We start from the raw sequence: 56,163 nt of genomic DNA on the forward strand, positions 1-56,163 counted from the left end.
TTCTTTTCTTCCCATTTCAACCTCACTGCGAAAAAGTTTTTTGTAACATCTCTATTTTCGCAATGAAGCTGTGTATTTTCAATGGATTTAGTGCGAATTATTTTTACCTGTCAAAACTGCGCTTCCAGGGACACGGTTTCACACAATTTTTACACAGCCGGCTCTGGGCTTACGCCAGCATCATCCGGTCATTTGCGAACTCGCCGCCGCTGGCCTGCTCGAATTTTTCCAGCAGATCCGAAACCTTCAGCTTCTTCTTTTCCTCGCCGGACACATCATAGATAATATGGCCGTCATACATCATAATCAGGCGGTTGCCGTGAACAATGGCATCCTTCATGTTGTGCGTAATCATCATGGTCGTCAGATGATTTTCTTTTACAACCCGCTCTGTGGCCTCCAGCACCTTGGCCGCCGTCTTCGGGTCCAGCGCCGCCGTATGCTCGTCGAGAAGAAGAATGCTGGGCTTTTTGAGCGTCGCCATCAGAAGGGTCAGCGCCTGACGCTGACCGCCCGAGAGGAGCCTTACTTTCGTGGTCATACGGTTTTCAAGCCCCAGTCCCAGCGTGGCCAGACGTTCCTGATAATATTTGCGCTCCTTATGGGTGATGCCCGGCTTCAGAAAACGAAACTCCCCGCGTCTTGCCGCCAGCGCCAGATTCTCCTCGATCTGCATTCCCGCCGCGGTTCCCGTCATGGGGTCCTGGAACACACGTCCCAGATACTTTGCCCTCTTATGTTCCGGCAGCTTCGTTACATCCACATTATCAATAAAAATCTTTCCTTCATCCACCGGCCATACACCCGCCACCGCGTTCAGCATCGTGGATTTTCCGGCTCCGTTTCCGCCGATCACCGTAACAAAGTCGCCTTCCTTCAGCTCCAGATTCAGGCCGCTTAAAGCTGTCTTTTCATTGACTGTTCCCGGATTAAAAGTCTTCCAGATTTCTTCCATTCTAAGCATTGGAGGCACCTCCTCGTTTCACAGGTTTAGAAAAATATTTTCCCTTCAGATAAGGCACTGCCAGGAACACTGCCACTACAAGAGCCGAGATCAGCTTCATGTCGTTGGCATTCAATCCCGCCGTAATGACAATCTGATATACCACCCAGTAAATAATCGCGCCAAGTACTACAGAAACCAGTTTGAACGCAAAATTCCGGCTGATTTTTCCAAACAGCACATTTCCGATAATGACGGCTGCCAGACCGATAACGATAGCGCCGCGGCCAGCGTTCACATCCGCAAAGCCCTGGTACTGAGCATAAAGGGCGCTGGAAAGGGCTACGATTCCATTGGAAAGCATCAGGCCTACCAGCTTGCTGGTATTGGTGTTGATTCCCTGAGCCCTGGACATGTTTTCATTGTTTCCGGTGGCCCGGATGGCGCAGCCCAGATCCGTTCCGAAGAACCAGTACAGAACCGCAATCAGCACAATCACAAAAAGGACTGATACAAAGATCGTATTCTGATAAAAGGGCACGTCTCTGACCCAGCGCAGAGAAACAATCTGATCATATTTTCCAAAGGCCAGAGCCACATTTGCCTTCTCTCCCATAATCCGCAGATTGACGGAATACAGCCCCAGCTGCGTCAGAATTCCTGCCAGAATCGCCGGGATTCCCATAGCTGTATGGAACAGTCCCGTCACCAGACCGGCAGCCATACCTGCCAGAAACGCCACAAACAGAGACACACCTACCGAATGCCCGCTCTGCATCATAACGATGCAGACTGCTCCGCCTGTCGCCATCGTACCGTCCACGGTCAGATCCGCCAGATCCAGCACCTTATAGGTGATGTAGACGCCAATCGCCATAATTCCCCAGATCAGGCCCTGCGCCACAGGGCCCGGAAGGGCATTGATAAACTTCATAATTTCCACCTTATAATTCCTCCTGCCTGTATAATACCGCTTCTCTATCTAAAAAAGCGTACAATCTTCAATAGTATATCAAAAAGCAGCAAAAAAGGAAAGTCCTTTTTTGCTGCTTTTTACTTTTCCATTTACCGGTGGTTACTATTCGCTGCCGATGTGATTACGGCAAGCTATGCTTGTGCTTAAGCTTCCGCCTATTCCGCAGCCTCGATTGCCACATAGTCATCCGGGATAGTCACGCCCATAGCCTCTGCCAGCTCCGGATTGTACTTCTTTGTGAACTCGGGAGCATACTCAATGGGCATCTCGGAAATATCGGCCTCTCCGGTCAGAACCTGTACCGCCATATTTCCTGTAGCCACGCCCAGGTCATAGTAGCTGATGGAAAGAGTCGCTACGCCGCAGCCTGAGCAGATGCCTTCCTCACCCGCGATAATCGGCACCTGAGCCGGCTCGCAGATATTGCGGATAATCTCCGTATTGGAAGCTACTGTATTGTCTGTCGGAACGTAGATAACGTCGCTTTCCTGCGCCGCTGTCGTAGCTACTGCCGCCAGATCGTTGGAGTCAGAGAAAGAATACTGGGTGCAGGTATAGCCCATTTCCTCCAGATATCCCTGAACCGTGTCTACCTGGTACTGAGAGTTTGCCTCTGCGGAACAATAGAGAAGTCCTACCGTCTCCGCGTCCGGGAACAGCTCCTGAAGCATGGCCGCCTGCTGATCCAGCGGAGCCAGGTCAGAAGTACCGGATACGTTGGTTCCTACCAGGCCGTCAAAATTATCGATATCAAGCGCTACGCCATACTCTGTTACAGAGGTGCCCAGAACCGGAATCGTATCGGTTCCCTGAGCCGCCGCCTGAAGGGGCGCCGTAGCGTTTGCGAGAATCAGGTCCACATTGTTGGATACAAACTGGTTGATGATCGTCGCGCAGGTAGCGGAATCGTTGGAAGCGTTCTGCTCGTCAAAAGTAACGTTCTCCGCCCCGAGAGCTTCTGTCACAGCATCCTTGAATCCCTGCGTCGCAGCATCAAGGGCTTCGTGCTGTACCAGCTGGCAGATACCGATTACATAGGAACCGTCTCCGGAAGCTTCTGCCGCATCCGCAGTCTCCTCTGTCTCCGCCGCGTCTGTGCTTTCTTCTGTCGTCTCTGATTCAGAAGCTGTGGTGTCCGCGCTGTCTGTGCTTCCGCCGCAGGCTGCCAGAGAAACGGTCATGCCAAGGGCCAGCATCAGTGCCAATAACTTTTTCATAGTAAATCCTCCTGTATCTCCTTTTCGCCATCCGGCACTTTTTCGCCACAACGCTGTGTCGCATTAAAGCGCCGCATCACTTTACACATTGTACCCCGGAAACAGCTGTTTGTCAATCGATTTTTTTGCTGAACGGTATCGAAAATGATAATGCCTGCTTTCTGATACCGCCATGGCTCCTATAAAAGACAGCCAAAAGCCGGACACTCCTGCCCGGCTTCTCTCTTTCTATATCTCTTTTTCTTCCTCTTCCGGCCTCCGTCTCCTGCCTCAGCCGGATAACCTGGCTCAGGACAGAATGACCCTCAGTTCTATCTCACTGCTGTCATAATTTGGCGCGTAGAAAGCTGAAAATTCCGACACTCCGTCTTTGACCTGCACTACCTGGGAAGCCTGTCCGGTCCGCCCGGCCGGGACAACCGGCTCATAGTACCCGGGGAAGAGACTCTCTTCCTCTTCTGTGTCTTCCGGCGTCTCCCAGTAATCATAGACGTCGTCATAATTTTCTCCTTCATAATACAGATAAGGCATTTCCCCGTATGCCGCTCTGTCTCCTTCGTTTCTCACAGAAAACTGAAGCTCATAAAAGGAGTAGCCTTCGTCCGCCTGGACGCCCTCATAGCTGCTGCCAAGCTCTGAGGCTCCCAGATATTCCACCACGCAATAGTCTTCTTTCTCTGCGCTGCCCACGCCGGGAAATCCTGTGCCGCCCGCGGCGCCTGTCCAGAAGAACAGCCCCAGAACCACAAAGACAATTCCGATGATCAGAAACACAGCAGATACGATCGTTCTTCCTCTATTCCGCATCTGTCAGCCCTCCTTCCGCTTCTGCTTCCGAAGCTTCAGTCTCCGGAACTGTAATCTGCAGATCCACATAGTGGGCCGCCAGGAGGTTTCCCCCATCCCATTCACTCCAGTCATACTCGTCAAACCAGATCCGGATCTCCTGCGCGTCCGCCTCTGTTACAAATCCGTACCAGCCGTCGCAGGAGCTCTCTCCCGAGAGATCCCAGCCGTCCAGCGCCGGCCGTGCGCCGAGCATCTGCCCGTAGGGCTCAAATTCATGAGCCGAAATACTGTTCCGGAAGGCTCTGTCCGCCTCAAGATACGGCTCTTTGATCCGGTTGTAATCCTCGTATTCTCCGTCGCTCTCTCCTGCCACATGCACGGCGATTAACTGCATTCCCTCTTCCAGGCCGGGAAGCGTCTCCTGATCCGCCAGCTTTACCGCCTCCAGCACCTGAAGGCTTCCCTGCTGAAAATCGAAGGTTTCGCCCGCCTCATGCGCAATCAGACGCAGCGTGTCATCCGACTGTGCCGCGGAATCCGCGGCCATAAAGATACTGGCTCCGATACCTGAGCCCAGGACCGCGAACCCCGCCACGAAAACGATGATGCTGAAGATCAGAAATCCTTTTCCTCTGCTCCCCGCCGTTTTCTTTGCTTCGGGACGCGCGGCGGCCTTCCGGACATTTTCCGAAGCTCCGGATAGTCCCTGAACGGGAGTATCCTGACGCCCCTCTTCGCTGTGAGCATAGCTGTCCCCAAACCGGTCATGCAGATCCTCATGGCGTTCTTCTCTCGTCTCCTTCTGATTGAAGCACCCGCATTTTGGACAGATTCCATAGTATTTCTCGTAATCAAAATTCTTATGGCAGTTATAGCAACGCACCCTTCCGGCCCCCTCTCAAGCGGACGTGTCTCCGCAGCTGTATTCCCCGTCTAATATCCTGTCTGCCTGTGTTCAGTTCCAGGGCAGCAGAGGATTCTCAATTTTCTTATCCCGCAGCATCAGATCCATAACCGCTTCTTTTGCCGGCTTATTCTCAAACAGAACCATATTCACCTGTTCAATAATCGGTATCTCCACATCATACTTGCGCGCAAGGGCCATGGCTGCCTTGGCAGAATATACGCCCTCCACAACCATCTTGACCTCGTCCATCGCCTCCTGCATGGACTTTCCCTGGCCCATCAGGTAGCCCGCTTTCCGGTTCCGGCTGTGAACGGAAGCGCAGGTTACAATCAGATCGCCGATGCCTGAGAGTCCGTTAAAGGTCTCCTGGCGTCCTCCCATAGCCACGCCGATGCGGCTCATCTCCGTAATGCCTCTGGTAATCAGCGCCGCTTTTGTATTATCTCCATAGCCAAGCCCGTCCGCGATACCTGCTGCCAGGGCAATCACGTTTTTCAGGGCTCCTCCCAACTCGATGCCGAGCATATCCGGGCTGGTATAGACCCGGAAGACCTGATTCATAAAAATATTCTGAATGAACTCCGCCGTCTTTCTGTCATGAGCCCCCGCCACGACTGTCGTCGGCAGGCCGCGGCCTACCTCCTCCGCATGACTGGGCCCGGACAGCACGGCCGCACGGCAGGCAGGAATCTCCTGCTCAATGATATCTGTCAGAATCATCAGCGTGCTTTCCTCAATTCCCTTCGCCACATTTACAATCAGCTGGCCCTCAGCCACATAGGGAGCCATAGACCGGGCTGTGCTTCTCGTATAAGGGGACGGAACAGCCAGCACCAGAAGGTCCTTCTCCTTTACTGCTTTCTCCAGATCTGTCGTGATGCAGATATCTTCCGGAATCTTTACGCCGGGAAGCTTATCCTTATGCTCATGCTGCTCGTTCAGCATGTCTACCTCATCCTTTGAAATGGACCAGACTGTTACCTCGTGTCCGTTGCCGTGCAGGAGCACCGTCAAAGCCGTTCCCCAGCTTCCCGCTCCGATAACGCCTACCTTTGCCATGATATTTTTCTCCTTTTGCTTTTATATTTCCGCGGACAGTGAGTCAAATCCCCTGCATGCCCGCATCGGGGTGCCTGACCTATTCTGCTTTCTCTCCCAGTTTTCTCTCCGTGCCGGTCAGAAGCCCGTGAATATTCTTTCTGTGGCGGAAAAGCGCCATTGCGCACAGAAAGACCGCGATTGCGTACATTTCATAGAGATGCCCCTGGGCAAGCCCCCATCTTCCTGTCACGCCGTACAGCACCACACCCACCGGAAGCCAGATGCTCACAAGAATGGAGCCAAGAGATACATACCTGGTGAGCCCCACGGAACCGGCGAACAGAATCAGCGCTCCCAGCGTCAGGAGCGGGTCCAGAGACAGGAACAGTCCTGCCGTGGCCGAGATTCCCTTGCCTCCGTGGAATTTCAGATAGCAGGGGAAATTGTGTCCCAGTATAACCCCAAGCGCCGCGTACATGCCCAGTAAGACGCCGATATTTTCACCCGGATAAAGTCTGTCAAAAAGAAAACGCACCAAAAGCACGGCGAATACGCATTTAAAGCAGTCGCCCAGGAAGGTAATGGCTCCTGCCTTCCAGCCCAGGGTCCGGAGGGCGTTCGTGGCTCCCGCGTTCCCGCTTCCATGCTCCCGGATATCCATGCCTTTCATCCGCCCGTAGAGATAGCTTGTCTGAAACAATCCAAATATATATCCAACAGCCACACATACCAGCCTAATCATCTTATTGCTCTCCCTTCCTTTCCCGAATCAGAAACCTCAGCCCTGTCCCGCGGAAGCCGAAAGCCTCACGAATCTTGTTCTCCAGATAGCGCGTATAGGAAAAGTGCATCAGTTCCCTGTCGTTTACAAAAATCACGAAGGTAGGAGGCTTTACCGCCACCTGGGTGATATAGAAGAGCTTCAGCCTCTTGCCCTTATCGGAAGGCGGCTGCTGCAGCGCCACAGCCTCCGTCATGATCTCGTTCAGAACTCCTGTGGCAATCCGGAGATTCTGGTTCTGAATTACCATATCTATCAGCTCAAAAAGCTTCGGCAGCCTCTGTCCGGTCACTGCAGAAATAAAGGTGATCTCCGCATACGGCATAAAGGACAGAATCGTCCGGATTTTATTGGTATATTCATAGACGGTCTTGTCGTTTTTCTCAATGGCGTCCCATTTATTTACGGCGATAATGATTCCTTTGCCGCGTTCATGAGCGATGCCCGCGATCTTCGCGTCCTGCTCGGTGACGCCTTCCGTGGCGTCAATCACCAGAATCACCACATCTGCCCGCTCCACGGCCGTCACCGTACGGATAATGCTGTAGCGCTCCAGTTCTTCTTTGATTTTGTTCTTCCGGCGCAGTCCCGCCGTATCGATAAAGATATAATCCTTGCCGTTCCGGCGCACTTCCGTGTCGATGGCGTCCCGGGTCGTTCCCGCGATATTGGAGACAATCACCCGGTTTTCTCCGATCAGTTTATTGATAATCGAAGATTTTCCCACATTGGGTTTTCCTACGATGGCCACCCGCGGTCTTTCATCCTCTTCCTCTTCCCCGCTTCCTTCCGGGAAATGCTTTACCACCTCATCCAGCATATCTCCGATTCCCAGGCGTGACGCGGCTGAGACGGGCACCGGATCTCCGATTCCCAGGTTATAGAACTCATACACGTCGCCCATGAATTTCTGAAAGCTGTCCACCTTATTGACAACCAGGACCACCGGCTTTCTGGACCGGCGCAGCATATCCGCCACCTTGGAATCCGAGTCCACCAGCCCCTGGCGCACGTCTGTCAGAAAGATAATCACATCCGCCGTATCAATGGCGATCTGTGCCTGCTCCCGCATCTGGGAGAGGATAATGTCGCTGCTGTCCGGCTCAATGCCGCCCGTATCAATCAGCGTAAAAGAATGGTCCAGCCAGGTGACATCCGCATATATTCTGTCTCTGGTAACGCCCGGCGTATCTTTTACGATAGAGATATTTTCTCCTGCCAGCGCGTTAAACAGCGTGGATTTTCCCACATTGGGACGCCCCACAATGGCTACTATCGGTTTACTCATATTATTTTTTCGTTCTCCTGTTCTGTATCATTTCTATCCTCAGGGACGGTGCTCATAGGGCTGCTTTCCCCTGCGCCCTGTCCCTGTCCGTTCCGGCTGCTCATCCTTCCCGCGGCCAAGCACAGCCTCCAGAAAGGCTTTTCCGTCTGATTTTACAATAGTTATGGGAACTTGTAAAGCCCCGGAAAGTTCTGCCGCCGTCATGTCATCGAGAAAAACATCTTCCCCATCCCGGAACATATTTTCTGTCAGAAGGAGCTCTTCTCCCAGATTCCGCCCGGAAAGCTGCTCTTTCAGATCCTGTCCGGTCAGGAGGCCTGCCACCGTGATCCGTTCACCGAAAAATCTGTTTTCGATTCCGATGACCTGAACCCGTATCTCCGGAACCTGTTCTTCTATCTGCTCCGCCGCCTCCCGCAGGATCGGAGCCGCCAGCTTTCCGGTGGCAATCGTCACAAGACGGGGCTCCTTCGAAGCCTGCGGCATGTTCCGATATTCCGGTGTCCCCGCTTTCTCCGGTTCGTTTTGTTTCTTCGGATTTTCCGGAGTTCTCAGCTTTTCCAGCTCTTCCCGGATCTCTTCCCGGAAAAGCCGTACCATTCCCACTCCGTTTTCCAGCTGCAGATAACCGTCATAGGACTCCGCTTCCGGAATCTCCTGCTCTGCCAGCAGATACCACTCATCGCCTGCATGGATAAAATGCGTCCCATGCTCCCGGTAAAGCTTCTCCTGCCAGCGGTGGATCAGCTCCAGCACTCCTCGGGCGTCCTCCTTCGTGAAAGGTTCCAGAGGATACAGCCCTTCTCTGTGGCTGGTAAGGCCCACCGGAACTACCGATACGCTCTGAAGATAAGGCAGATATCCAGACAGCTTCTCGATGCTGGCCTCCAGCTCCCTGCCGTCGTTGATTCCTTTGCAGAGCACAATCTGCCCGTTCATAGCCACTCCCGCCTCAAAAAAGCGGTCTGCCTTTTTCAGGGCCTCCCCCGCAAACCGGTTGTGCAGCATCCTGCAGCGAAGCTCCGGATTCATCGTATGGAAGGAAATATTGATGGGCTCCAGATGATAGGTAATGATCCGCTCCACATCTTCGTCGCTCATATTGGTCAGGGTCACATAATTTCCCTGCAGAAAGGACAGGCGGGAATCATCATCCTTAAAATACAGGGTGTCCCGCATCCCCTCCGGCAGCTGGTCGATAAAGCAGAAAATACATTTGTTGCTGCAGGAACGGTAATCGTCCATCAGCCCGTTTTCAAATTCTATGCCCAGATCGTCCTCGTATTCCTTTTCAATCTCCAGCTCCCACTCTTCTCCATCCGGCTTGCGCACGAGAAGCTCCAGGTATTCCTCGTTAATCAGATAGTGATAATCCAGCACATCCCTTACCGGCTGTCCGTTCACCGATACCAGCACATCTCCGGGAGCAAGCTCCAGCTCCTCCGCGATGCTTCCCGGCTCCACAGTCTTTATCACATGTTCTCTTTCCTTTTTCATAATTACCTCAAAATTATTTCCAGACTTTTTTCCATTTTTTATATGATACCCTACTTGAGGAGAAAAAGCAATCTGCAGCTTCTTGTCATACTGACACAATTCTGCTATTATCAGTATGTATACTATTTTCTCAAGGAGGGGAAATCATTATGGAAACCACAAAAAATACTCTGATACGCGCCGCATCCATCATGATGGCCATCTGCGCCTGTGTGGCAATCATCATCTCTGCTTTCAACATCTTCATTACCACAGGCCTCGTGGGAAATCTGAGCGCTGACCAGAGCGCTATGATAGAGTTAGAATCTCAGCTTGAGGGGCTTCTCTCTGCAGACCAGGCAGTGGGAATCTTCTCAGCAGTCATGTATGCCGCGCTGATTCTCATTGTGATTTTCAATGTGATGAAAATCATCGTCGGCATCGTAGGCTTCCGCAAGGCCGAGACAGGCACTACCTATTTTATCGCATGGGGAATCGTCCTTCTGGTATTCGGCGTCTTAAGCCTGGGCGGACTTTTCAGCCTGCTGGGTATCTGCAATCTGCTGGGCGGCATTGTGGCTCCGATTCTCTTCATCATCGGAGGAAGTCAGAATAAGAAGCGCGCGGTGCTCTGATCTGGCTCCGCTTTCTGTCTGAGGGTATCACGGGGACTGTTCTTACAGGCTTCCTGATATCCTCAACTTTTTCTTCCTGTCCACTTCGTTCACGGCAGCACTTTTTCTCTGTTTTTATTTCCAAAACTCGGAGTATCACTTGACGATATCCCCCTTAAAATGGTATAAAGTTAGTAGAGCGCATATATTACTGCGCCTGCTTTTATTATGTCATACATTCGGAGGGACTCATGTCAGACAACAATCAGTTTGAAAATATTTTACCGGTAGCGCCGCTGAAAATCGCAGCTCTGGAAAGCTGCCGGGAATTTGCGGAAAAAGTAGACCGCTACCTTGTGGATTTTCGTAAAACGGCCAATACCCAGCACAGAGACAATGTGTATTTTCAGAATTACGCAGAGGATTCTTATCTTATCGACTGCTCCTGCCCCCGTTTCGGCACCGGAGAAGCCAAAGGCCGTCTGGGCGAATCTGTCCGCGGAAGCGATCTCTTTATTATGGTAGATATCTGCAATTACAGCCTGACTTATACGGTCTGCGGCCATGAAAACCATATGTCGCCGGACGATCATTATCAGGACCTGAAGCGTATGATTTCCGCCGCCACCGGAAAGGCCCACCGCATCAACGTGGTCATGCCCTTCCTTTACGAAGGCCGGCAGCACCGCCGCACCCGCCGGGAATCCCTGGACTGCGCTCTCGCCCTTCAGGAGCTTCAGAATATGGGTGTCAAGAACATTATCACCTTTGACGCGCACGATCCCCGGGTACAGAACGCTACTCCGCTGAACGGCTTCGACAATTTCCAGCCGCCCTATCAGTTTATGAAGGCGCTGCTGCGCACAGAGCCGGATCTGAAGGTGGACAACGATCATCTGATGATCATTGCCCCGGACGAGGGAGCTATGGAACGTGCCGTCTACTTCTCCAACGTGCTCGGTATCGACCTGGGTATGTTCTATAAGAGACGCGACTACTCTACTATTATAAATGGCAAAAATCCCATCGTCGCTCACGAATTTCTCGGAGACAGCCTGGTAGGAAAAGACGTCATCATCATTGACGATATGATTTCCTCCGGCGGAAGCATGCTGGATGTGGCTAAGCAGATGAAGGAGCGGGGCGCAAGACACGTTTATGTGTGCTGTACCTTCGGTCTTTTCACAGACGGTTTCGAGAAATTTGACGAATACTATGAAAAGGGCTATATCAAGCGTATCGTGACTACCAATCTGAACTACCGCGACCCGGAGCTTCTGAAAAAGCCCTACTATACGGAAGCGGACATGACCAAATTCCTGGCCACGATCATCGATACCCTGAATCATGACACGCCGGTAGGCAAAATCAACACGCCTACAGAAAAGATCCGCAGGCTGCTGGAAAAGCAGCAGGCAAAGCCGGTTTAAAAAGCGGTTTACCGAAACACAAAACAGTGAAATGTATAAAAATAGGCTGCTGTGACTTCTTCTCCACAGCAGCTTATTCATTTTATCCTATTATCCTATTACCCTATTTACAAATTTACAGAAGTCCCCGAAGCTCCTCATGGAGCTTTCCATTCGTAGCCAGAATTCCTCCCGGTTCCACCGGATTCACAGCCGATCCGTCGAAGCGGGTAATCCTTCCTCCTGCTTCTTCCACCAGAAGCATTCCGGCTGCAAAATCCCAGGGCTGAAGCCGCGCCTCAAAGAAGCCGCCGATGCGTCCACAGGCCACATACGCCAGATCCATGGCAGCGGAACCTGTCCGGCGGATATCCTGGCACTTCATGAAAATGCGCTCAAATCTCTGGAAATTCTCATGGGCCAGCTCCTTCTGATAGGGAGCCGTTCCAATGGCTACGATGGTCTCTCCCAGAGTCCCTGCCTGAGCCGCATGGATGGGCTCTCCGTTCCGGAAGCTTCCCTTGCCCTTCTCTGCGTAAAAGACTTCTTCCCGGAAAGGATCGTAAATGACTCCCATCACGATCTCTCCCTTTTCATAAAGGCCCAGAGATACTGTGCTGTGCTGGTAATCATGAATCAGATTGGTTGTCCCGTCCACCGGGTCCAGAATCCAGAAAGTATCTGAGGACATGGCATGAAGCCCCTCTTCCTCTCCGAGAAACTGAATCTGGGGCGCCAGCTCGTAAAGCTTTTCTGAAAGGAACTTCTGAACGTTTGTGTCCACCTGGGTCACATAATCCGCAGGTCCCTTCACCTTGATATGATCAGCCATGTCCCGGTTCTGAATAAAGGGTTTTGCCTGTTTTACCAGTTCAATTACGTCTCTTATGTCCATCTTTTCTCCTCCTGCCGTTTCTCGGCATATTCCCGCAGTATCTCATGGAACTGGCTGCCGCAGCGTTCCAGCTCTCCAAGCACCACATCTATCTTTTCTCCGTCCAGAAACCAGTTATCCCGGCTGATATCCCGGGTCACAGTCGGACAGACAAAAAATTCGGTTTCCGGATACAGTACCTTGTAATAAAGAAGCGCCCGTCTCGCATGGCAGGCCTGAGGACAGAGAACCGCCCGCCGGACTGTCACACCAAGTCCATCCGTCACTTTTCGGGAATAAATCGCGTTCTCATAGGTAAACGTGGCCTGCTTCTCCTCCAGAATCCGCTCCTCCGGAACCCCCTCCCGTACAAGAATGTCCTTCAGAAAGTCCCATTCCGTCTCATACCCCGGAATCAGGCAGCGGCCCACCGGTTTGCTGTATCTGCCGGAAGGCAGCACAAAAGGCGCATAGCCTTTCCGGAAGAGCTCCGCCGCCGTCACAGCCAGTTCCCCCCGGTCTCCGCCGGGGATAAAGATGATATCCGCCTTTTCCGGTTTATGCTCCACAAAAATAAATTCTGTAATGTCCTGTACAAAATCCACGGCTCCGCCTCCCATAGGGCTTCCTGAAATCCTCTTAATCCAGAATTCCGCTTTCTCTGATTTTCTCCACTGCTTCCTCAATAACCGGAACCGGATGCACCAGCGCCATACGCACATAGCCCTCTCCCAGGTCTCCAAAGGCGCTGCCCGGCGTCACGATCATGCCGGTTTTCTCCATCAGCTCCAGCACAAACTGTTCACTGTTTTTATACTTCTCCGGCAGGGGAGCCCATACGAACATGGTTCCCTGGCTGTCAGGCACCTCCCAGCCAATGGAGCGCAGGCCCCCGCAGAGAGCGTGGTTTCTTCTCTCATACTCCCGGCACTGCTCCTTCACAGCTTCCTGTGGTCCGGTCAACGCCGCCACTGCCGCCTTCTGTACCAGAAGCGAGGTCCCGTAATCGATTTGGGAACGCACCTTCTGAAACTCATGAATGATGGCCCGGTTGCCTACCGCAAAAGAGATGCGAAGGCCGGTCATATTATAACTCTTGGAAAGAGAATAGAACTCAATCCCCACTTTCTTTGCCCCCGGATAGGACAGGAAAGACTTTCCCTCACGTCCGCCATAGATAATATCCGAATAGGCGTTGTCATGAAGAACCATAATACCATACTTTTCCGCGAAGGCAATCAGCTTCTCATAAAAAGCGTCATCTGCCACAGAGCATACGGGATTGGCCGGATATGATACAATCATAAACCGGGCTTTTTTCGCGGTTTCCTCCGGAATATCCGAAAAATCCGGAAGGAAATTATTCTCCGCGTACAGCGGATAGGTCTCGATTTTTGCTCCTACAAGCTCCGGTCCCAGGGAGAAGACCGGATAACCCGGATTCGGGACCAGCACCACGTCTCCCGGGTCACAGAGCGCAATGGCGATATGGGCCATTCCCTCCTGAGAGCCATAGAGCGACATGATCTCATCCTTTTCAAGCTCTACGCCGAAACGCTTCTGATAAAATGCCTGCATGGCTGAAAGAAGTTCGTCCCGGTCTGACAGGGCATATTTATAATTTTCCGGGTCCATGGCCGCCTCCGCTGCTGCCTGCATAATATGGGGTTGAGGCTTGAAATCCGGCGTTCCCACCGAAAAATTATATACCTTTCGTCCCTTAGCAAGAAGCTCTGCCTTTTTATGATCAAGAATCGAAAAGATTCCCTCCTGAATTCTTTCCGCTCTTCTGGAAAACTGAAATTCCATCTCTTTCTCCTCCTGTAAAACGCGTTCTTTTTTATTCTATTACAATTTCACAGATTGCGCAATCTCTCTTTTACTTGCTTTTCCCTGCCTTTTCTGATAGAGTAATAATGATCCCGGAAACAGGGATAACCAATTTGGCAAAAAGGAGAATAAATATGGCAGATAACAAATGCGATACCGCTTCCTGCGGCGGCAACTGCGATTCCTGTGACGGAAATATTACCGTTACTCTGACACTGGACAATGATGAAACTGTCGAGTGCGCGATTCTTACGATTTTCCCGGTGAACGGCCGTGACTATATCGCCCTTCTTCCTCTGGATGAGAACGGCGAAAACGAGGACGGAGAGGTGTACCTCTACCGTTATGACAACAGCAGCGGTTCTCCTGTCCTGGACAATATTGAGGACGACGAGGAATATGAAGCTGTAGCGGATATGTTCGATCAGATGCTGGATGCCGCCGAGTATGACGAGATGGTGGCTGCAGAGGACATCGATATCGAAGAAGAAGGCTAGGAAGGCCATTTCAGAGAGGGGGGCTGCCTGGACAGACAGATTTCTGTCCGGCAGCAGCTTCTCTCTTTTTCTTTCTGAACCTGATTGATTCCATGTCCGGAAAGGAGGCTTGTATTATGATAGACTTTTCCAACCTTGAGAAATACAGAGAAAATAACCGTATAGAAGCGAAACGGGCCCTGGGCGGCCTTCCGAAAAGCATCTGGGAAACCTACTCCGCCTTTGCCAACACCCTGGGCGGCATCATTCTGCTTGGAGTCGTGGAAGGAGCGGATAAATCCCTGCATCCGGTGGATCTGCCGGACCCCGGACGACTCATCGAGGAATTTCTCGACCTCCTGAACCGGCCCGAAAAAGCCAGCGCGAATATTCTTTCCGATCAGAATATCTCCGTAGAGATCGTAGAAGGCTGCCACATCATCGCCATCACGATTCCCCGTGCAGGCCGGCAGGACCGCCCGGTCTATATCGACGGAAATCCCTTTACCGGCACCTATTTAAGAAATGGAGAAGGGGATTACCGCTGTACGAAAGAAGAGGTCCAGGCCATGCTCCGGGAGGCCGCCAGAAAATCTCCGGATATGGATGTGCTGGAACAGACAGAGCCGCAGGCGCTGGACCCGGACAGCATCCACCGTTACCGGTCCCGCATGATCCTGCGGCATCCTGAACATATCTGGCAGGAGCTTGAAACCCCGGATTTTCTCTACAAACTTGGAGCTTTGGGAAAGGGACGGGACGGGAAGCTCCATCCGACTGCCGCCGGACTCCTCATGTTCGGATATGAATATGAAATCGTCCGGGAATTTCCGTCCTATTTTCTGGATTACCAGGACATGACTGTCAGCGAAAGCGGGCAGAAAAAATATCATCAGGTCCGGCGCATCGTGTCCTCCTCCGGAGACTGGAGCGGAAACCTGTTTGATTTCTATTTCCGGGCGTGCCGCGCCCTGGCTCCGGCCTGCGCCATACAGTCTTTGAGCTCCGCTATGGACCTTTCTGATATTTCCGGAGAAGATCCGGAGCTGGAAAGCGCAGAAAAAAGCTCTGTCCAGGAGGCTCTCCGGGAAGCCCTCACCAACTGCCTGATCAATGCCGACTACTGCGGAACCGGAGGAATCGTAATCCGGAAGGAACAGGACTCCCTTACCTTTTCCAATCCCGGAAGCTTCCGCATTCGTCTGGAGGACGCCAGAAGCGGCGGCATCTCCGACCCCAGAAATACCATGCTCTGCCGGATGTTCCATCTGATCGATATCGGGGAACGTACCGGAAGCGGTCTTTCAAACATTTACCGCATCTGGAAAAGGCAGGGCTGGCCCGCTCCCGTCATCATGCAGCATACCGATCCAGACAGGACCACCCTCTCCCTGGCTGTAAATCAGCCTCCGTCTTCTGCCGCCGTCTATCCGGATATCCAGAAGGCTGTCCTGATTAATTATCTGACAGAAAACGTCTCTGCCGGAACAAAAGAGCTGGCCGCCCTTCTTGATATCAGCCCCGCGCGCGTCAGAAAGCTGCTTTCTCAAATGGCCGCGGAAGAACTGATTATCAAAGAAGGAACGAACCGGAACAGGACTTACCGCCTGAAATCCTGAGCTCTATACCGGCTCCTATACCGTTTTTTGTTTCATTCAGGAGAGGAGCTCGGATTCCAGATCCTGGAGCATGATATCCAGGGCCTGGATTCCGCCCTCTGCCGTGTACCATACAGCCGGGTGGGCAAGATATACGATATTTCCATTCTTATATACATCCAGCTCCATCACCAGCTCATTCTCCACAATTTCCTTCGCCAGCTGGGCTCCGTCCGTGCCGATGGCCGCGTCGCGATCCATCACAAACAGATATTCCGGATTCTTCTCCACAATGAGCTCAAAGGAGGCTTCGTTTCCAATTGAAGCTTCCGCTGGTACACATACCCACGATGGCCGTCTTTTTGTCAGCAAAGTCTGCCAGCTTCTGGATTCTTTCCTCAAAGCTGCTCATCAGCTCTTCGATCTCCGCCTCTTTTCCGAACATGGACGCGATCACGGACGCATTGGAGCGCACGCTCTCCACCAGGCCAAGGCTGTCCAGAATATCCAGGGACGCCATGTCCAGAATCGCGATGCGCTGGGGAGCATAGGGAACCTCAAGCTCCGTCTTTTCGCCGTTTCCGTTCAGACTCTCAATCGTAATCGTCTCTGGAACCGCCCCCTCTTCCACTGTGCCGAACCGGGCAATCTTCCCGTCCACAAAGGCACAGATATAACCGGAATAAAAGGCCGCGTAGTTGATTTCATGGAGCACCAGCACCACGGCCTTTCCCATCAGCCGCATTCTTCCTCCTTTATAGTTAGTTTATTATAACTTTAAAGGAAACCAGCCTGTTTGTCAAGCAGACTGACAGAAGCCCCCGGAGGCTTTTATTCCTCCAGGAGCTCCTCCACAAACCGGCTTCTCTCTGCCTTTTTCCCATACAGCTTCTTTACGGAAAAGATGTACAGCAGTTCCTTTGCCCTGGTCATAGCCACATAGAACAGCCGGCGCTCCTCCTCCATATCTTCCTCGAAGACTGTCCTCCTGTGAGGCGTCACGCCTTCGTTGGCATCAATGATAAATACAATCCGGTATTCCAGGCCCTTGCTGCTGTGCATGGTGGACAAAGAGACGCTGTCTGAATTTTTTTCTCTCTCCTTTGCCTGGCGCGCCATCTCCTCCCGGACCCGGGTGATATGCTCCTCCCATTCCGTCAGCGTGGAAAAGCCCTTTGCCAGCTCGGCAAGCTCATCCAGCACCGCCAGGAGTTCTTCCGGATTCCTGCCCCGGTACTGGGCGTACTCTTTCAGGTAATCCTCGTAGCCGATGATATGGCGGATATAGTGGAGGGCCCCGGAAAGCGAAAGCCTCCCGGCCAGCTTCAGATCCTTCCGCAGTTTTTCGATCCGTTCGCAGACCCAGGGCTTATCGTCATACCAGGTCAGAAGGGCCTCCCAGGAAATCTCTTCGCTCTCTAGACACTCCCGCCCCAGATAGCGCTTGGGGCGGTTCATGATCTGCAGAAAATCGCTGCGCTTCAGGCTTCCTTTTGCCATATGGAGATAGGTGAACACATCCTTCACAATCCAGTGGTCATACAGATTCGGCAGGCTGTCCCGCATCCGGAAGGGAATCCCTTCGGAAATCAGCTCTTCCACCAGTTTCCGGGGCTGGGTGTTGGTCCGGAACAGCACCGCGATATCTCCGTAAGAGCCGCCCCGCTCCCGCCAGATTCGGATCTTGTCCAGGATACATTCGTACTCCTCATCCTGATTCTTAAAGAGGTGTGTAACTATCGCCGGTCCTTCCGCCTTCTGGGCGTGGATTTCTTTGGAAAACCGATCTTTATTGTGGACGATCACCCGGCCTGCTCCTTCCACAATCGGACGGGTACAGCGGTAGTTCGTGTCAAGCAGCACCCGCTTTGCCGCCGGATAATCCTCCTCGAAATGGAGCATGATCTGAGGCCGGGCTCCCCGGAACCGGTAGATGGACTGGTCATCATCTCCCACGATAAACAGATTGTCCTCTGGAGCCGCCAGCATACGCACAATATCGTACTGGAGCTGGTTGATATCCTGGAATTCATCCACCAGAATATACCGGAATTTTCTCTGCCAGGCTTTTAAGATATCCGGACGTTCTTTCAGAAGCTCGTAGCAGTAACCCAGCATATCGTCAAAGTCGATCTTTCCGCTGCGCCGCAGCCGGTTGTCATACTCATTGAAAATCGCAAGAAAGCTTTTGGAATCACAGGATACAGCCTTATAGGTCCGCAGATCCGGCCTTTCATTTTTCACCCGGCTGATCTCCGAGGCAATGCTGGACAGCAGCTCCGCCTCATCATCCGGCTCCAGCTTCTGCCGGAAGACCGCCTCCTTAAGAAACCGGTATTTTTCTTCCTCCCGGAGAATATTTTCCGAACGGTAGCCGTAGGCCAGCTTCAGGATCTGAAAAAAGACCGCGTGAAACGTGCCGAAAGACACTTTTGTGCTTTCGTCTCCCGTCATGCGGAGATACCGCTCCTTCATTTCCCGGGCCGCCGCCCTTGTAAAGGTGATAACCAGAATTTCTCCGGGATTGATATGACAGACCTCTGTCAGATACCGGACCCGCCAGGTCAGAACGAGAGTCTTCCCCGATCCGGGTCCGGCCAGAACCAGCATGGGACCGTCCCTGTGAGTAACGGCCTGCTGCTGCACCCTAGACAATTGACTCATAGATTTTTTACAGATTCCTTTCTTCCGCCCAGACGACTCTCTCCGGACAGTCCTTATGCTCCCCCAGAAACTTCTGCATCCAGGTCACATCCAGCCATTTTCCATGCTTGTACCCCGCCTTTTCAAAGACCGCAAAGGTCTCAAAGCCCAGTTTTCCATGGAATTCCAGGCTCTTTTCATTTTCTGAAGTAATGACCGCGTAGAGATTCAGCACGTGCATACGGCGGAGCTCTTCAAAAAGAGCCTCATACAGCTTTCTCCCCGCGCCTTTTCCTCTCTCTTCCCGGTCTACATAGATCGACACCTCCGCGCACCAGTCGTAAGCCGGGCGGATCATATAGGTATCCCCGTAGGCATAACCGATGATCCGGCCCTCTTTTTCACAGACCAGATAGGGATAACGCTTCTGAATCTTCTCTATGCGGGATGTAAATTCTTTCAGGGAAGGGACCTCATACTCGAAGGTAATCGTGGTGTCCGTCACATACGGACGATAGATTTCAAGAAGCCGGGAAGAGTCCCCCCTGGACGCTTCCCGGATGCTCAAATTACTCATGCTTTTTCATTCTCCAGCTTTTCGATAGCTGCCCGCAGACGCTTCAGGGACTCTTCTTTTCCCAGAACCTCCATCATTTCGGAGGCGCCGCAGGGCGTGGTCTGCTTTCCTGACATGGCAATCCGGATGGGCCAGAGCGCCTGTCCGTTCTTGCAGCCCTTTTCCTTCACATACTCCAGAAGACAGGCATACAGAGCGTCATTGCTGTAATCCTCCTGCTTTTCCAGAATCGGAAGCAGCTCTTTTAAAACTTCCAGAGAAGAATCTTCTGTAGTCTTCATTTTCTTATGGGTATAAAGAGCGCAGTCATATTCCGGAACCTTCTCGAAACAGTCGATCATGCCCTCGATATCCGGAAAGACCTCGATCCGGGTCTTTACCATCTCCGCCAGCTTTCTCGGATCACAGTCTCTTGTAACAACCTTCTTAATATAGGGAAGGGCCATCTCATAAAAGCGGTCAAAATCCATAGCTTTGATATACTCGCCATTCATCCATTTCAGCTTTGTATAGTCGAATACAGAGGGGGCCTTGCTGATATGGCGGTAATCAAAAGCCTTCACCAGCTCCTCCAGGCTGTAGATCTCCCGATCCTCCTCCGGGCTCCATCCCAGAAGGGCCACGAAATTGACAATGGCTTCCGGCAGAAAGCCCTGTTCAGTCAGATCCTCAAAAGAAGAATGGCCGCAGCGCTTGGAAAGCTTTTTGTGCTCCTCATCAGTGATCAGTGGACAGTGGATATAGACCGGAACCTCCCAGCCAAAGGCCTCGTAAAGCCGGTTATACTTGGGGGAAGAGGAAAGATACTCATTTCCCCGGACCACATGGGTAATTCCCATCAGATGGTCGTCCACCACGTTGGCGAAATTGTAGGTGGGATAGCCGTCGGACTTGATCAGAATCATATCGTCCAGCTCCGCATTGTCCACGGTAATATCCCCGTAAATCTCATCATGGAAAGTGGTCGTTCCCGTCGTCGGATTATTCTGGCGGATGACATAGGGCACGCCTGCCGCAAGCTTCTCCTCTACCTCCTCTTTACTCAGATGGAGACAGTGCTTGTCGTACATGACGATCTCCTTGCCGGCCACCTCAGTCTTCAGAGACTCCAGACGCTCCTTGTCACAGAAGCAGTAATAGGCCTCCCCTTTTTCAATCAGCTCTTTGGCATACTTCAGGTAGATTCCCGCAGCCTGCCGCTCGCTCTGCACATAAGGGCCCACGCCTCCGTCCTTGTCCGGGCCCTCGTCATGCTGAAGGCCCGCCTCCTGAAGGGTGCGGTAGATGATGTCCACAGCGCCCTCCACGTAGCGCTCCTGGTCGGTATCCTCAATACGGAGAATAAAATCTCCTCCCGCATGCTTTGCAATCAGATATGCATACAGCGCCGTTCTTAAATTTCCCACATGCATTCTTCCCGTGGGGCTCGGCGCAAATCTCGTTCTTACTTTCGCCATGATTATTCACTCCTGTTATTCTTTCAGACAGCTGCAGCATGCGGCTTTTCTTCGCATGCCGCACCTTGCCGCGTAGCAATTATATAACAAAGACCGGCTGTTTACAAGCTTCTCAGATATTTTTCTTCAAATCCGCCATCACATCGGCCATGGTCATTCCCTGCAGCTCCCGCTCCATGGCCTGCTGCACCTTCAGAAGCCTGCCGTCCAGGATTTTATGGATATTCCGGCCCACAGGGCAGTCCGGATTCGGGTTCTCATGAAAATGAAAGAGCGTATTCTCTTCAATGCATTCCACAGCCCGGTACACATCCAGAAAGGTGATTTCTTCCAGAGGCTTCGCAGGAGCGGCTCCTCCGGTTCCCCGCTTTACCTCGATGATTCCCGCTTCCTTCAGCTGGGACAGAATTCTCCGGATAATCACCGGATTCACATTGATACTGGCGGCCAGAAACTCGCTGGTCACCTTGTATTCATCCTTAAATGTCTCCATACAGGTCAGCATATGTATGGCTATCGTAAATCTGCTTGAAATCTGCATGGCTTCCTCCCTCCCGTTTTTTCTTCATTTTAACCGGTTTTTGATGTAATGTCAACGATTACAGGTGTCTTTTCCGATACCTGCCAGGCGTAGATAAGAGCCTTGCGTTTCTTGACCGGACAGCAGGCTGGCGGTGCATGTAAGTAAGAAAGAAAAGACATATAGAAACCCTGATACGGCTTCCATATGCCTTCCCTTTTTTCTGATATTTTCTTCTCTAACCTGAATCCACGTCTGCTGCCAGCATATTTTTACCGATAGGACTTTTCAAATATGGCGGCGCATTCCTCATGGGAAAGCGGAACCCGGTCACAGTCAAACAGTCCGCCGTCGTTGTGATGGCAATCGCTTTAGACGCCTCCATCACGGTGGATTTCAGCGGATTCGCCATAATCCTGTCATTAAGCCATTTAGGTAAAATCATTAACCTAAAATTTTATATCTTCTTTTACCCGCTCTCAGCATCCAGGCTCCTCCAGGAGTGTTTGATAAATGTGCAAATCCACATCCTTAAATACATTAAAGATCACCCGAATATCCTCTTTCCGGGTATCCAGAAAGGATGTCACCGTCCGGACCGCAATCTCAGCTGCCTTATCATTGGGAAAATGAAATACTCCGGTGGAAATGCAGCAGAAAGCAATGCTCCGGCAGCCATTCTCCACAGCCAGTTCCAGGCATGATTGATAACAGCGTGCCAGGAGATCGCAGTCACTCTTCTGCAGAGGCCCCGAGATGATCGGCCCAACCGTATGCAGCACGTATTTGCAGGGAAGATTGTAGGCAGGCGTTATCTTTGCCTTTCCGGTCTCTTCCTCATGTCCCTGGGCTTCCATCAGTTCATTGCACTTTATCCGGAGCTGGACGCCAGAAAGTGAGTGAATGATGTTATCGATGCAGGAATGGCAGGGCTGCCAGCACCCGAGAAGGGCGCTGTTGGCCGCATTTACGATGGCGTCGCAGTGAAGTCTTGTGATATCTCCCTGCCAGAGGGAGATTCTGGCATCTTTTCGGACTGGGGGCAGCGATTCTCCGTCCACGATGCCTCTCTCCCGTATCATTTCCGTGAGATATTCGTCCTGAACCCTCAGAAATTCCTCCGACGCCGGATAGGGCGGCCGTACATTGAACAGGGAACGCAAGAGCCTCCACTGCTCTTTCTCCCCGTTCGGAACCGCAAGCTCCCGGTACTGGGGCATTTCCTTCTGAAGCTGCCGGATCAGCCAGATTCTTCTTTCTTCCTGGGTTTTATTCTTCATCCTTTTCACCCGCCTTTTCTATGCTTAAACCTTCCTTTTCTTCTACCCCGCCTGCTTCTCTTCGAATATCCTCCAGGCTTCTGGCAATATCGTCGTTGATACCCACGGCACGGCTGCCAAAACTCTCCGGCACGACCGCCTCATCCAGATTCAGGCGGATCAGCGCCCAGTCCCGGTTCTCCCGCACCATCTGTTCAAACGGAAAACGGATAATCGTCGGCGTGTTAAAGCCCACGCCCAGCTCCAGGAGAACTACTTTGTCTGTCTTGTGCTCTTTTAAGAACGCGCCGTAGCGGGCCGCCGCTTCATTCCAGTGCTCATCCTCCACAAAATACTGGTCACAGCGCAGGTGCATCGCCATCTTTCCTCCGCAGACCGGACAGCGGGGAACAAGCTCTGTGGGAACCAGGCAGTCTTTCCGCGTCAGATTCATCCGGTGAAACAGTCCGGTTCCGTCATAGACCTTATCGTGACAGCCTCTTGCGCACTGGATCTCCCCGTAATCTCCCTGGGTAGCAAAAATATTTTCATCCGCAAACCCTGCTTTCCAGAACTGGTGATCCACATTGGTCGTCAGAACAAAATGCGGCTTTTCCTTCACAAGCTCAAAAACCGTCTGATAAAGGGGCATGGCAGGAGGCTCTACCCGGTTCAGCCAGGCATGCTTTGACCAGTATCCCCACTTTGCCTCCTCGGAGGGGAACGGATAGAAACCCGCGCTGTACATATCTGTCATATAGGCGGAACCGTATTTCTCAATAAACTCACGGAAATTGTCTGTAAACCGCTTTCCTCCGTAGTTCAGTCCTGCTGCCGTCGAAAGCCCTGCTCCGGCTCCGATCAGGACCGCGTCCGCCCTCTCCAGAAGCTGTGCCGCTTCCCGGATCTGCTGCTCATAGGGTGCGCTCTGAAATACATAATCTCTCGCAGGCACGCCGTTTAAAAACTGCGAAAAATCTACTTTTTTACTCTTCTTTTCTCTGCTTAATATCTGGATTGCCATGGTCTCTGTCTTCCTTCTTCTGCTCTCTGCCCAGGGTGAAGGTGTCCCGGTAAATGGGTGTTACCGATAAATCAAAGTATTCGCCGCTTCCCTCTGCCACGCGGAACACCTCCAGCGCCGTCCGGCTCTCCTCCTGCGGATAGATTTCTGCCATGTAGGGATTCTCCCTGGAAGACCTCCTCCAGCTTCTCAGAGCCGATGCAGACTGCCTTTCCCCGGATGGGAACCGCCCCGCCCTGTTTCTTTTCTGTTTCTTCTGTTCTTTTATGTTTTCTGATTTACTTCTATTTTCTGTTTATTTTACATCTTTTTGGGTCTGTCTTACAAGCCAGCTTTATTTTCTTACCACGCTGATTCTTTCCTGAATGTGGTTTCCGCTGGTCATCTCATCTACTACTGCAATGGCGTAGTCCGCATAGCTGATGACGCTCTCGCCCTTCTCATTCAGTGTCAGTTCCTCACCGCCGAGAATATAGGAGCCGGTTCTTTCTCCTTCTGCCTGGAAATCACCGGCCGGGCTGATGTAGGTCCAGCGCACATCCTTTCTCTCCCGGAGCTCCTCCAGGGATTTTGCCTGGGACGCAGCAAGAGGTTTGAAGGCTTCCGGAAAATCTGCCCCGTCCATCAAATAGCTTGTATGCTCCGGATTCAAATAGAGGCTTCCTGCTCCGCCGACTACCAGAAGTCTCGTCTCTGTCCCGGAAAGAATATCACAGAGATGCTTCAGAGAAGTGCAGTGCTGCGGGATCGTCTCCTTCGTCCATGCGCCGAAGGCATCTACAACCACATCGAACTGTTCCAGGTCTTCCGCTGTCAGATCAAACAAATCTTTGCGGATCACCTTCTGAGCCGCGCTCTGGTTCTCTCCTCTTACTATGGCGGTCACATCCAGACCTCTTTCCACTGCTTCCTTTACAATCAGCTTCCCTGCTTTTCCGTTTGCACAAACAACTGCTGTTTTCATGATAGTTCCTCCTCTTTTTTGTTGTAATTTCTTTTGTTACATCTTACACCGTTAAAATATCACATTTCAGTTGTAATGTCAATAGTTACATTTATTTTTTTATTTTCTACCTTTTACTCTGCCCAGCCAAAAGAGCCGGATGCAGAACACTGAATCGCCCCCCGGCGCAAAGACAGCAGGACGGCGCCAAAAGAGCCTGTCCCTTATACCCAAGGAACAGGCTCCATGCCGTTACTTTCTATTTTGTGCCGGAAGCACCTTTTCAAAAAATATTTCTGGCTTACTTCTCCTGTCCGCATTCCCGTTTCATGGCAGAATATCCGATCAGCACTGTCCACACATAAGCGCAGGTCTTGGGAATCATCAGCATTCCAATCATGGGAACGGCATCCGCCCACAGCACCACCGGGATGTAGAAGCCAAAACTCAGCACGATAGTCAGCCACATCCACCGGAAAGCCCTGTCCTTCTGTTCCTTTGCGCTGCGGTAAAACAGGAGAATCACCAAAAGCCCCAGGAGCGCAAAGGGGATATTGCGGTAAATGCCCCAGGAAAGGGGCGCTTCCGCGCTGAGCCACTGATTCTGGGGCAGCAGACACAGCAGGATGCGCAGACCCGCCAGTCCGTACACGGCTGCCGTAAGGCCTTTCCGTCCCTGTACCTGATAGCGCAGCCGCCACACATAATACAGTAGCACGTAGAAAATCGTCATGGTAACCGAAGTAATCAGCTTTCCGATTCCCAGGGCCGCCGTATAATGGTCCAGCCCGGTCGTGCAGAGCGCCAGCGCACGCGGAACCAGATGGAAGGCGTCTCCTGCTCCCAGCACCACCGCCATACAGCCGAACAGCCGGAACTGGCGCTCTCCTTTGCATCTTCGAATCATTACAATTCCAATCGTAATGACTGAAATCAGATAAACGGTATCAAAAAGTGTTTCCATTACTGTCTGCATATGTTATCTCTCCTTTATTTCTGTTTTCAAGGCAAATCTCAACAAAGGCAGAGTCTGTTCTCAGAAATCTGCCCTTTCTGAACAATGTTCATTTTTCGGCGAAAAAAATTTCCACGCATCCATGGAAATTTTAATAAAGAGTCCTGCGGATAATCTCCAGCACAGGTGCAGGGTCATAATCCTCTTTCAGCAGAGCAGAAAGCATCAGGGAAAACAGCACGTCCGCAAACGCTTCCACTGTAAACTGCTCCCTAAAGGCATCCGGCCGAATCCTGGCGTCCTGCCTTAAGACAGCGCAGAGTTCTTCCTGAATATGCCGCCAGGCCCACTGCATCCGCTGCTTTCCTGCAGCCTTATCTCCCTGCAGAAATCCCAGAGAGTGCAGAGTGAAAAAACCCGGATACTGCCTGCAGCCATATGCCATTCTCTCATACATCCATGCCATGCAGGCCTGGGTATCCTGAAATACAGCCCTGTCCTCCGGCCGGTGAAAGATCTCAAACCAGACACTTTCCACTGCGGCTCCCATCAGATCTGCTTTGGATTCAAAATAATTGTATATCGAACCTACCGATACTCCACAGGCCGCCGCCACAGAGCGGATACTGACTGCGGACCACCCCTGCTGCCGGATCAGCTCCCGGCTGGTTTTCAGAATTTCTTCCTTTGATGTCACAACGGTATTCATCTCATCACCTCAATATGAACATTGTTCATTATAATGAAGCCCCGCCGTCCTGTCAAGAGCTTTTTCCGTGCCGCCACCCTGACGCCAAGACAGCAGGAGACACCGTCTTATCAGGCGCTTCCTGGTGTCTTTCCAGCTTTCCGCCGTTCTTCTTTATTTATTCTCTTCCTTTGACTTGGCCAGTCTGGCTTTGGCTTCCTCTACGGATTCCCCTTCCTTTGTAAAAAATTTGTCTATAAAGGTATCTGATACCTTTGTGAAGCTGTCCACAGCTCCTTTCTCGATCTTTTTATAGCCGTTTACCGCTCCATCCTCGATTATCTTGTAGCCGCCCACGACGCCTTCTTCTATTTTCTTATAGCCGTCTACGACTTTCTCCGCGATTTTCTCATTTGTCTCCACAATTTCTGAAGCTGACATTTTTTTCCTCCTTAATACGATGCTGTTTTTCTTTCACTTGACGATGCCAGTATAGGCCCCCTGTGTTGACAAATCGTTTTTGTTTTGTTTCTGAAATATTAATTCGCACAGAAATGAAGCGATAAAAGCTGTAAAACAGCTTCTTACAGGCTGCTTATCAAACCGGCCCCGTTCAGAAGCAGAATGAGGCCTCCCAGAACAATCCGGTACCAGCCGAACACCTGAAAATCATGCTTCCGGATATACCCCAGCAGAGCATGGATGACTGCCAGAGACACCAGAAAAGCAGCCGCCATTCCGGCCAGCAGAATCAGAAGCTCCATCTGCGTAAACTGAAATCCATACTGCAGCATCCTCAAGAAACTTGCGCCAAACATAACCGGCACTGCCAGATAGAAGGTAAACTCCGAAGCCGCCTTCCGGGAGACTCCAAGAATCAGAGCTCCCACGATCGTGGCGCCGGAGCGGGAGGTCCCGGGAAATACCGCTGCCAGAAGCTGAAAACAGCCGATGATCAGCACAGCCGGAACCGTCAGATCATCGATGGTCTTCATCACCGGCTCTCTTCCTCTGTTCCACCTCTCAATCACAATCATGGCGATTCCGAACACGATCAACGCAGCGGCCACCGGAACCGGATGATAAAACAGCGCTTCAAAGACACTGTCAAACAGGACTCCGACTATGGCTGCCGGAATACAGGCCAGGCAGATTTTTCCCCACAGAATCAATATCTTTTTTTCCAGCACAGGCTTTCCGCCCGCTCCGGTCCGTAAGGGAAAAAGCTTTTTCCAGTACAGCACTGCGACCGCCAGGACAGCCACCAGCTGGACAGCCACCAGAAACACACTGACGAAATCCGCAGACTCATTCAGACTGACAAATTCATTCAGAAGAATCATATGTCCGGTGCTGCTGATGGGCAGCCACTCCGTAAGTCCTTCCACAATTCCAAATAATAACGCCTTTAACAGCTCCATATTGCTCTCTCCTTTGACCTCTGATTTTTTCCTGTCTCACTGATAGTACCCGTAAAAGCTAACGGAACCGAATAGAAAGATTAAATTTTTTCGAAACAAATTCTTAACTGCCCGCTTAAAAAAGAGTATCCGCAAATCCTCTTCCGGGCTTTCGGATACTCTTTTTAAAGCTTTCCTGTGTTTTCTTATCTCTTATTTTCTTAATTTCTCATATTAAGTTGGCAAAAGCACCTTCATCAGAATCCAAGGCCGGCAAGCCAGGGCTCAATTTCCTCCTTGTTGTTTGCCGTCAATCCCTCCGCAAGTTCTGCGTCCGGAGCCAGCTCCTCAAAAATATGAAGGCTGTTGTCGATGGAATCGCTGGCGCTGGTACAGAAGGGAACAATGGTCTTCCCACTGAAATCATAAGACTCCAGGAAGGTGTAAAGAGGCATCGGCAAGTCTGCGTTCCAGTTGGGATAGCCCAGGAAAATCGTATCATAATCATCCAGATTTTCTATCTGCGTGGCCAGCTCCGGCCTTGCATTGTCTGCTTTCTCATTGTAGGCAAACTCCAGAAGGGGATCATGGCTTCCTGGATACTCCTGAACAGTCTCAATCGCAAACAGATCGCCGCCTGTCTCCTGCTGAATCAGCTGCGCCACATACTCCGTATTTCCAAACACCTGTCCATCTGCCACCACACGGCTTGCTCCCGATACCGCGTCCGTTCCGTCAGTCTCCGGCACCGTAAAGTACGCAATCAGAATATTGCTTCCTGTCTCGTCTGACACAGCTGTGCTGCCTGAAGCTTCTGTCTCACTTCCGGCCGCATCCGCGGCCCCTGTACCGCTTCCGGCTGTATCTGCCGTATCATCCGCTCCGGCGTCTGCCTGGGTATCTTCCCCGGTATCTGTCTGAGTCTGCGCGTCGGCAGAGGAGTCCGCCTGGCCTGAAGCGCTCTGGCTCCCGCATGCGGCCAGAGATAAGGCCATTGTCATACAGAGAATCATGGATACTGCTTTCTTCTTCATAAATCAATCTGCTCCTTTCAATCACTTTCTTCTTTTTTATTTTCCTGTCCCGGCGCCCTTTCGCAGCGCTGCCGCCGCGCTCTTTTCCGCAGAGCCTTTCCCCGCCCCGGCCTTTGTCTTTCCCCAGAAAGGCAGGCGGATGTGCATGCCACCGTGCACAGAGACCAGAATCGTTCCCCAGGAACCGGCCGCCACATGAAACGGGCGGATGAGATAAGCCTCTCTCATGCCCAAAAGCGGGGCGAAAATATCCTGGGAGAGATAGATTCCCGTGCCCATGGCTGCCAGCATACTGACAAGCGTCAGAAGATTCACCGCCGTCAGCATGCTCCGGTATCCGGCGTATCTTCCTTTCAGAAGCGCCCGATACCATCTGCGGTTCATGATGTTGTGGCCGAGGAACAGCAGTAAAAGCAGTATGCCTGCCAGCTCATGAAACAGATTTCCTGTGGCCTGGTAGCTCATAACCAGGATCATCAGAACAGTCATGCCCAAATCCAGGGTTCTTCGGCTTTTCTTTCCCGTCAGTCTTCCCATGTATTCCGCCCTCCATCTTTATCCACTGCCAGTCTGCCGCGAAACATTTTACTCACCCCGTTCTTTTGTCCGGCAGTTCGCCTCCACAAGATCCTTCAGAGATATATGCTCATTCCGGTATCTTGCGCTGGGGTTTTTCTCCGGTACGGTCAGCCCGATGGCCTTCTGGGGACAGCTGTGAACGCAGGCCAGACAGGTCTCACATGTTCCCGGCACATGCACGGCCCGGCCCTTCTCCATGCGGATAGAACCGGACGGACAGACGCGGACGCAGATGCCGCAGCCCACGCAGCCCTCTCCGACCCGGATCAGATGCTGCCATGCGTCCGCCGGAAGCTTAGTCATTCCCACCAGGAACTGCTGATGTGCCGCGCGATCCGTATCCGTCACTTTTGCAATTCCCCGTTTCCGGCTGTCAATGTCTGCTCTGATGGCCGCCAGCTGCTCCTCCACTTTTTTGTCCAGCTTCATCTGCTCATCCATATCAAAGGACGGCAGCCAGTTATCCACCATCAGAAGCACATTAATATAGGATGGCCAGATTCCGCACTTCTCGCAGAGCTCCGCAGCCAGCTCTGCCGCGCCGCCATGCCTGTTCCCATAGGTCAGCACCATGTAAAAATAGTCCGTATGAAAGGTTTCCTTTTTCAGAAACTCCCGCACCATCGACGGAACCTCATGCCCGTATACCGGGCAGACAATTCCGATTTTATCCGCCTCAAAGGTCATAGGCTCCTTGTCTATGATCTGAGGAATACTGACCAGCTCCTCCTCCAGATATCTTGCCGCGTATAGACTGTTTCCTGTCCCTGTAAAATAAAAAATCATTCTTCGTTCTCTCCTTCCACTGCTTCCAGACGTACGGTTCCGGAGGTGTCTGCCATTCTCTCGGCCCCTTCCACGGCTTTTCCCATGGGAATCACCGGAACGATGGTCTGGTCATAGATATCGTCATAAAAGATTGCCAGGTCCGGCCCCGCCGCCCAATATCCAAAGTCCCCGATTTCATAGTTTCTTGTGGTCGGTTCGTTTGTGGAAAGGGGAGACGGCAGCGTCATACCCTTTGCAAAATTATTTCTTTCTATCAGCTCCATTTCCAAAGGCAGCTTCTGATACAGATCCAGAGCGGCCGCGGAATCATTCAGCGTAATCAGTACCTCCACATCTCCCGCTGTCATCCGGATCTGCTTTCCCTCCGCACTGGTGATGGCATCCGCACTTCCTGCTGCATCCCCAGAGGCCGCGCCTGTATTCCCGGCAGGATCTGCAGAGCCTGTGGAAGCTGTGGTTCTGGCACCCTCCAGGTAATCCAGCATATAGTCGATGGCTTCTTCCGCGTCCGCTCCGGAAAATCCGTGTCCGCCTCCATCTATCACTTTCAGTTCTGCCGAAGGATAGACCTCAAGGGCCCGTTCCGAATAGGAAAGGGGAACGATGCTGTCCGCGTCTCCGTGAATCAGAAGCACATCTCTTCCGTAGTTTCCAATATCCTCATAAATATCATATCCTATCAACGGCTCAAAATAGGCGCGCCCCACATCCATCCACATAAAATGGTATGTGTCCGGTATCTCATCGACGCTCCGGAACAGACGATTGGCCTCGTCCGCCAGCACAAAAGCCGGATACAGCAGAACCATGCCCCGGATCTCCTCCTCATGGGCCGCCCCTGCCAGAGCGGAGACTGCGCCTCCCTGGCTGGTTCCCATCAGAAACAGATTGCTGCTGTCCACAAACGCAAGCCCCTGCATCATCCGGATGACGGCCTCCAGATCCGCCTGTTCCGTAAAGACGGACATCTCAAGGGTGGAGCCATCGCTCCGGCTTCCGGGCGATCCGCCGCAGAAATCAAAGCAGTACACCACATATCCCTTTTCCGCCAGTGCCTGCGCATACTGGGCTCCCACCCGGTAATTGCCGCCGTATCCGTGGGAAAAGATGACCGCCGGCATCTGTTCTCCCGCATCCCGCGGAATGTAAATCACGCCATAGATCCGATTGCCGTCACGCTCCGCCCAGAGCTCCTGCGTCTCATACGCATACACTGTTTCCGTACCTGCAGCGCCTCCTTCTGAAGCGGAGCCTGCTGCTCCGCCATCCCGCGCGCTGTCAGACGGGGAACCGCTATCCTGTGTTCCGCCGCTCTGCACTGCTTCACCATTCTGCGTTCCTTCACTGCTCTGCGTTCCGCCCTGCGGCGCTTCCGCGCCGCCTCTTGCCCTCCCGCAGGCTGCAAGCGAAAGGGAAAGCAGAACCGCCAGCGCAATATTCACTGTTTTTTTCATGTATTCTCCTTTTTATCGGCTGCTTACCAGCTGCGGCGCAGATGCGCACGCTGCTCTTACAGATTCAGGTCCAGCTCTTCCAGCCAGCCTTCTATCTCACCAGTGCTGCTGATGCGGTTTTCCCCGTACACGGCCAGCCCCTCGCAGGACTGCAGGAAAGTCGGCATGGTCTCGCTGATGTCGCTTCCTCCGCTGGTACAGAAGGGAACCACCAGCTTTCCGGCCAGGTCATAGCTTTCCAGAAAGGTATTCACAGGAGCCGGCGTGGCATGAAACCATACCGGATAGCCCACAAATACAATGTCGTAATCCTCCATGTTTTCTACGGTCCCGGCAAGCTCCGGCCGGGAATTCCTGCGAATCTCCATATTGGACTGCATATATACATTGGAATAGGCTTCCTTTGGCGCAATCTCATACAGATCCGCGCCGGTCTGGCTGCTCAAAGCCTCCGCTGCCCTCCGGGTCGTTCCCGAATAGGAGAAATACGCCACCAGAACCCGCTTTCCCTCCTTTGCGGCTATCTCATCTTTCAGCTGTTCCGTTTCCGCTTCGCCCAGAGATCTGTCGGGCAGCCGCCGGAACATGGCCGGATAGCGGAAAATGTTGTATGCTGTCAAAAGCGCAAGAAGAATGATAATCACCATAATCACTGTAATCAGGCCTCTTTTCTGCTTCATGGCGTCTCCCTTACATGCATTCCATCAGGATCTCATAGATTTCGTCCCGAGCAAGCTCACGCGGTCCGCATTTGATGATATTGCTGGTGTCCGCCACCTTCCGGAGAAGCTCCGGCGTGATTTCCACCTTTGTTCTCAGCTCTGTCAGCTTCGTGGGAAGGCCGCATTCCCGGATAAAGGCCGCCAGCGCCTCGACGCCTTCCTCTGCCGTCTCCTCGCCAAAGACCTCCCAGGCAAACCGTGTGAATTTCTCTTCCGCGTCTTTCATAATATGGCGGTAGTAGGCCGGATGAATCACCGCCAGTCCCTGGCCGTGGTTGCAGTCTGTGTACGCGCCAAGCTGATGCTCAATCTGGTGCGCCTGGAAGTCCGTCAGGCGTCCCACCTTCAGGATTCCGTTTTCCGCCATGGCGGAATCCCACATAAGATTTCCTCTCGCCTGCATATCGTCGATATTTTTCAGAAGGCGGTGCATATTGACCACCGTATTGCGCATGATGGCCAGAGCCACATCATCCGATACATTGTCCTGATCGGAATTTCCAAAGTAAGTCTCCATGGCATGGCTTAAGGTGTCGAAAGCGCCGGAAAGCACCTGCATTCTGGGGACAGAGGCCGTGTACGCCGGGTCAAGCACTGCAAACCGGGCTGCTGTTCCCACGATGGGACCCTTCCAGTTCTTATCTTCGCAGGTAATGACTGCGCCTGAATTCATCTCCGCGCCGGTTCCCGAAGCCGTAACCACCACGCCCATGGGAATGCCTGCGGCCGGGAACTGTCCTTTCTGATATTCCATGCTCCAGATGTCCTCCTCCAGCACAGTCTGGGCGGAAACCACTTTACAGCAGTCTGCTACGCTCCCTCCTCCCACAGCCAGAATGAAATCCACGCTCTTCTCTCTTGCCAGGGCCGCGCCCTCCTGCACCTTGGCATAAGTCGGATTGGACATAATTCCTGAAAAGTCCACAATCTCCTTTCCCGCTTCTTTTAAAAGTCCGGTAATCTCATCATAGATGCCGTTGGTTTTCACTGAACCGCCGCCATAGGCCAGCATCACTGTCTTTCCGACATTCCCGAGCTCCGCCTTCAATGCCTTTGCGGCTGCCCCTTCTCCAAAATAGACCTTTGTAGGATAAGTAAATGTAAATTCGTTCATGATAAGTTCCTCCTTCTTCTTTCCTTCTTGTCCGGCATCAATCTGCCGCCTTTGCTTTCCTTTTCCGCCGCTCTTTTTGCGGTTTTTCCTGTAAAACAGGACCTTTTTCTTCTTTACACAGAGATTGTATCAACCGGTTGTAACCACCGATCAGGGGATTTGTCTGAACTGAAATGGAGGGTAAATGATGTACACAATGATGCAGGTATGCAAAGAAACCGATATGACCTACCAGGCCCTGAAGTTTTACTTCAACGAGGGCCTGATTCCCAATGTAAAGAGGGATAAAAATAACCGGAGAGTCTTTGATGAACGGGATGTAAAATGGATCAAAGACCTGGTCTGCCTGAAAAAATGCGGCATGAGCATCCAGGAAATGAAGGACTATCTGGCACTGTGTCTTCAGGGACAGTCTACGATTCCCCAGCGTCAGAAAATGCTTGATAAAAAAAGAGAAGCCCTGCTTACCTCTATGGAGGAGCTGAAGGGCTGTGTGAATTACATTGACTGGAAACAGAATTTTTACAATGATGTGCTGTCCGGAAAGCGCCCCTATGTGAGCAATCTGATTCCCGCGGAGGATCAGTCTGCATAAGCAGTCTTAGTTCCGTAAGGAGCGGAACCGGAGCCTTGAAGAGGCAGCGAGTACGCATGTGGTCGGGTGACTGTGAATAGTAACCTTTTTAGAGCAGTTGTCAATTGTTTTCCAAAAATTAATTGACAATCCTGTATGTATCACTTAAAATAGATGTACAATAAATCCAGTAGTGTCACTACTGAACGGGCTGGTCGAAAGGCCCTGGTCCACCGAGCGGCGGGGAATTTCCCCGCCATTTTTTCTAAACTCCAAAATTTTCCTTGTTAAAATTTTGTATGCTGTCATTTTGCACTCAATGGCCGTAATCGTTTTACGATACCCTGTATCTTCTTTTCCAGATGGTGCGTCAAACCCCCGGCCACGATTCGCAGGCTTTTCTTCACAGCAGCGCCATAGCTGCGGTTCCCACGGTCAGAAGCGCAAGGCCGGCGGCCGCTCTTCTGCTCAGTTTCTCCCCAAACACAAAATAGGAAAATACCACGGTAACCAGCACGCTCAGCTTGTCTACAGGCGCTACCACGCTGGCGGGCCCGTCCTGAAGCGCCCGGTAATAGCACAGCCAGGAGGCTCCTGTGGCCACGCCGGACAGACAGATAAAGCCCAGCTCCCGGCGGGAAATGTTTTGGACCTCGCCGCCCTTTTTCTGAATGGCCACCATGAGCCAGGCCATCACCAGCACCACGCAGGTGCGGATCGCGGTTCCCAGATTGGACTCCACGCCGGAAATTCCTATCTTGCCGAGAATCGAGGTCAGGCTGGCGAAAAAGGCCGAACCGGCCGCATAGAGAAACCAGCTGTATGTTCCGCTCCCTTCCGCCGTCTCTCCTTTGGCATCCTTTTTCTCGATCATCAGAAAAATTCCCGCCGCGATCACGAGAACCGCCGCTGCTTTCGGCAGGGAGATACCCTCTCCGAGAAAAATAAGCGCCAGCAGAATCGTAAGAGCCGTGCTGGACTTATCCACAGGCACCACCTTGTTGATATCGCCGATCTGAAGGGCCCTGAAATAGCACAGCCAGGAAGCTCCTGTGGCCGCACCGGACAAAATCAGAAACAGCAGGGTATATCCGCTGATGGACCCCAGCTGATCCCAGGAGCCCGCCGCCAGAACCATTATCCAGGAAAAAATCAATACTATAACTGTACGCACAGCCGTCGCAACCGTAGAATCCGTGTTTCGTATCCCGCATTTTGCCAGAATCGAGGTGATGCCGGCAAAAAAAGCGGAGCCTGCGGCATAAAGGAGCCACATGTCAAATTCCCTCTTTCTCTCAGTCCAGTTTTATTCCCGCAGTCAGCTCACTGCGGGGTTTTTTATTTCTGCCATCCTGCTTCTGACGGCATTCTGACATTTTCGGAGAAGAACAGAACCCGGATTCTGTCCAGCACCAGCACGGAAAGCAGGCATAAAGCCCCGCCGGACAGACCAAAGAGTCCCATGGACAGCGTGACTGCCTGAAGCTCCAGCAGCGAAGGAAACAGTGCCAGCGCGCAGCCGGTTCCGGCCACCATGATACCGCAGATAAGCATTCTGAGCTTCGTAAACGGGATACAGCTTCGTATCACTGCAGCCATGGAAATCAAAACCAGCAGAAGGTACATCACTGTCTGCCTTTCTGCCTGCGAAAACGGGGCAGTAAGGCTCATCAGGATAATCATGCCGGTCACCGTAAGGCCGTAAGGCAGCGCATGGGAAAGCGCCGTCCTCAGGAAGCTTCCCTGAATCCGCCTGGTATCCGATTCCAGAATCGTGACAAAGGATGGAAACGCTTCAATGCAGGCGTCTACCAGCGTGATTTGAATCGGGATAAACGGAAACGGCTGATTGAACAGCAGGCAGAACGCAGATACCAGCACCGAATAGATGGTCTTGATAAAGAATACGCCCGCCGTCCGGGTCACATTGTGAATGACCTTTCTTCCTTCCATCACCACCTGAGGCAGATTCGTGAAATCCGAATCCAGAAGCACAATCTGGGAAATCTGTCTGCTGGCGTCGCTTCCGTCCGCCACCGCTATCGAGCAGTCCGCTTCCCGGAGCGCCAGAAGATCATTGACGCCATCGCCTGTCATGGCTACCTGACGTCCCTGCCGCTTTAACGCCAGCACAAGCTCCTTTTTCTGTGCCGGCGTGACTCTGGCGAACACCGCGTATTTTGCGCAGAGCCTGTCATAATCCGGATTCTCTCCCTGGACGGACATATCCACAGCTTCCATCCATCTGCGCAGGCCCGCCCGCTTTGCGATCATGGATACAGTCCTTACGTGATCGCCGGAAATGATTTTTACATCCACGCCCTCTGTATGGAAGAATTCCAGCGTCTTTGCTGCGTTTCTTCGTATCGTATCCTCCAGAATCACACTGTAAAGCGGCAGAATCTCCTCCGGCAGCTCTCCGGTATTCTCCCAGCTTCCGCTGTACCAGCCTATCGCAACAGCTCTCCGTCCCTTTTCCAGCTCCTGCTCTATCCTAGGGGAAAGTCCGCCCATCAGCTTCTCCGGCGCCCCCACAAAAATCGTCCCCTTTCCCGCAAAGCTCACAGAGCCCCACTTTCTTTTTGAGGAAAACGGAATTTTATGCACCGGCTCATACACCGCTTCCGGCGAAAAGCTCTGTCTCAGAGCCTGGAAGGTGGCATTATTGTCATCGCTGGCCGCCATATAAGAGCAGATCAGGGCGTCCATTTTTTCTCCTTCAAATGCCTGTACTGGTATTATACCACAAACCTGCAGTTTTCCATCCGTAATAGTTCCGGTTTTATCAAGACAGAGCGTATCCACATGAGCCAGGGTCTCCAGCGAGTAGATATTCTGCACAAGGATCTTCATCCTGGCCAGGCGGATTACGCCTGCCGCCAGGGACACGGAAATCAGCAGCACCAGTCCCTTGGGAAGCATGCCCAGAAGACCCGCCGCCGATGACACGACGGCTTCTTCTACGGAAGCCTGCCGCAGGAGGAATGCCTCGAGAAATAAAAGGATTCCCAGCGGCACGATCAGGAAACTGGTAAAATGCGTAACCTTCCGCATGGAACCCAAAAGCTCCGAGTGAACCCGTTTCTCCTTTTTCACCTCGGCCGCCAGTTTCGCGGCGTAGTTTTCATTTCCCACATGAGTGACTCTTGCGTAAGCCTTTCCGGAAATCACAAAGCTTCCGGACAACAGGCCGCTGCCCTTTTTTTTCACCACAGCGTCGCTTTCTCCAGTCAGAAGTGATTCATTCACCTCAAGCGAACCCTCCACGATCTCCGCGTCGCTGCAGATCTGATCGCCGCTTTCCAGAAGCATCAGATCCCCTCTCACCAGCTCGCCAAGATCTGCTTTCCGATCCTGGCCGTCTCTTCTTATCCGGACCGAAGGCCGGTTCAGGATCGAGAGCTCGTCCACCAGCTTCTTGGCCTTCAGCTCCTAAAAAATTCCAATCACAATATTCAGGATAATAATGCAGATAAAAAGCATATTGGAATACGCTCCCACTGCGGCCAGAAGAGCCGCAATCAGAAAGTTCAGAAAATTGAACAGCGTAAATACATTTTCCCGGATGATCCGGCCCTTTGACTTCGTGATCGGCTCCGCGGCCGTCCCTCCTTCTCCCCGGCTTCTGCGTTCTTCTGCTTCCCGGGAAGACAGCCCCTGTAAGCTTCCTTCTTCCATCATATTCTTCCTTCCTTTCCTGCTTTCGGGAACGCTTCAGGCCGCGCTCTTTTCCCGGCTTTCGGCACTTTCCCCGTTTCTTTTCATCCGTTTCATCTTACCCCGCCGTTCTAAAGATTCTGATACAGAAAGATAAACGATTTCTAAAGAATTCATATGGAATTTTTACAGATGGAAATTCTCATCACAAGAGAAGCTATATTATACTGTTCTGACTGAATAGAGCATCCTGAAGCCGGCGACAAACCGGATTTTGCAGAAAACAAGAGGAACGCACAGGCGTTTTGGGATGGCATTGGAAATGATAATGAACAGACAATCCAATCTCCCATAATCAGATCCGAAACCGGTATCCCACGCCCCATACCGTTTCGATATAATCGGGGCTGCCTGTGTCATCCTCCAGCTTCTCCCGGAGACGGTTCACATGAACTGTGACCGTCGCCGTGTCGCCTACCGCGTCTATTCCCCACACCCGATCAAACAGGGTCTCCTTGGAAAAGGCTATGTTGGGATTCTCCGCAAGGAACAGCAGAAGCTCAAACTCCCGGTTGGTCAGTGTAACCTCCCGTCCCTGGACAAATACTCTCCGGGACTGGGGATCGATCCGGAGATTCCGGACCTCGATGATCTTTTCATAGGCTTCCTTCTCCCGTCCCTTCTTCAGCAGGCGCTCATGAATCCCTATGTGGGCCTTTACTCTCGCCACCAGCTCCGCAGGGCTGAAGGGCTTCACGATATAATCATCCGCGCCCAGGCCCAGCCCCCGGATCTTATCCACGTCTTCCTTCTTCGCAGTCACCAGCAGCACCGGAATATCCTTTGTCTTCCGGATTTCCCGGCAGATTTCAAAGCCTGAGACTCCCGGCAGCATCACATCCAGAATAACCAGATCGTACTCCTGCTCTCTTACGAGCTTCATGCCCGCAAAGCCATCCATGGCCAGCTCCACCTCATACTCGGAAGCCTCCAGATAGTCCCGCTCCAGCTCCGCGATCAGCCTGTCATCCTCCACTATCAATATTTTCTTCATCCTGTTTCCTCCTTACAGCAGGGGCAGACGGATGATAATGGTCAGTCCCTGTCCATTTCCATGATTGCAGGTCCGTCTTTCCTGTCCATCTTTCCTGCTTCCGTCTCCATTCACGGCCCATATGGTTCCTCCATGGGCCTCCACAATTCTTTTCGCCACCGCAAGCCCCAGACCGCTGCCGTTTCCGGCCTGCGTCCGGGAACGGTCTCCCCGGTAAAAGCTTTCAAAAATCTGCGTCAGCTCCTCCTCCGGCACACCGGGCCCGTCGTCAGAGACTCCGATCTCCACAGCGTCTTCCTGCCGCCTGCACCACAGGCGGATCACGCTCTGCGCCGAAGTCCGGTATTTGACACTGTTTTCAAAGAAGTTCTGGAACACCCGCTTCATCTCTGTCTCATCCAGCAGAAGCCGGATTTCCTTTTCCGGCACCTCATTGAGGAACAGAATATTCTTTTTCTCCGCTTCCACGCTGTAATCCTCCAGAAGCCTCTTCACGAACTCTGACAGATCCCATTCCACAGGAGACACCCGCAATTCTTCTGTCTCAAGCCTGGTAAAAGAAGAGAGATTATCCGCCAGAGCCTCCATATCGCCCGCCCGCAGCCGGATGGCGCGGTAATACCGCTGCCGTTTCTCCTCCGTATCCGCGATTCCTTCAATGAGCCCGTCCGTGTAGCCCTTGATGGAAGTCAGCGGCGTGCGCAGATCGTGGGAAATCCCCGCCAGAAGCTCCCTTCTGTAATTCTCATACTGAATTCTGGCAAGGGTAGCTTCCTTCAGGCGTTCCCTCATATTGTCAAAATCCCGGCAGACCTCGCCGATCTCGTTTTTCGGGATGTCGGTAAATTCCGTATCCAGATCTCCTTCCTCAATCCGGCTGGCCCCTTCCTGCAGAAGCTTCAGAGGCTTTAAGATACTGTGAGACACCCAATGGGTCAGAAAGAAATTCGTCACCACAATGATTCCCAGAGTCACTGACCCCAGAATCCCGAAAAGAAGAAGAAAATAGCTGCGAAGATAAGAACCGGAAAAGCCTTCCCCGTCCTCCGAAGCAGGACGCACCGCTATAAGCTTCCAGACTGTACCGTTTATTTCCTGGCTCTGCAGCAGCAGGGATGATCCGCCCGACGTCAGAGTCAGGCTGTCACAGCGCTCCAGGCTCTCCCTGACATCCATCTGCTCCAGGCATTCTTCATCCTCTTCCGTCAGGTTGGAGGAAAAACGTCTGCCATCCTTTTCCACATACACATGAAACCCCATTCCTGCCAGCTCTCCCTGAAGTCCCGCCACAGCCGTCTCCGGATCATCCTCGAAGTCGCCCCAGTAGGAAAAAGTAAGACTCTGGGCGGAATACAGCCCATTGTCGTACTCAAACATATCTTCCAGAGAATCAAAATAGTGGTTTCTCAGAAAAGTAATGCAAAGCATCCCCGTCAGCATAATAATGCAGACCGGGATGACGATCATCAGAATATTTGAAAGATGAAGCTTTCTCCGTATTGTCATGCTCTCCCTCTTCTCTTCTTATCTTCTTCTCTTCTTATCTTCTTCTCTTCTTATCTTCTTCTCTTCTTATCTTCTTCTCTTCTTATCTTCTTCTCTTCTTATCTTCTTCTCTTCTTATTTTTTTCTTTACCGGCTTTTTATCTATTATACTGATATCTGCCCGTAAATACAAAGGTTTTCTGAAGGCCGAAGCTCCAGACGAACAGGATAAGCTCTGTCAGAAGCTTCGCGGCAAACAGGGACATTCCCAGAACGGCCGTAAAGAAATGTAGAATCAGGTAATTAAAAGCCAGCAGCACTCCCGCAAGCAGCGCGTAGCGCCAGGAAGAGCTTCTCATTCCCTGCCTTTCTTCATGGAATACCAGAAAATGATTGCACAGATACTGAGTTCCTGCCGTGCAGACCCTTGTGCCCACCACCGCAAGCAGCAGATTGGAGGTCAGATTGTAAAATACGCCTACCAGAAAAAAATCCAGCACGGCGCAGAACAGGGATACCGCGCTGAACCGCAGGAAGCACATGGCCACCAGAAGGGAATCACGAATCGGATGAAAATGAGTTCCCCGGTTTTCATTTTCATAGACCGTCTCAATAGGAATCTCCCGGATTTCACAACCCTGCCTCCTGCAGTCAAAGAGCATATTCTGCTCATACTCAAAGCGGTCCCCCGGTATGGAAAGCAGCCAGGGAAGGAGGACGGAAGGAAAACCTCTGAGCCCCGTCTGGGTATCCCAGACCTCCACTCCGGTAAACAGGGCAAACATTTTTCTGGAAATCATATTTCCGATGCGGCTCTTTTTCGGCACTTCTCCCTGGAAAGTACGGCTTCCAAGCACCAGCTCCCTGCTGCCCGGCCGGACGCTTTCCGCCACGCACACAATATCCTTTACCGTATGCTGTCCGTCGCAGTCCGCCGTGACAATGACCTCCGTTCCTCTTCTGTTTTCCTGAATCCAGCAAAACCCTGTCTTCAGCGCCGCTCCTTTTCCCCGGTTCTTCTCATGCTTCAGCACAGCGCAGCCTTTCTCCGCGGCTTTCTCAAAAATACCGGCGCACGCCCCGCCGCTTCCGTCATCTACCAGCACAATGCCATAATCTGTCCGCTCCCGCAGCCCGTCAATGAGCAGCAGAAGGCGTTCTCCAGGCTCGTAGGCCGGAATCAGCACCAGAATTCTGCTGTCACTGTTCTCCTGCTTCCACATAAAGGATGTCACTGATATTCCTCTCCTTTCCTACCAGCGGGCAGGGACTGTTGACAATCTCCCCGTCCTGATAAAGCGTCACAGAACCGCCGCCGTCCAGATTGTAGGCCAGCGTACAGCCATGCTCCACAAACACCTTTGCCAGCTCCTCAAAATCCATTCCCCGGCTGTAGCCGGTCTGCCGTCCGTCTACGACCAGAATCAGAAAATGGTTGGGTCCCAGATAACCGATAGCCGTCCTGGGCTCAGGTCCCGAAATACTGACGTTCAGGCCGTCCACCTTATACGCTTCTTTCAGCCCCTCCCGGGCCTTTCCGTCCTCCACAAGGACAGGACCAAAGGAAAGCACATTCCATGCGCCCGCGTCCAGAAGCGTCTGCCCGGATGTGGTGTTTTCCCGGACCGTATCCATGGTGCCGTCCCGGTACAGGACCAGGCACTCCCGGTCCGTCGGCACATCCCGGTACAAAACGCCATTCCGGATCACGATTCCATCTGAGCGGTAACCATAGAAATCACCATTTACCGCCAGGGCCGCATTGTGCTCCCCTGCGATGTCCGACATCGTATCGCTGATGTTCTGCCCGTATTTGTCATGGGCCAGAGCCGCCTTCAGATCCGTCGCGTCCGAAACCTGAATATCTATCTCAAAATACGTGATCTTATTGTCGTCCATCCCCAGCTCCTTCTGCGTGACGGAGATCTGCGGCTCAGCCGCTTCTTTCCCTTCCGTGCCGCCATTTCCGGAGTCTCCCCTGGCCTGTACGGTGATTCCCGGCACCTCTGACACCTCCGCCTGGGTGCTGTCCTGTACCGGTTCTCCATTCAATACCGCAAAATAAGGCGCAAGCCAAAGCTCATATACCACGCAGAGCGCCGCAATCAGAAGCAGGCATAAAAGCATTTTTTTCAGTTTCCGGCTCATCTTCTTTCCCCACCTCCATTTCCGCGCCCATGTCTGTCTCTTCCCGGATGCCCTTCGTCAAAAATATACAGAAAGCCAGAGGCCACCGAGCAGAAACAGAGCAGACTCAGCACGGCGCCTGCATGTCCCAGGAAATCCATATAGGGGTTATACCAGTCCAGAATCTGAAACGTCACAATGACCATACCGCAGATCACGCAGCCATGAGCCAGGATTCTCTGAATCGTTCCTTTTACTGTTCTCCTCATTTACAGTCCCTCCGTAATAAAGATACCATCTGAAATCTCCTTTTCCGGCTGGTAAGGATGATTGGCTGTACTGTCCCCATTGTCATAAAGGAGCAGTGTCCTCCATCCAGGTTATAGGCCGCTTTGCAGCCCAGATTTTCAAACAGAGCCGCCATCTCTTCCAGGAACATTCCTCTGGAATAGCCGGCCTGCCGGCCGTCCACCACCAGCAGACAGTAATGTCCCGGCTCATAATAGCCGATGGCGGTCCGGGGATGAGACTCCCGTATGTAATCCCAGGTCTGAAAGGAGGTCTTTGCTTTTCCGTTTTCATCCAGAAGGCTGGGACCGAAGATCCAGCTCTGATAAGCTCCGCTGTCTATCAGCGTCTGGGTGTCCAGCTCATCCGGCGCGTAAATCTGCATCGTGCCGTCCCAGTTCAGCACACAGGTCTCCATATCTGTCTTCTGCGCCCGGTAAATAATGCCGTTGCGGATAATCGTTCCGTTATCCCTGTGGCGGTCATTGCTGTAAGAATCACCGTTGACTGCCAGAACCGAGCCGATACGCTTTGACATATCCGTAAGCAGCTCCGAATACCCGTTCCCGTAAGTGTCCTGAGCGAAGGCCGTCTGCAGACAGGTGATATCTCCCACATAAATATCCGCCAGTACATAGGAAACTCTGGTTCCATAACCCAGGTGCCTGCCATTCTCCGAGCTGTCCGCCTGCTTTGTCTCAAAACTGTCCCGGGTCAGATGAATCGCCAGATTAGGACTCGTATAGGAATCTTCTGTGGAAACGACCTCCTTCGTAAACTGATCCGCAAATTTTTCATGCCAGTCCACCGGATCTGTCTTCACCGCAGTTCGCTGCCAGGTCCCCTGCGTCAAAGGTATTGACCGGGCCCAGGCGGCCGCCTTTTCCTCTATGCCGGAGGCTTCTGCCGTATCCTCCAAGATCTTCTGTGTCACCGCCAGCGGCGCAGCCTGTACTGCCCCATGCGGTATCATGTAATCATATCCGTAAATGCCTCCTGCTATGGCGGCAGCCGCAAGCACATCCGCCGTCAGCAGGCAGATACCCCTCTTCAGGCTTTTCCTTCTTTTGTCTCTTCTCATACTGTCTGCTCTCCTTATCCTGATTTCCTTTTTTATTTTTACAGGGCCGCAGGTCTTCCAAAGACCTGTGATTTTTGATTATTCTCTGTGGGATATAGAATAGACGATCGGTCTAAAGATTCTGACACGAAAATATAAACGATTTCTAAAATTACGCGGACGGATGCCGGACATGCCGCGCAAAAACAGCCTGACGCACCAAAAGCGCCAGGCTGTACCGCCGTAAAATGCTTTTTTCAGTTTTTGAGTTCAGATAGTTTTGCCAGCTATTCCGCGGCAGACACCTCCGCGTTTTCTGAGCCAGACTGTATTTCGGCTTCCTCTCCTGACACAGCCGCGTCCTCTTTTACCGCCTCCGTTCCGGGGAGATAGTAGCAGATGACCGGGGTGCCTTTTTCCACATAGCCATACAGCTCCTGAGCGACGGAAACGGGAAGATTGATGCATCCGTGGGAGCCGTTTGTCTTGTAGATATCGCCGCCAAAAGAGCTTCTCCAGCTTGCGTCGTGCATACCGATATTTCCGTTGAACGGCATCCAGTAGGATACGGGAGTCTCATAATTTTCTCCCGTCAGCGTCGCATTGCGCTGCTTGTAGGTAATGCTGTATACTCCCGCCGGCGTATCGTAGCCCCGGGAAGCGTTTCCGGACACAAAATCCGACTCCAGAATCAGGGTGCCGTCCTGATAAAAGAAAAGGTGCTGGGCTGTCAGATTAATTTCCACATATGTATTTCCATAGTCAGGCGTTTCATAGGAGGCTGCCGTCTGATAATAAACCGGCGTCCGCTCTCCGCTCTCCCCGTTTTCAATCATTTCCGCCAGCTCTATGGCTTCCTGGGTATAGTTCATCCACCATCCGTAATCCCCGCTGTCAATTGTGATTTCCTGTCCATAGCTGGTCTGGAAGGTCCTGGAGCGGAAAATCGTATCGTATTTCTTCCGGAGCGTGGCCACATAATCCGCCACTTTCTCCTGATCCAATTCCACCTCTAATCCATCGATTTTTACCCATGTACTGATCTCAGCTCCGTCGAGTACTTCTGTATTTTCCCCGAACGTATAGGTGATAGTCACGCTTGTATATTTCTGCGCCTTTTCCAGAGCGGCCAGAAGCTGCTCATTGTCAGCTGTAACCTGCGGTTCTCGGTAGCAGCCTTCCTGCTCCAGGTCTATCTGATCTGTCAGACTGTCTACTGCTGAGCAGATTGTGTCAAAAGTCTGTTCATAATCCAGTTCATTTCCCTGCGTCTCCGCAATGATCTGAAAACCATTATCCGGTGTATATTCTGAAATATGGGCATCTGTCGGAGAAACCGCGAAATCCTCCTGAAATCCCTTAAGCTGCTGAATCTGTTCTTTCAGCGCCTCTTCCTCGTATGTCACCAGTCCTTCCATCTCATAGGTCTCCCCGGATGCAAGAAACCAGAGCCATTTATTCTGCTGGCTTAAAAGCTCTTCCAGCGGTTCTGCCGAACTGTACTGCAATGAAATGTCTTTTCCTGAAAGCGTCTCTTCCAATGTGCTTCCGTCAGACTGGCGTTCTGTAATCCGCAGGGAATAATCCTGTACCTGCTCCAGCAGGTCCTGCACGGTCATATTGGATACGTCTATCCGGTCAATCACAGTTCCTCTCAGGAAATGGCTGTGATAGTAAAACACGCCGCCCACGTAAACCACGGCAGCAGCCAGAAGCAGAATGAATAAGAATTTGCGCGTTACAGTCCCCCTCTTCCGTCTTCTTTTTCTTAACATGTTCCTCTTCTGTCCTTTCTGTATCACTACTTGTTTTCCACTATTATAACTCAGATCTCCGAATAGTTCACATTATATTTTTCTTAATATCAAGCACTATCACAATCCCTGCTGTCTTATCTTTCGATCTCTCGGATCAGATTCACCATCTCGATAGCTCCTTCCGCGCATTCGTACCCTTTGTTTCCGGCTTTGGTGCCGGCCCGCTCGATGGCCTGCTCAATATTTTCTGTGGTCAGCACGCCAAACATGGCCGGAATGCCGCTGGAAAGTGACACAGAGGCGATTCCCTTAGACACCTCATTGCACACATAATCATAATGGCTTGTGCTGCCCCGGATCACAGCTCCCAGACAGATGACCGCATCATATTTCCCGCTGCCTGCCATTTTGGACGCAATCAGCGGAATTTCGAAGGCGCCGGGAACCCAGGCGGTGTGGATATCCTCCTCCAGAACCCCATGCCGCTTCAGACCGTCATAAGCCCCGCTTAAAAGCTTCGAGGTAATAAATTCATTAAACCGTGAGGCCACTATACCGATACGGATATTCTGTGAGACCAGTTTTCCTTCAAATGTTTTCATACTTCCATTCTCCTTTTCCATTTTTTTCGTTTTTACTGTTTTTCATTTTCTACCGGAACAGGTTCTGTCCTGCCCTTCTCCGGCATTTTTACTTCCCTTCTTCTGTCTGCACCTACATTTCATAGTGAAGCAGGTGTCCCATCCTTTTCTGCTTTGTCAAAAGGTATCCTCTGTCATAGGCTGTAGGCTTCATTTCTATGGGAACACGCTCCAGGATCTCGATGCCGAAATCCGAGAGCTGGTACACCTTATCCGGATTGTTCGTGAGAAGCCGCATGGTCCGCACTCCCAGATCCTTCAGAATCTGAGCGCCGATATAATACTCCCGCTCATCTCCCGCAAATCCCAGAGCCAGATTGGCTTCCAGCGTATCCATTCCCTGCTCCTGAAGCTCATAAGCCCGGAGCTTGTTGATGAGACCGATTCCCCGTCCTTCCTGACGCATGTACAGCAGAACGCCGCGCCCTTCCCGCTCAATCTGCGTCAGCGCGGAAGCGAGCTGTTCTCCGCAGTCACAGCGCAGGGAGCCGAAGGTATCCCCGGTCAGGCACTCGGAATGAACCCGGCAGAGAAGATTTTCTCCGTCTCCGATTTCTCCCTTGACCAGGGCGATATGGTGCTCGCCGTTCAGCCGGTTGACATAGCCATAAGCCGTGAACTCGCCGTACTTCGTGGGCATTCTGGTTACCGTAATCCGATCCACCAGCTTTTCGTGCCGCTTCCGGTAATTCTGCAGATCCCGGATGGTGATAAAGGGCATCTTCCATTTTGCGGCCAGCTCTGTGAGTTCCGGTGTACGCATCATGGTTCCGTCTTCCCGCATGATTTCACAGCAGAGCCCGCAGGCCTTCAGGCCCGCCAGACGGCACAGATCCACAGTGGCTTCTGTATGGCCGCTGCGCTCCAGCACGCCGTTTTTTCTGGCCAGCAGCGGAAACATATGCCCCGGTCTTCGGAAATCCTGGGGCTTCGCATCCTCATCCACGCATTTCATGGCCGTCACCGAGCGCTCTGCAGCAGAAATGCCTGTAGTTGTACTCACATGGTCCACAGAAACCGTAAACGCCGTCTCATGATTATCCGTATTGCTGGACACCATCTGGGGAAACTGCAGCTTCCGCGCATATTCCTCTGACATGGGCATACAGATAAGCCCCTTTCCATGAGTCGCCATAAAGTTAATATTTTCTGTGGTGGCAAACTGGGCCGCGCAGATAAAATCCCCCTCATTTTCCCGGTCCGGATCGTCTGTAACCAGAATGATTTTTCCTTTTCTCAGCGCGTCCAGCGCCTCCTCAATCGTGCTGAATGTAAATGTCCTCTCTTTCATTGTCTGTCTTCCCCTTTCAAAATCCGTACTGTGACAGAAATTCCCGTGTTATGCCGCTCTCTGGGGACCGGCTCAAGAACCGCTCCACATATTTTCCGATGATGTCTGTCTCCAGGTTCACCGTATCTCCTGTCCGTCTTTCTCCCAGCGTCGTCTCTGAGGCTGTGTGAGGAATCACGGAGACGGAAAAATCTCTCTCTGTCACCGCCGCCACGGTCAGGCTGATCCCGTCCACCGCGGCAGAGCCCTTTTCCACAACGTACCGGAGAATGGAATCCCCCGCCCGGATTCTGTACCAGACAGCCGTATCATCCTTTCGGATCTCTGCAATGGTTCCGGTCCCGTCCACATGGCCTGCGACAATATGCCCGCCGAACCGCCCGTCCGCACGCATGGCCCGCTCCAGATTTACCCGGCTGCCTCCTGACATGCCTGCCAGGGAAGAGCGGTTCAGAGTCTCATGCATCACATCAGCCAAAAAGCCCTTTCTGTCAAAAGAAGTGACTGTCAGGCATACCCCATTTACAGCGATGCTGTCACCAACGCGCAGGCCTTCCAGCACTATCCGGGCTTCAATCTCCAGCACCGCCGAGCTGCGTCCTTTCTGAACCCGCCGGATCGTACCCACTTCCTCAATGATTCCGGTAAACATTCCCGCACACCTCACTCTCAATCAGAAAATCTTCTCCCAGCCTCACGACCCTGCTGTCTCTCAGAAGCACACCCTCATCCGGCGAAGGAAAGCCCGCTCCAGCCACCGGCGTCTTTGCTCTTTCTCCTCCGAAAAGCTTTGGGGCAATGTAAGCCTGCACTTTACTGACAATGCCTGTCTTCAGCGCCGACCAGTTCAGGGTGCTTCCTCCTTCCAGAAGAATGCTGTCTATCTTTTCCTTTCCCAGCTCTTCCATCAGCCATTCCAGATCCACCCTTCCTTCCCTCTCCGGCCCGGCCAGAATTCGGCAGCCTGCCCTGCGGTAAGGCTCCTGTCTCTCTTCCTGTCCGCAGCAGGTGGCGAAGATGGTGGGAACTTCTCCCGCAGTCCGGACAATCCGGGAAGACAGAGGCGTGCGAAGCCGGCTGTCGCAGATAATCCGCACCGGATTTCTCCCTCCCTCTATCCTGCAGGTGAGAAGCGGATCGTCCTTCAGTACCGTTCCGGCCCCTGCCATGATGGCCCGGTATCTGTGCCGCTGTCTGTGCACATGGGCTCTTGCCTCCCCGCCTGTAATCCATTTGGATGCGCCTGTACAGCACGCCGTCTTCCCATCCATGGTCATGGCATATTTCATCACCACAAAGGGACGCCCGGTCTGGATAAAATGGAAAAATACTTCGTTCAGCCCGCGGCATTCCTCTTCCAGCACATGCTCCTCCACCAGTACGCCATGCTCCCGCAGAATCCTGACTCCCTTTCCCGCCACCAGCGGATTGGGATCTCCCGAACCTATGATCACCCGGCGGATTCCTGCCTCCAGGATTGCATCCGTACAGGGCGGCTGTTTTCCATAGTGGCAGCAGGGCTCCAGCGTCACATACAGATCCGCGCCCCGCGGGTCCTCCCTGCAGGAAGCAAATGCGTTCCTCTCTGCATGTGCCTCCCCATACCGCTCATGAAATCCCTCTCCGATGATACGGCCTTCTTTCACAATCACCGCTCCCACCATGGGATTCGGTGAGGTCCAGCCCATTCCCTGTTCAGCCAGTTCCAATGCCCGCCGCATATAATCCCTTTCTGTCTTTTCTCCTTGTTCTGCTCTGTTCTCTTCCATCTCTTTTACCGCCTTCCTGTCCGCCTCGATACCGGGGCACACAAAAAGGCCCCGGATCGTTCCTCCAGGGCCTGGCTTTTTTCCTTTCTCTGCGTATCTTTGCGTATGGCAGAGCGATACAGTTACGGCTGTATTCACTCCTCCCTGCCAAAGAAAAAAGCTCTGAAACAGTTTCCTATTTCAGAGCATCAATTCTTCCGCAAAGAATGTATGGATTTCTTCTCTTGATCTCTTTTATCGATCTCTTCCATCAATCACTTCTATCCATACGCGTCATCTCTTCTTCCATCCAGACTATACTGTCGGTTTTGGAATCTCACCAAATCCTGCGCTCTCGCGCTCGCGGACTTTACCGCCGATCGGGAATCTCACCCTGCCCTGAAGATTATATTTAATTCTTTTATACGGTATCACATTTCTTATCGGATGTCAAATAAGTTTTATTTGCCAGCCATCTGTTTTGCGACCTTTTATTTTCTCGGATTGTCTCAAATTATTACAAATACTGAATCTCCAATGATTCTACATAATTATTTTCAGCTTATCCCCCATTTTTCTATTTGGAGAATATATGATTCTTTTTCTTCTACAGAGTTGCTTCTTAAAAAATCTATTTGGGGGGATTTCTTTTCCCCCAAATGACTATGACTCTCCAGAACTATCTTTTAATATATTAGATACCAATCGTTCTAAATCTTCTCTGTTTGGTAAATATAACTCATACTTTGAAACAAACAGATTACTATCCATACCATAAGTCGCATATTCAACTAGCAATTCATCTTTATTTCTACTCATAATAATCCCAATCGGGGCGTTATCATCCGGCATATTCTCCTCCGTAGCAAAATACCCCAAATACATATTCATCTGTCCTATATCTTCATGCCTTACAGAATCTTTCTTTAAATCTATAAGAACAAAGCATTTTAAAATTCGATGATAAAATACTAAATCCACATGATAGTGTACATTATTAATGGTAATTTTGTATTGCCTTCCTACAAAAGTAAAACCTTTCCTAATTCCAAAAGAAATTTTTGGAGATTATTAATTAGTCTTTGTTCCAAATCGCTTTCCGTATACTGACTTGATTCCGGTAGATTTAAAAACTCTAATGTATATGTGCTTTTTATAACATCTCCTGGTTTCTGAACCTCTATTCCTCGTTGTGCTAATGATAAAATTCCTTCTTTATCTCTGCTTACTGCCAGACGCAAAAATAAAGCCGAGTCTATCTGTCGCTGAAGTTCTATAACACTCCAATTTTCATTAACAGTCTGCCGCTCAAAAAGCTCCTCTCCAAATCGTCATCAAGTTTAATTAGTTCACAAATATGCGACCAGCTTAATTTGTCAGACACCGTCTGACAAATTCATCATTTACACAATAATTCCTGCCAAATGAAATTTATGTCATCCAAATCATGCTGCATACAATTCTACTCCTTCCTTCTTAACATTGTTATAGAATGGATATGCCCTGATCCATTTATTAAAATGATCCAAATTTTTCACAATGGGCATGATTTGCAAATCGTTATCGAAATTATAATCAACTGTCAGGTCGGAAAGCATATGCCCCCTACTTCTTATCTCATCATCCGATAAATCCACCAGAATCATAATATCAATATCTGAATCCGGTCTGAAATCGCCTCGCGCATAAGAATCATATAAGATTATCGTTCTCAGCTTGTCCCCATAAATTTTGTGTACATCCTCTACATATTTTTTCAGTACTTCAGTTAAAATCTGAGGCATACTCTCCCTCCTTCCTGCTGTTCTTTCTACCTATAGTATATCCATTCCACAGAGCAAAATCAACCAACTATTCCATTATGTATTTCCCTTTATACTATAAAAACCCTTACAAGCGGTGCAAAATCACCACTCATAAGGGTTTTTTTTCAAAATCTCAATGCAAAATTCAAATTATTTGCCAGCCATCTGCTTTGCAACTTCCTCAGCAAAGTTCTCTTCCTTTTTCTCGATTCCCTCGCCGGTCTCAAAACGAACGAAGCCTTTGATGGTGATCTTCGCGTTGTTCTCTTTTGCCACCTGCTCTACGTACTTGCCTACAGACTGCTTTCCATCCTCAGCCTTTACATATACCTGATCAAGCAGACAGATCTCCTTGAGCTCTTTGTTGATGCGGCCCTGGATCATGCCCTGGATAACCTTTTCCGGCTTCTGGGACTCCTTCGGGTCGTTCTGAATCTGAGCCATCAGGATCGCTTTTTCTTTCTCGATGTAATCCGGCTCCACCTCAGCATCGCTGGTGTACAGCGGCTTTAAGGCTGCTGCCTGCATAGCCACATTCTTTGCCATCTCTTTTACAGCATCGTTTACCACGTCTGTCTCAACATCTACCAGAACGCCAATCTTGCCACCCGCATGGATATAAGAAGCGATGAAACCATTCTGCTCCTCCATCTGACGGAAACGACGGATGTTCATATTCTCACCGATAACGGCGATCTGAGAAGCCAGGGCCTCTTTTACTGTCAGAGACGGATCTTTCTCCCACTTCTCCTCCAGGAATCCCTCGATATCGGAAGCGGTAGTCTTCAGTGCCTGTGCAGCCACATCTGCCACATAAGAACGGAACTTCTCGTTCTTTGCAACGAAGTCAGTCTCAGCATTTACCTCTACGGCAACCGCCTTGTGTCCGTCCTCTGTCGCGCAGATATCTACGATACCCTCAGCAGCGATACGGCCTGCCTTCTTCTGAGCGCTGGCAAGTCCTTTTTCTCTCAGCCAGTCTACAGCTGCGTCCATATTTCCTTCGGTAGCGGTCAGGGCTTTCTTGCAGTCCATCATTCCGGCACCGGTCATCTCTCTTAACTCTTTTACCATTCCTGCTGTGATTGCCATTTTTCGTTCCTCCAAATTATTTCTTCGTATTAAACGCTTACTCTTCTACAGCCTCTTCTGTCTCCTCGTAAGCTTCCTCTGCTACTTCCTCAGCTGCTCCCTGGTTTGCCTCAACCACAGCGTCTGCCATTGTGGAAACGATCAGCTTTACAGCACGGATAGCATCATCGTTACCCGGGATCACATAATCCAGCTCTTCCGGATCACAGTTGGTATCAGCAATTCCGATCAGCGGAATGCCCAGTGTATGTGCTTCCTGTACGCAGATTCTCTCCTTCTTCGGATCTACTACAAAGATGGCATCCGGAACTTTCTTCATATCCTTGATTCCGCCCAGGTTCTTCTCAAGCTTCTCCCACTCCTTCTTCAGTGCGATAACTTCCTTCTTGGGCAGTACATCGAAGGTTCCGTCCTCAGACATCTTCTCGATCGCTTTCAGACGGGCGATTCTGCTCTGGATAGTCTTGAAGTTGGTCAGCATACCGCCAAGCCATCTCTCATTTACATAGAACATACCGCAGCGCTCTGCTTCTGTCTTAATAGCGTCCTGAGCCTGCTTCTTGGTTCCTACGAACAGAATGGTTCCGCCCTGTGCGGCAATGTCAAATACAGCCTTATATGCTGTGTCTACCATTCCTACAGACTTCTGCAGGTCGATGATGTAGATGCCGTTACGCTCGGTATAGATGTACGGAGCCATCTTGGGGTTCCAGCGTCTTGTCTGATGTCCGAAATGAACACCTGCTTCCAGTAACTGCTTCATTGAAATTACACTCATGATTCTTTCCTCCATTTGGTTGATCTTCCGCAGGCTTCCGCACCGTGAAATACCAGAGCTCCGCTCCGACACCGTCCCCGGTTCCACCCGCGTGTTTTTTCACTAACTCTGAAAGTATAGCACAGGAAAAGGGCCATTGCAAGCCCCTTTTTGCCTGATTTTGCAGGATTTTATAAGGATTTTTAAGCTCTTACTTTCTGGTTTTGCAGACTGCTTTACTCCTGCATTTCTCTGTGCTGCACTGTGCCGATTTCAGCGGCCCCTGTAATCCTGTACACTCTTTCATATTCCGCTCCTGACACCAGATAACCGCTGATTTCATAATCATATAGTCCCGTGGCAGACAATACCTGTATGATATTCTGTCCGTCTGCCTCATCCACCCAGAGCATCATGGGCCTTCCCCCGCCGCTCCAGACAGCCTCCTTTACAGCTTCCATTCCTTCTGCCTCACATGAGAAATGCAGGCCGTCCTCCGTATAAAAGTTTGGACTCAGCCAGACAGCTTTTTGGTACTGTTCCTCTGTTCCGTCATTATTCAGATCACAAAGGTACGTCTGATTATCGTCTCCGGCTGCCTGCTGTTCTGCGCTGCCCGTCCATTTCCAGCTTTCCCCTAGTCCGGCCGGCTCCTGGTACTCGGAACCAGCAGCCGCAGCCTGTTCTGCCAGCGCCCTCCACTGCTCTCCCTGGCATTCTTCCACATTTACCTGACAGCTCTCCGGAACCATTCTGACAGACGCCTGTTCCACCAGTTCCCCGTTTTCATAGTAATACAAATCTGCGCCGTTATACAGCTTTCTCCCGTAATCCCAGGTGGTAAGCCAGAGATAATTTTCCCCTTCAAAAGAAAGCACGCAAAATTCCTCTCTGACACACTCCATCTGGCTCGTTCTTTCATAGGTTCCGTCTGCCTTACCTTTAAAAAGCACATAGCTGAAAAAGCCGCCGCTTCCGCCCTCGTCTCTTCCCATCAGCAGATCAGAGATGCCGTCATTGTCCAGATCCGCCTCCAGCACAGCGAAACCGCCCTTGAACGGTCCCACATATACGTTCCTCATTTTTGCAAGCTCTGCATGAATCCACGGGTTTGCCTCTCCCAGCTCCAAAGCCTCTTCCTCTGAAAGCTCCCGGTCGGTTCTCAGCCCGACAAGCGTCTCATATTCTGTCCCTTCCTCGAATGCCCTGCCGATCAGATCCAGAAACTCCTGAGGAATCTGATAAGCCCCATCCGCCTCGTCCTCCGGCTCCCGTTCTGCGCTTTCCAGTCCGTATTGTGCTAGCTCTGTGCCTGCAGGCCTGTACCGTTGCTTCTCCCTGTCCCAGATATACAGCTCATTTCTTCCCAGTCTTAAATCAAGACAGCCGTCCGAATCTATGTCTGCAAAGTCTTCCTTTCCTGGAAGCCAATCAAAATCCAGTTCCTGAAAGGGTTCCTCATATTCCCCACAGCGGTACAAAAAGAGAGCGTTATCCCCGTCTTCATTCAAGTCCGAACAAAATAAGAGCCTTCTTCCCTCCTCTGGTTCCGCCAGCATGCAGGAGGCGCCGCTTTCTTCATACCAGATCGCTTCACCTGTATCCGTCCATCGGACACGTTGTTCTTCCACCAGACTGCTGATGCTGAACTCTTCCTCAGCCCGAATCTCCCAGAGCAGATAAACTTCACTCTCCCTCACCAGGATAAGGCACTGCCAGTCCTCTGTTTTCAGCTGGAAACTGTAATCCTCTTCTGACTCCAGCTTCAACAGAGTAGCCATTTCTTCTTCCTGATACTCTTCCAAGAGGGCTGCCGCCAGAGAAAGCTCTTCTTCATACTCCGCCTCATAGCATTCCAGCCGGATAAAGGGCGGCAGCAGAGCATCTTCCGGTTCCAGACCCGAAAGCTCCATTTCCACCCCTGCATCCCCTTCTCTGCCTTCACACAAATCGGCCTCAACGCCTTCCGGCAGTACGATTTCCAGGCTGCCAAAAATCACTTTATTTTCCTGTATGGCAGCCTGCTGCCGTTTTTCCCGAAGAAGCGCAGACTGACGCTCCCAGGTCTTTGTCTCTGACATTTCTGCCGTTTCCGGAAACTTTTCCTCCATATCTCCTGAATCTGCTCCACCCAGGACTTCTCCACCCTGAGCGCATCCCCATAGTCCTGACGCTCCGGCTGCCATCAGCAGTACCAGCAGCATGATATTCCAGTCGTACTTTTTCCTTTTCATCTTTCTCCCCCACACATATACCGGCCTCTTTATATCAAAAGTATCTCATATCACAATCTGGCCTGCAAGCGCTATAGCGCAATATTTTCAAAATAATCCACATTTTATTCAAAATTGTATATTCGATTAAATTATGTTAAAATAAACAGCACAACAACAGTAACTTCTCATTTACAACAGGAGGGAAGCGTATGAATCCAGAATTTTGCATTGTGAGCGATGGTTCCTGCGACATCCCGGAAGCGCTCGCAAAAGAAAATGATATCGATATCGTCCATTTTCTTGTCTCTTTCAACGGTTCTGACTATCAAAAAGAAGGCGTGGAGCTGGAACTGCCGGAGTTCTATCAGCAGATGGTCTCCTATCCGGACGTCTATCCAAAGACAGCGGCTCCCTCGCCGGAAGATTTTTACGCCGTCTTCAAAAAAAGAGCAGAGAAAGGACAGGATATCCTGTGTATCTGTATTTCCACAAAGCTGAGTTCCTCGGTCCAGTCTGCGGAAATTGCCCGGCAGATGCTGGCTGAAAGCTATCCGGATACCCGGGCCGTCGTTGTGGACTCTCTCTGCTGTACGTTGATGCAGAGCGCCTTTGTGCTGGAGCTTTGCCGCATGCGCGACGCTGGCTGTTCTCTCGACGAGGTTCTTGGGGCAGTCGATGCCCTGCGCAAATCCGGCCGCATTCTGTTCACGGTGGGAGACCTGAATTATCTCCAGCATGGCGGCCGAATCGGAAAGGTGGCCGGCATAGCCGGAAATCTGTTGGACTTAAAGCCGCTCATTACACTGGAGGACGGAGAGATCCATTCCTCCGGCATCAGACGCGGCCGCCGGAAATCGCTGGCTGGCGTCGTAGAGCTTCTGGTTTCTTACCTGAAGGAACAGAACTGTACGCCGGATGACTGCAACATTCTGATCGGCTATGGTTATAATCCGAAAGAGGGAATTCTTCTGCAAGAAATGACCAGAAAACGTCTGGCAGAAGAATTCGGCCCTCAGAGCACTCTTCCGGCCTTTCAAATCGGAGCCACTATCGCAGTCCACGCCGGCCCCTATTCCATCGGGTACGGACTGGTGCACAGAAGCGACAGGCTGAAATCAAACATTCCACAGCAAGCTGGCAGGGCATGAAAACAATGAACGCAGTCAAGCTGAGGGAGGCTTTACACCCACAGGGATTTATCCTCACGGCGCTCGCCAAATAGACATACGGGCGC

General features: G+C 51.6%; 56 protein-coding genes, 2 pseudogenes and 1 riboswitch. Of the genes and pseudogenes, 6 read left to right on the forward strand and 52 right to left on the reverse strand.

Annotation, left to right across the window (positions count from 1 at the left end; translation table 11 throughout):
• Nucleotides 1-169 precede the first annotated feature (169 nt).
• The 9 genes from B5E82_RS10780 to B5E82_RS10820 form a co-directional block, all read right to left on the reverse strand.
• Complete coding sequence (locus tag B5E82_RS10780) at nucleotides 170-964, reverse strand: ABC transporter ATP-binding protein (protein ID WP_087307560.1); 795 nt, start codon at nucleotides 962-964, stop codon at nucleotides 170-172.
• On the reverse strand, nucleotides 957-1,877 hold the full coding sequence (locus B5E82_RS10785) for an ABC transporter permease subunit (protein ID WP_087307664.1): 921 nt from the start codon (nucleotides 1,875-1,877) through the stop codon (nucleotides 957-959). The genes B5E82_RS10780 and B5E82_RS10785 overlap by 8 nt, the downstream gene beginning before the upstream one ends.
• A 197-nt stretch (nucleotides 1,878-2,074) precedes the next feature.
• Nucleotides 2,075-3,136: an ABC transporter substrate-binding protein gene (locus B5E82_RS10790; RefSeq protein ID WP_087307561.1), complete on the reverse strand. Its 1,062-nt coding sequence runs from the start codon at nucleotides 3,134-3,136 to the stop codon at nucleotides 2,075-2,077.
• Between the two features lie 288 nt (nucleotides 3,137-3,424).
• The gene (locus B5E82_RS10795) at nucleotides 3,425-3,943 is read right to left on the reverse strand and encodes a hypothetical protein (RefSeq protein ID WP_087307562.1); all 519 of its coding nucleotides are present in this window, start codon (nucleotides 3,941-3,943) and stop codon (nucleotides 3,425-3,427) included.
• Entirely contained in the window at nucleotides 3,933-4,808 is an 876-nt protein-coding gene (locus B5E82_RS10800) for a hypothetical protein (protein ID WP_087307563.1), read from the reverse strand. Before B5E82_RS10800 ends, B5E82_RS10795 begins: the two co-directional genes overlap by 11 nt.
• 72 nt (nucleotides 4,809-4,880) lie before the next feature.
• On the reverse strand, nucleotides 4,881-5,891 hold the full coding sequence (locus B5E82_RS10805) for an NAD(P)H-dependent glycerol-3-phosphate dehydrogenase (RefSeq protein ID WP_087307564.1): 1,011 nt from the start codon (nucleotides 5,889-5,891) through the stop codon (nucleotides 4,881-4,883).
• A gap of 79 nt (nucleotides 5,892-5,970) precedes the next feature.
• Nucleotides 5,971-6,615: a glycerol-3-phosphate 1-O-acyltransferase PlsY gene (plsY, locus tag B5E82_RS10810; RefSeq protein WP_087307565.1), complete on the reverse strand. Its 645-nt coding sequence runs from the start codon at nucleotides 6,613-6,615 to the stop codon at nucleotides 5,971-5,973.
• 1 nt (nucleotide 6,616) lies between these two features.
• Nucleotides 6,617-7,942 (reverse strand): ribosome biogenesis GTPase Der, encoded by a 1,326-nt coding sequence (der, locus tag B5E82_RS10815; protein WP_087307566.1) that lies wholly within the window; start codon nucleotides 7,940-7,942, stop codon nucleotides 6,617-6,619.
• A 39-nt stretch (nucleotides 7,943-7,981) separates the two neighbouring features.
• Complete coding sequence (locus B5E82_RS10820) at nucleotides 7,982-9,439, reverse strand: DUF512 domain-containing protein (protein WP_087307665.1); 1,458 nt, start codon at nucleotides 9,437-9,439, stop codon at nucleotides 7,982-7,984.
• Between the two features lie 149 nt (nucleotides 9,440-9,588).
• Between B5E82_RS10820 and B5E82_RS10825 the strand changes: the two genes are divergently transcribed.
• Nucleotides 9,589-10,053, forward strand: a complete 465-nt coding sequence (locus tag B5E82_RS10825) for a hypothetical protein (RefSeq protein WP_087307567.1) — start codon at nucleotides 9,589-9,591, stop codon at nucleotides 10,051-10,053.
• 230 nt (nucleotides 10,054-10,283) lie between these two features.
• Complete coding sequence (locus B5E82_RS10830) at nucleotides 10,284-11,462, forward strand: ribose-phosphate pyrophosphokinase (protein WP_087307568.1); 1,179 nt, start codon at nucleotides 10,284-10,286, stop codon at nucleotides 11,460-11,462.
• A 115-nt stretch (nucleotides 11,463-11,577) separates the two neighbouring features.
• On the opposite strand, the gene B5E82_RS10835 is transcribed toward B5E82_RS10830, so the two are convergent.
• Genes B5E82_RS10835 through B5E82_RS10845 form a run of 3 tightly spaced genes read right to left on the reverse strand, consistent with a single transcriptional unit; the run spans nucleotide 11,578 to nucleotide 14,124 of the window.
• Nucleotides 11,578-12,336: an inositol monophosphatase family protein gene (locus B5E82_RS10835; protein WP_087307569.1), complete on the reverse strand. Its 759-nt coding sequence runs from the start codon at nucleotides 12,334-12,336 to the stop codon at nucleotides 11,578-11,580.
• Nucleotides 12,327-12,920, reverse strand: a complete 594-nt coding sequence (locus tag B5E82_RS10840; RefSeq protein WP_242966309.1) for a YdcF family protein — start codon at nucleotides 12,918-12,920, stop codon at nucleotides 12,327-12,329. Before B5E82_RS10840 ends, B5E82_RS10835 begins: the two co-directional genes overlap by 10 nt.
• A 34-nt stretch (nucleotides 12,921-12,954) precedes the next feature.
• A complete protein-coding gene (locus tag B5E82_RS10845; RefSeq protein ID WP_087307571.1) occupies nucleotides 12,955-14,124 on the reverse strand; it encodes an aminotransferase class I/II-fold pyridoxal phosphate-dependent enzyme in 1,170 nt (389 codons plus the stop codon).
• 155 nt (nucleotides 14,125-14,279) lie between these two features.
• Here B5E82_RS10845 and B5E82_RS10850 point away from each other — a divergent pair, with 155 nt between their 5' ends.
• Both B5E82_RS10850 and B5E82_RS18495 read left to right on the forward strand, forming a co-directional pair.
• Entirely contained in the window at nucleotides 14,280-14,642 is a 363-nt protein-coding gene (locus B5E82_RS10850; protein ID WP_087307572.1) for a DUF1292 domain-containing protein, read from the forward strand.
• A gap of 116 nt (nucleotides 14,643-14,758) precedes the next feature.
• The gene (locus B5E82_RS18495; protein WP_162610763.1) at nucleotides 14,759-16,240 is read left to right on the forward strand and encodes an RNA-binding domain-containing protein; all 1,482 of its coding nucleotides are present in this window, start codon (nucleotides 14,759-14,761) and stop codon (nucleotides 16,238-16,240) included.
• A gap of 36 nt (nucleotides 16,241-16,276) precedes the next feature.
• Here B5E82_RS18495 and B5E82_RS18980 read toward each other — a convergent pair whose 3' ends face one another.
• The 21 genes and pseudogenes from B5E82_RS18980 to B5E82_RS10955 form a co-directional block, all read right to left on the reverse strand.
• On the reverse strand, nucleotides 16,277-16,510 hold the full coding sequence (locus B5E82_RS18980) for a hypothetical protein (protein ID WP_330398338.1): 234 nt from the start codon (nucleotides 16,508-16,510) through the stop codon (nucleotides 16,277-16,279).
• A 307-nt stretch (nucleotides 16,511-16,817) separates the two neighbouring features.
• A pseudogene (locus B5E82_RS18860) lies at nucleotides 16,818-16,955 on the reverse strand (iron ABC transporter ATP-binding protein); the annotation flags it as partial.
• A 95-nt stretch (nucleotides 16,956-17,050) separates the two neighbouring features.
• A complete protein-coding gene (locus B5E82_RS10865) occupies nucleotides 17,051-18,883 on the reverse strand; it encodes an ATP-dependent helicase (RefSeq protein WP_087307574.1) in 1,833 nt (610 codons plus the stop codon).
• Nucleotides 18,884-18,890: 7 nt separating this feature from the next.
• Nucleotides 18,891-19,439 (reverse strand): GNAT family N-acetyltransferase, encoded by a 549-nt coding sequence (locus tag B5E82_RS10870; protein ID WP_087307575.1) that lies wholly within the window; start codon nucleotides 19,437-19,439, stop codon nucleotides 18,891-18,893.
• The gene (gltX, locus tag B5E82_RS10875) at nucleotides 19,436-20,896 is read right to left on the reverse strand and encodes a glutamate--tRNA ligase (protein WP_087307576.1); all 1,461 of its coding nucleotides are present in this window, start codon (nucleotides 20,894-20,896) and stop codon (nucleotides 19,436-19,438) included. Before gltX ends, B5E82_RS10870 begins: the two co-directional genes overlap by 4 nt.
• A gap of 112 nt (nucleotides 20,897-21,008) precedes the next feature.
• Nucleotides 21,009-21,437: an Rrf2 family transcriptional regulator gene (locus tag B5E82_RS10880; RefSeq protein WP_087307577.1), complete on the reverse strand. Its 429-nt coding sequence runs from the start codon at nucleotides 21,435-21,437 to the stop codon at nucleotides 21,009-21,011.
• A 217-nt stretch (nucleotides 21,438-21,654) separates the two neighbouring features.
• A complete protein-coding gene (locus B5E82_RS18130) occupies nucleotides 21,655-21,828 on the reverse strand; it encodes a hypothetical protein (RefSeq protein WP_162610764.1) in 174 nt (57 codons plus the stop codon).
• 67 nt (nucleotides 21,829-21,895) lie between these two features.
• Nucleotides 21,896-22,696: a protein-ADP-ribose hydrolase gene (locus tag B5E82_RS10890; RefSeq protein WP_087307579.1), complete on the reverse strand. Its 801-nt coding sequence runs from the start codon at nucleotides 22,694-22,696 to the stop codon at nucleotides 21,896-21,898.
• Nucleotides 22,686-23,687, reverse strand: a complete 1,002-nt coding sequence (locus B5E82_RS10895; protein ID WP_442911309.1) for an SIR2 family NAD-dependent protein deacylase — start codon at nucleotides 23,685-23,687, stop codon at nucleotides 22,686-22,688. Before B5E82_RS10895 ends, B5E82_RS10890 begins: the two co-directional genes overlap by 11 nt.
• On the reverse strand, nucleotides 23,662-23,853 hold the full coding sequence (locus tag B5E82_RS10900; RefSeq protein ID WP_087307581.1) for a hypothetical protein: 192 nt from the start codon (nucleotides 23,851-23,853) through the stop codon (nucleotides 23,662-23,664). Before B5E82_RS10900 ends, B5E82_RS10895 begins: the two co-directional genes overlap by 26 nt.
• Nucleotides 23,854-24,033: 180 nt before the next feature.
• A complete protein-coding gene (locus B5E82_RS10905; RefSeq protein ID WP_087307582.1) occupies nucleotides 24,034-24,663 on the reverse strand; it encodes an SDR family oxidoreductase in 630 nt (209 codons plus the stop codon).
• Between the two features lie 280 nt (nucleotides 24,664-24,943).
• Nucleotides 24,944-25,618 carry a hypothetical protein gene (locus B5E82_RS10910; RefSeq protein ID WP_087307583.1) on the reverse strand — a complete coding sequence of 225 codons (675 nt, stop codon included), beginning with the start codon at nucleotides 25,616-25,618 and terminating at the stop codon, nucleotides 24,944-24,946.
• A 130-nt stretch (nucleotides 25,619-25,748) separates the two neighbouring features.
• Nucleotides 25,749-26,306, reverse strand: coding sequence for a TetR/AcrR family transcriptional regulator (locus B5E82_RS10915; protein WP_087307584.1), 558 nt, complete (start codon nucleotides 26,304-26,306; stop codon nucleotides 25,749-25,751).
• A 153-nt stretch (nucleotides 26,307-26,459) separates the two neighbouring features.
• Nucleotides 26,460-26,726, reverse strand: a complete 267-nt coding sequence (locus B5E82_RS10920; protein WP_087307585.1) for a hypothetical protein — start codon at nucleotides 26,724-26,726, stop codon at nucleotides 26,460-26,462.
• A gap of 143 nt (nucleotides 26,727-26,869) precedes the next feature.
• The gene (locus tag B5E82_RS10925) at nucleotides 26,870-27,706 is read right to left on the reverse strand and encodes an undecaprenyl-diphosphate phosphatase (protein WP_087307586.1); all 837 of its coding nucleotides are present in this window, start codon (nucleotides 27,704-27,706) and stop codon (nucleotides 26,870-26,872) included.
• 236 nt (nucleotides 27,707-27,942) lie between these two features.
• Nucleotides 27,943-28,719, reverse strand: coding sequence for a flavodoxin (locus B5E82_RS10930; RefSeq protein ID WP_242966310.1), 777 nt, complete (start codon nucleotides 28,717-28,719; stop codon nucleotides 27,943-27,945).
• Between the two features lie 36 nt (nucleotides 28,720-28,755).
• Nucleotides 28,756-29,256 (reverse strand): DUF4405 domain-containing protein, encoded by a 501-nt coding sequence (locus tag B5E82_RS10935; RefSeq protein WP_087307587.1) that lies wholly within the window; start codon nucleotides 29,254-29,256, stop codon nucleotides 28,756-28,758.
• A gap of 48 nt (nucleotides 29,257-29,304) precedes the next feature.
• The gene (locus B5E82_RS10940) at nucleotides 29,305-30,084 is read right to left on the reverse strand and encodes an EFR1 family ferrodoxin (RefSeq protein WP_087307588.1); all 780 of its coding nucleotides are present in this window, start codon (nucleotides 30,082-30,084) and stop codon (nucleotides 29,305-29,307) included.
• Nucleotides 30,081-31,541, reverse strand: a complete 1,461-nt coding sequence (locus B5E82_RS10945; RefSeq protein ID WP_087307589.1) for a cyclophilin-like fold protein — start codon at nucleotides 31,539-31,541, stop codon at nucleotides 30,081-30,083. Before B5E82_RS10945 ends, B5E82_RS10940 begins: the two co-directional genes overlap by 4 nt.
• Nucleotides 31,542-31,597: 56 nt before the next feature.
• Complete coding sequence (locus B5E82_RS10950) at nucleotides 31,598-32,221, reverse strand: flavodoxin (RefSeq protein WP_087307590.1); 624 nt, start codon at nucleotides 32,219-32,221, stop codon at nucleotides 31,598-31,600.
• A 10-nt stretch (nucleotides 32,222-32,231) separates the two neighbouring features.
• A complete protein-coding gene (locus tag B5E82_RS10955) occupies nucleotides 32,232-33,377 on the reverse strand; it encodes an iron-containing alcohol dehydrogenase (RefSeq protein ID WP_087307591.1) in 1,146 nt (381 codons plus the stop codon).
• A gap of 184 nt (nucleotides 33,378-33,561) precedes the next feature.
• Here B5E82_RS10955 and B5E82_RS10960 point away from each other — a divergent pair, with 184 nt between their 5' ends.
• The gene (locus B5E82_RS10960; RefSeq protein ID WP_330398340.1) at nucleotides 33,562-33,972 is read left to right on the forward strand and encodes a MerR family transcriptional regulator; all 411 of its coding nucleotides are present in this window, start codon (nucleotides 33,562-33,564) and stop codon (nucleotides 33,970-33,972) included.
• 382 nt (nucleotides 33,973-34,354) lie between these two features.
• Here B5E82_RS10960 and B5E82_RS10965 read toward each other — a convergent pair whose 3' ends face one another.
• From B5E82_RS10965 to B5E82_RS11050, 19 genes and pseudogenes are all read right to left on the reverse strand, one after another.
• The gene (locus B5E82_RS10965) at nucleotides 34,355-35,227 is read right to left on the reverse strand and encodes an EamA family transporter (protein ID WP_087307593.1); all 873 of its coding nucleotides are present in this window, start codon (nucleotides 35,225-35,227) and stop codon (nucleotides 34,355-34,357) included.
• 62 nt (nucleotides 35,228-35,289) lie between these two features.
• Nucleotides 35,290-37,362: an HAD-IC family P-type ATPase gene (locus B5E82_RS10970; protein WP_242966311.1), complete on the reverse strand. Its 2,073-nt coding sequence runs from the start codon at nucleotides 37,360-37,362 to the stop codon at nucleotides 35,290-35,292.
• Between the two features lie 21 nt (nucleotides 37,363-37,383).
• A complete protein-coding gene (locus B5E82_RS18500; protein ID WP_242966312.1) occupies nucleotides 37,384-37,632 on the reverse strand; it encodes a hypothetical protein in 249 nt (82 codons plus the stop codon).
• Nucleotides 37,633-37,963: 331 nt separating this feature from the next.
• A complete protein-coding gene (locus B5E82_RS10975; protein ID WP_087307594.1) occupies nucleotides 37,964-38,662 on the reverse strand; it encodes a response regulator transcription factor in 699 nt (232 codons plus the stop codon).
• Nucleotides 38,663-38,674: 12 nt separating this feature from the next.
• Entirely contained in the window at nucleotides 38,675-40,168 is a 1,494-nt protein-coding gene (locus tag B5E82_RS10980; protein WP_087307595.1) for a HAMP domain-containing sensor histidine kinase, read from the reverse strand.
• A 137-nt stretch (nucleotides 40,169-40,305) separates the two neighbouring features.
• Nucleotides 40,306-41,382 (reverse strand): bifunctional glycosyltransferase family 2/GtrA family protein, encoded by a 1,077-nt coding sequence (locus B5E82_RS10985; RefSeq protein ID WP_140393129.1) that lies wholly within the window; start codon nucleotides 41,380-41,382, stop codon nucleotides 40,306-40,308.
• Nucleotides 41,348-42,295, reverse strand: coding sequence for a phosphodiester glycosidase family protein (locus tag B5E82_RS10990; RefSeq protein ID WP_087307597.1), 948 nt, complete (start codon nucleotides 42,293-42,295; stop codon nucleotides 41,348-41,350). The genes B5E82_RS10985 and B5E82_RS10990 overlap by 35 nt, the downstream gene beginning before the upstream one ends.
• On the reverse strand, nucleotides 42,292-42,543 hold the full coding sequence (locus tag B5E82_RS10995; protein ID WP_087307598.1) for a hypothetical protein: 252 nt from the start codon (nucleotides 42,541-42,543) through the stop codon (nucleotides 42,292-42,294). The genes B5E82_RS10990 and B5E82_RS10995 overlap by 4 nt, the downstream gene beginning before the upstream one ends.
• On the reverse strand, nucleotides 42,540-43,643 hold the full coding sequence (locus B5E82_RS11000) for a phosphodiester glycosidase family protein (protein ID WP_087307599.1): 1,104 nt from the start codon (nucleotides 43,641-43,643) through the stop codon (nucleotides 42,540-42,542). The genes B5E82_RS10995 and B5E82_RS11000 overlap by 4 nt, the downstream gene beginning before the upstream one ends.
• Before the next feature lie 266 nt (nucleotides 43,644-43,909).
• Nucleotides 43,910-45,397 carry a L,D-transpeptidase family protein gene (locus tag B5E82_RS11005; protein WP_087307600.1) on the reverse strand — a complete coding sequence of 496 codons (1,488 nt, stop codon included), beginning with the start codon at nucleotides 45,395-45,397 and terminating at the stop codon, nucleotides 43,910-43,912.
• Nucleotides 45,398-45,513: 116 nt separating this feature from the next.
• Entirely contained in the window at nucleotides 45,514-45,981 is a 468-nt protein-coding gene (ribH, locus tag B5E82_RS11010) for a 6,7-dimethyl-8-ribityllumazine synthase (protein ID WP_087307601.1), read from the reverse strand.
• A gap of 112 nt (nucleotides 45,982-46,093) precedes the next feature.
• Entirely contained in the window at nucleotides 46,094-47,311 is a 1,218-nt protein-coding gene (locus B5E82_RS11015) for a bifunctional 3,4-dihydroxy-2-butanone-4-phosphate synthase/GTP cyclohydrolase II (RefSeq protein WP_087307602.1), read from the reverse strand.
• A gap of 16 nt (nucleotides 47,312-47,327) precedes the next feature.
• Nucleotides 47,328-47,963 (reverse strand): riboflavin synthase, encoded by a 636-nt coding sequence (locus B5E82_RS11020; protein WP_087307603.1) that lies wholly within the window; start codon nucleotides 47,961-47,963, stop codon nucleotides 47,328-47,330.
• Nucleotides 47,944-49,080, reverse strand: coding sequence for a bifunctional diaminohydroxyphosphoribosylaminopyrimidine deaminase/5-amino-6-(5-phosphoribosylamino)uracil reductase RibD (gene ribD, locus B5E82_RS11025; protein WP_242966313.1), 1,137 nt, complete (start codon nucleotides 49,078-49,080; stop codon nucleotides 47,944-47,946). Before ribD ends, B5E82_RS11020 begins: the two co-directional genes overlap by 20 nt.
• Nucleotides 49,081-49,353: 273 nt before the next feature.
• Nucleotides 49,354-49,470, reverse strand: a riboswitch (FMN riboswitch).
• A gap of 252 nt (nucleotides 49,471-49,722) precedes the next feature.
• Nucleotides 49,723-50,300: pseudogene (locus tag B5E82_RS18985) on the reverse strand (PDDEXK nuclease domain-containing protein).
• Nucleotides 50,301-50,504: 204 nt separating this feature from the next.
• Nucleotides 50,505-50,843 carry a nucleotidyltransferase domain-containing protein gene (locus B5E82_RS11035; protein ID WP_087307604.1) on the reverse strand — a complete coding sequence of 113 codons (339 nt, stop codon included), beginning with the start codon at nucleotides 50,841-50,843 and terminating at the stop codon, nucleotides 50,505-50,507.
• Between the two features lie 171 nt (nucleotides 50,844-51,014).
• A complete protein-coding gene (gene tsf, locus B5E82_RS11040) occupies nucleotides 51,015-51,956 on the reverse strand; it encodes a translation elongation factor Ts (protein ID WP_087307605.1) in 942 nt (313 codons plus the stop codon).
• A 37-nt stretch (nucleotides 51,957-51,993) separates the two neighbouring features.
• Nucleotides 51,994-52,734 carry a 30S ribosomal protein S2 gene (rpsB, locus tag B5E82_RS11045; protein ID WP_162610765.1) on the reverse strand — a complete coding sequence of 247 codons (741 nt, stop codon included), beginning with the start codon at nucleotides 52,732-52,734 and terminating at the stop codon, nucleotides 51,994-51,996.
• A 215-nt stretch (nucleotides 52,735-52,949) separates the two neighbouring features.
• Entirely contained in the window at nucleotides 52,950-54,947 is a 1,998-nt protein-coding gene (locus B5E82_RS11050) for a hypothetical protein (protein WP_140393130.1), read from the reverse strand.
• Between the two features lie 191 nt (nucleotides 54,948-55,138).
• Between B5E82_RS11050 and B5E82_RS11055 the strand changes: the two genes are divergently transcribed.
• Nucleotides 55,139-56,077 (forward strand): DegV family protein, encoded by a 939-nt coding sequence (locus B5E82_RS11055; RefSeq protein ID WP_087307608.1) that lies wholly within the window; start codon nucleotides 55,139-55,141, stop codon nucleotides 56,075-56,077.
• The last annotated feature ends 86 nt before the right edge of the window (nucleotides 56,078-56,163 follow it).

The sequence above is a fragment of the Lachnoclostridium sp. An138 genome, from assembly GCF_002160765.1.
GTDB classification, from domain to species: Bacteria; Bacillota; Clostridia; order Lachnospirales; family Lachnospiraceae; genus Laedolimicola; species Laedolimicola faecalis.

What these genes read in the sequence shown, in the direction of transcription:
- B5E82_RS10780 (WP_087307560.1), bottom strand. Translation starts at nt 964, where the DNA reads ATGCTTAGAATGGAAGAAATCTGGAAGACTTTTAATCCGGGAACAGTC.
- B5E82_RS10785 (WP_087307664.1), bottom strand. Translation starts at nt 1,877, where the DNA reads ATGAAGTTTATCAATGCCCTTCCGGGCCCTGTGGCGCAGGGCCTGATC.
- B5E82_RS10790 (WP_087307561.1), bottom strand. Translation starts at nt 3,136, where the DNA reads ATGAAAAAGTTATTGGCACTGATGCTGGCCCTTGGCATGACCGTTTCT.
- B5E82_RS10795 (WP_087307562.1), bottom strand. Translation starts at nt 3,943, where the DNA reads ATGCGGAATAGAGGAAGAACGATCGTATCTGCTGTGTTTCTGATCATC.
- B5E82_RS10805 (WP_087307564.1), bottom strand. Translation starts at nt 5,891, where the DNA reads ATGGCAAAGGTAGGCGTTATCGGAGCGGGAAGCTGGGGAACGGCTTTG.
- plsY (WP_087307565.1), bottom strand. Translation starts at nt 6,615, where the DNA reads ATGATTAGGCTGGTATGTGTGGCTGTTGGATATATATTTGGATTGTTT.
- der (WP_087307566.1), bottom strand. Translation starts at nt 7,942, where the DNA reads ATGAGTAAACCGATAGTAGCCATTGTGGGGCGTCCCAATGTGGGAAAA.
- B5E82_RS10820 (WP_087307665.1), bottom strand. Translation starts at nt 9,439, where the DNA reads ATGAAAAAGGAAAGAGAACATGTGATAAAGACTGTGGAGCCGGGAAGC.
- B5E82_RS10825 (WP_087307567.1), top strand. Translation starts at nt 9,589, where the DNA reads ATGGAAACCACAAAAAATACTCTGATACGCGCCGCATCCATCATGATG.
- B5E82_RS10830 (WP_087307568.1), top strand. Translation starts at nt 10,284, where the DNA reads ATGTCAGACAACAATCAGTTTGAAAATATTTTACCGGTAGCGCCGCTG.
- B5E82_RS10835 (WP_087307569.1), bottom strand. Translation starts at nt 12,336, where the DNA reads ATGGACATAAGAGACGTAATTGAACTGGTAAAACAGGCAAAACCCTTT.
- B5E82_RS10845 (WP_087307571.1), bottom strand. Translation starts at nt 14,124, where the DNA reads ATGGAATTTCAGTTTTCCAGAAGAGCGGAAAGAATTCAGGAGGGAATC.
- B5E82_RS10850 (WP_087307572.1), top strand. Translation starts at nt 14,280, where the DNA reads ATGGCAGATAACAAATGCGATACCGCTTCCTGCGGCGGCAACTGCGAT.
- B5E82_RS18495 (WP_162610763.1), top strand. Translation starts at nt 14,759, where the DNA reads ATGATAGACTTTTCCAACCTTGAGAAATACAGAGAAAATAACCGTATA.
- B5E82_RS10865 (WP_087307574.1), bottom strand. Translation starts at nt 18,883, where the DNA reads ATGAGTCAATTGTCTAGGGTGCAGCAGCAGGCCGTTACTCACAGGGAC.
- B5E82_RS10870 (WP_087307575.1), bottom strand. Translation starts at nt 19,439, where the DNA reads ATGAGTAATTTGAGCATCCGGGAAGCGTCCAGGGGGGACTCTTCCCGG.
- gltX (WP_087307576.1), bottom strand. Translation starts at nt 20,896, where the DNA reads ATGGCGAAAGTAAGAACGAGATTTGCGCCGAGCCCCACGGGAAGAATG.
- B5E82_RS10880 (WP_087307577.1), bottom strand. Translation starts at nt 21,437, where the DNA reads ATGCAGATTTCAAGCAGATTTACGATAGCCATACATATGCTGACCTGT.
- B5E82_RS18130 (WP_162610764.1), bottom strand. Translation starts at nt 21,828, where the DNA reads ATGGCGAATCCGCTGAAATCCACCGTGATGGAGGCGTCTAAAGCGATT.
- B5E82_RS10890 (WP_087307579.1), bottom strand. Translation starts at nt 22,696, where the DNA reads ATGAAGAATAAAACCCAGGAAGAAAGAAGAATCTGGCTGATCCGGCAG.
- B5E82_RS10900 (WP_087307581.1), bottom strand. Translation starts at nt 23,853, where the DNA reads ATGGCAGAAATCTATCCGCAGGAGGAGAGCCGGACGGCGCTGGAGGTG.
- B5E82_RS10905 (WP_087307582.1), bottom strand. Translation starts at nt 24,663, where the DNA reads ATGAAAACAGCAGTTGTTTGTGCAAACGGAAAAGCAGGGAAGCTGATT.
- B5E82_RS10910 (WP_087307583.1), bottom strand. Translation starts at nt 25,618, where the DNA reads ATGCAGACAGTAATGGAAACACTTTTTGATACCGTTTATCTGATTTCA.
- B5E82_RS10915 (WP_087307584.1), bottom strand. Translation starts at nt 26,306, where the DNA reads ATGAATACCGTTGTGACATCAAAGGAAGAAATTCTGAAAACCAGCCGG.
- B5E82_RS10920 (WP_087307585.1), bottom strand. Translation starts at nt 26,726, where the DNA reads ATGTCAGCTTCAGAAATTGTGGAGACAAATGAGAAAATCGCGGAGAAA.
- B5E82_RS10925 (WP_087307586.1), bottom strand. Translation starts at nt 27,706, where the DNA reads ATGGAGCTGTTAAAGGCGTTATTATTTGGAATTGTGGAAGGACTTACG.
- B5E82_RS10930 (WP_242966310.1), bottom strand. Translation starts at nt 28,719, where the DNA reads ATGAAGAAGAAAGCAGTATCCATGATTCTCTGTATGACAATGGCCTTA.
- B5E82_RS10935 (WP_087307587.1), bottom strand. Translation starts at nt 29,256, where the DNA reads ATGGGAAGACTGACGGGAAAGAAAAGCCGAAGAACCCTGGATTTGGGC.
- B5E82_RS10940 (WP_087307588.1), bottom strand. Translation starts at nt 30,084, where the DNA reads ATGATTTTTTATTTTACAGGGACAGGAAACAGTCTATACGCGGCAAGA.
- B5E82_RS10945 (WP_087307589.1), bottom strand. Translation starts at nt 31,541, where the DNA reads ATGAAAAAAACAGTGAATATTGCGCTGGCGGTTCTGCTTTCCCTTTCG.
- B5E82_RS10950 (WP_087307590.1), bottom strand. Translation starts at nt 32,221, where the DNA reads ATGAAGCAGAAAAGAGGCCTGATTACAGTGATTATGGTGATTATCATT.
- B5E82_RS10955 (WP_087307591.1), bottom strand. Translation starts at nt 33,377, where the DNA reads ATGAACGAATTTACATTTACTTATCCTACAAAGGTCTATTTTGGAGAA.
- B5E82_RS10960 (WP_330398340.1), top strand. Translation starts at nt 33,562, where the DNA reads ATGATGTACACAATGATGCAGGTATGCAAAGAAACCGATATGACCTAC.
- B5E82_RS10965 (WP_087307593.1), bottom strand. Translation starts at nt 35,227, where the DNA reads ATGTGGCTCCTTTATGCCGCAGGCTCCGCTTTTTTTGCCGGCATCACC.
- B5E82_RS18500 (WP_242966312.1), bottom strand. Translation starts at nt 37,632, where the DNA reads ATGATGGAAGAAGGAAGCTTACAGGGGCTGTCTTCCCGGGAAGCAGAA.
- B5E82_RS10975 (WP_087307594.1), bottom strand. Translation starts at nt 38,662, where the DNA reads ATGAAGAAAATATTGATAGTGGAGGATGACAGGCTGATCGCGGAGCTG.
- B5E82_RS10980 (WP_087307595.1), bottom strand. Translation starts at nt 40,168, where the DNA reads ATGACAATACGGAGAAAGCTTCATCTTTCAAATATTCTGATGATCGTC.
- B5E82_RS10990 (WP_087307597.1), bottom strand. Translation starts at nt 42,295, where the DNA reads ATGAGCCGGAAACTGAAAAAAATGCTTTTATGCCTGCTTCTGATTGCG.
- B5E82_RS10995 (WP_087307598.1), bottom strand. Translation starts at nt 42,543, where the DNA reads ATGAGGAGAACAGTAAAAGGAACGATTCAGAGAATCCTGGCTCATGGC.
- B5E82_RS11000 (WP_087307599.1), bottom strand. Translation starts at nt 43,643, where the DNA reads ATGAGAAGAGACAAAAGAAGGAAAAGCCTGAAGAGGGGTATCTGCCTG.
- B5E82_RS11005 (WP_087307600.1), bottom strand. Translation starts at nt 45,397, where the DNA reads ATGTTAAGAAAAAGAAGACGGAAGAGGGGGACTGTAACGCGCAAATTC.
- ribH (WP_087307601.1), bottom strand. Translation starts at nt 45,981, where the DNA reads ATGAAAACATTTGAAGGAAAACTGGTCTCACAGAATATCCGTATCGGT.
- B5E82_RS11015 (WP_087307602.1), bottom strand. Translation starts at nt 47,311, where the DNA reads ATGAAAGAGAGGACATTTACATTCAGCACGATTGAGGAGGCGCTGGAC.
- B5E82_RS11020 (WP_087307603.1), bottom strand. Translation starts at nt 47,963, where the DNA reads ATGTTTACCGGAATCATTGAGGAAGTGGGTACGATCCGGCGGGTTCAG.
- ribD (WP_242966313.1), bottom strand. Translation starts at nt 49,080, where the DNA reads ATGGAAGAGAACAGAGCAGAACAAGGAGAAAAGACAGAAAGGGATTAT.
- B5E82_RS11035 (WP_087307604.1), bottom strand. Translation starts at nt 50,843, where the DNA reads ATGCCTCAGATTTTAACTGAAGTACTGAAAAAATATGTAGAGGATGTA.
- tsf (WP_087307605.1), bottom strand. Translation starts at nt 51,956, where the DNA reads ATGGCAATCACAGCAGGAATGGTAAAAGAGTTAAGAGAGATGACCGGT.
- rpsB (WP_162610765.1), bottom strand. Translation starts at nt 52,734, where the DNA reads ATGAGTGTAATTTCAATGAAGCAGTTACTGGAAGCAGGTGTTCATTTC.
- B5E82_RS11050 (WP_140393130.1), bottom strand. Translation starts at nt 54,947, where the DNA reads ATGAAAAGGAAAAAGTACGACTGGAATATCATGCTGCTGGTACTGCTG.
- B5E82_RS11055 (WP_087307608.1), top strand. Translation starts at nt 55,139, where the DNA reads ATGAATCCAGAATTTTGCATTGTGAGCGATGGTTCCTGCGACATCCCG.